Consider the following 41,352-nt stretch of genomic DNA (forward strand, 5'->3'; position numbering starts at 1 on the left):
CCACCAGCGCGGACGTGACCGGCCGGGCCCATGCCTCGCCGACGAGGTATGGGCCCGGTAGCCGGGGCAGTGGCCCCCGGCACCCGCCGCTATGACTCGAGCGCAGTTATAAGGCAAGCGACGACGAACGACGCTAAAGTCCCTGCAACCCCTTGGCCTTCAACGGCTGCCACCTTCGGGGAGAGCCGGAGCAGACAGGCTTCCTTCCTCGCCCGATGTCTCCTCAGGACCTTCGGGTAGCCCTGCCTCCGAGTGCAACCGCTTTGCATCGACGATGGCTTGCAAGTCCCCGAGGAGGGCTTCGTCCATCAGGCCAGACCTCATCGCCCGAGCCACGGAAGCATCAAATCCACGGATCTCTTCGCGGAATTCTTGGCCGGTAGAGGTGGTCACACGCACAATCGCGTCGGCTGTGAGGTCAACGCCAGCCATGTCCTCTGGCAGGGGCACGATCACGATCGCCTCACCGGGCTCGATCCAGCGGGGGAAGGAGGCAGAGGCGTTGAGCTCGAACGCCAGGTGTGGGCTTGTCTGGTAGAGCGTCATGTCGTAAAGGTGGACCTTCCCGCGGCCCACATTCACGATCGTAAGCTCCAGCCGTATGACCCGTGCAAACAGTGCCGCACTCGCCGACTCAATCGCTTCCATGAAGAGGTCGTAGCGCCCATCCTCAGTGAGATCGAGAGTGGTCCTGATCCGCACTAGGAGCTTCGGCCGCCGATCCTGCCAGTACGTGATGCCCTGCCAGGCCGCCACGGCGGTTGCCACCAACGCGCCGTAGATCGCAACCCAGTCCGCCAGCTTCATCCCGCCTCCTGCCTGCGAACCCAGCATTCCAATCCCGCGCCTAACCACGAACTCAGCAGCAGCGTACCGAGAGTGATCGATCTACGCAGCTACGAGCGAACGGCACCCACGACGGCTTGCGGTGAGGATGGCGAGCAGGGTCACGCTACGCGATGCTGTGCTGATGCAGACCCCCTCGCCGTCGCCGGTCACTACGGCAAGTCCCCCGGTCGTAGGCGCAACGACATCCGTTCCCGCACCGCCACCGCAACCTGTTGGCCAAGCGGAAACCCCTGCATGGGTTCCCTTCGTCATCGCCATCGTCGGGCTAGTGAGCGCTCTAGTCGCCGCTCTGGTCAGCCACATGCTCACATCGCGCCGAGAGAAGCAGCAGTGGGACCGCCAGGTCTCCCTGCGAGATCAGACGTGGGAACGGGAACGGCAAGAACGGCAAGAACAATGGAACCGTGAAGACGAGGCACGCTGGCACCACGATCGCTTGGCTGCTTACTCCTCGCTACTTGGCAGCGTAGAACGTTGGACGACTCTGGCGAGGCGGGTTAGGCCATTCCCGCTTGTGGGAAGAACCACACTAACGAAGGGCGACCAGGACAGGTTAGAGGAATTGGTCAACGAGATTTATGATGCGGAGACGAAGTCCGAGCTGTTAGCGCCCGAGACAGTGATGGGAAAGGTTCGCGGGCTGTACATGTTGACATCTTTCTTCACGATCGACATGTCAGAACTGAACGGCAGGACGCCGGAGGAGCTGGAAACCCGGGGGAACGAACTTATCGACAAAGTGACCAAGTTAAGGCGCGCAGTGCAGGACGAGATCAAGAAGAGCTTGAAGATCGTAATTGAGGATGTTGAGACAGCCGAAGGAAAGGGTAAGCGCACCAGCGGCTAGAAATCTGGGACAGCTATGGTGATCCACCCCGTCGTCTGCCAACGACTTCAGCAATCAGAGCAGCAGAATCGGCAGGGCCTTCGTGTTCCCATACAGCGATGAGCAGCCAACCAGCTTCACTGAGAAGCTTTTCATTCTTTCTATCCCGGGCGATGTTCCGAGAGATTTTGGCGGTCCAGTATTCGCTATTAGCCGTCGGCTTGCGGTGGTGCTCCGGGCAGCCATGCCAAAAGCAGCCGCGGACTTCCACCGCCACCCGGGCCGGCCGAAACACTATGTCAGCCTTCATGCGGAGGTCAGGTAGCGGCTTAGTGCAGACTCGATAACGAAGACCACGAGCGTGCAGGGCTCGTCTCAGTAGCAGTTCAGGCTTGGTGTCACGGCTGCGGTTCGACTGCATGGAACGCCGGACAGCCGGGGTGGATGCCCAAGACCTGTTGGACATGTCACCTTCTACCATAGACATGTGGTAATACCCGACGCGCTTCGGCTGGTAACCGAACAGCGTTTCACTGGCCTATCCGCTTGCTGAGCCGCCGCTCTCTTCGTTCTCAGCTTCTTCCTCGGCCTCTGACTCATCCTTGTCCTTCCGTCCCCGCGGGTCGGAGGGTTCGTACAGAACAGTGCCAACGAGGCCCTCGACGTTGATCGCCGAAGCTGACGGCTCTGGTCGTCCCTCAACGTATGCGAGGCGAACAGCTGAGATGTAGGCCAGGCGTACCGCCTGGATCACCAAAACTCTTCGCAGTCCCTCCGACACTTCCCCGCGTTCATGAGCGACCGCGGCAAGCCGAGCGATGGTTTCGGCCCGGCGCGCGATACGCACATCTGGGTGACCCCGCTCCCTGCGCGTGTCTTCGCTGATCAAGGAAAAGCTCTCAGACGGCGGCAGTTCGGTTCGATCAGATAACGGAGGAATCTTTTCGTTGAGGATCGCGTGGAAGCGGCTTTCCTTGATCGCCTCCAGATAAGCCGAATACTCCACGGCATCAAGCCGCGTTCTTGCCGCCTCGTAACCCTCCTCGTCGTCCTTCTTCGTCAGCCCCTCGTACTCCCACAGGGGCCACAGTCGCATCTCCGCAACCTCGAAGACGTCGAGAATCCTCATTGCGACGGCATCGGTCCGCTGGTTCGTCAGATGCCGCCGGATACGTGTGCGGAGTTTCTCGTTGGTCTGTCCGACGTAGATAGGCTCGCCGTCATAGTCATAGAAGGCATAGACGCCCCAGCGTGCGTCAGACCACTTGCGCCCATGGTCGTCAGTCGCTGAAAGCGCGTCTTCCAATAGGCCGCGAAAATCACGAACAGAAGTTGCTGGTAGCTTGTTTTTGGCCGGCTTCCTCTTTTTGGCCGGCCGCTTGGCGTTAGCCATTAACGACTGCCAGTTCAGGCGCGGTACGCGTCTGCAACTTCCCCAGCAGAAGAGGCACCAGGTAGTGCTCTGCCAGCCACGACACCACCGGAACGCATACGGCGTCCCCGAAGCCAAAGAGGGCCTGGTTGCTTCGGAGGTTGTTAAGCGTGTAGTCCCCGGCCCCCATCAGGCGCGCGTACTCAAGCGGGGTCATCCATCGCACGCGGACGGCTCCCTCACCCACTTCCACTACCGCCTGCTTAGACGACCCACCGCGGGCAGTACGCAGGCATCCAGAGATGTCGTCGGGGCGGATTTCCCAAGTCGGCTTGCCCTTCCGCGTCCGGCGGTAGGCCGTCCGGTAAGTCAAACTCTTCTGGGCCTTCAACTTCTCAAGCCGCTCTGCCTGCATCGGCGACAGGGAGGCGATGAAAGCTTCCCGACGCTTGTCCTCCCACCAGCCGTCAGGACCCACCTGCTCCACAAGGTCAGAGAGCCCCGAGGTGAGGGGAGGGGGCGGCGCGGGGAGCTTGGCCCGGTGGGTCTTCAGAGAAGGGTCACCAAAGGGGGCGAGAAGCCAGTCAGGGCGAAGCTCGCTGTTGGGAACCGGCTCGTCCGCTGGCGGGTTCAGGGCCCCGACGACGAAGAGCCGGGGCCGCGACTGCGGCACGAAGCGTCGCGCGTCGAGGGTCAACACGTCGGCCGAGTAGCCAAGATCGTTGAGCTCCCGGATGGCGGTCGCCAAGTCTTCGCCCCCGTGGCTGGTGGCGAAACCAACCACGTTCTCAAGAGCGACGACGGGCGGACGAGCATCCTTCCCCATCTCCCTCAGAACGTTGGTGAAGCCCCAGAAAGTCGATGACTCGCTTCCGCTGAGCCCTCGACGCCACCCCGCTAGGGAGAGATCGGTACAGGGGAAGGAAGCCCAAGCCAGATCAAGCCTTGGCGGCATGTCGCTGCCCTTGACCTCGCCAACATCACCCGGCCTGAAGACGTGACCCTCGCCCTTGCCGAAGTGGCCGAGGTACATCTCTTCCTTGGCTGGCTCGATGTCGTTGGACCACACGACGCTGATGCCGGCCTGCTCCAGACCAAGGCGCACAAGGCCGATGCCGGCGAAGAACTCGGCGGCTGTGGGCTTGGAGGTGTCTGGGTCTGTAGGAACACTCTTCAGCGTTGGCGCGATCTTCACCCTGGCGACCCTAAGTCAAATCCCGGCGCAGGTCGATCCTCCGTGGTCGGTGTCGCACACTTCCGTCGCCCGCCCCGGCCCCGGCCGCTCCGTCCCGCCGAGGTCGGTCGGAGTCTGGCTGGAGGGGGACTCGTCCTGGCTGTGCTTCGGACATCTACCCCTTTCATCGACCACTCTCGCTCGCTGTGACCAGGGAGCACCCGCGACGCTCGCAGGCCCGGCCCAACGGACGCAGGGCATCGGGCCAGCCTCAACTGACAGGCTCCCCGAGCAGGAGCGAACGAGCCCGGGCCCGAAAACCCGCGTCCAGCCCCGTTGTTCCCACCAAGAATCCAACGACGTCGGCCGCTTGCTTGGCCGCGAGTGGGTCGTACAGGTTGCCCAGGTCCGCCGGCTCAGTCCGCTCGCCAAGGGCGGTGATGGCACTCAGGAGCTCCAGCAGACGGAGGGCCGGTAGCACACTGCTCGGCCGAAGCATGATTCGCGTCAGCAACTCGCGTAGCTTCGGGTAGTAGGCGGGCAGAGGATCAACGTGGGTCTCGTTGGGTATGGCTCCGGAACTTCGCAGTTCGGCCAGCAGTCGAGCCAACTCTTGTTTTTCGCGAAGCCCTACGGCTCCTCCAAAAAGGTATTCCTGCAGCCCTCTGTCGGGATCCGAAACATGAGCGGATCGAATCGCATGGACTGCGTGACAAAGTGTAAGTAGATACAGCCACGTGAGATCCAACAGCAAGGCGAGGTGCCTCGGATTGCGGGGCTCGAGTGCCTTGGCGGCCGCGCGGAGATGCTCGACCAACTGGATCGGGTTGCGGTGCTCTTCATACAGCCAATAGTTGAAATCACGATAGTTCAAGAGGGGTTTCAGTTTCTCCCCTAAGCCGTCGAAAGCGGCTAGCACTTTGGCAGCGCTCTCCTTGTCGAAGAGGCACGAGAGGGGCGCGACGTCTAGAGCCAGATCAGATGGATGGATCCCTTCTAACTGACTCAGGTCCTTGCTGGTTAGAGCGGTGATTCTAAGGCGGCTGCTCAATTGTCGAGCAGCATCGGACACTACGGTGTCACGCACCATGTAGGCGTCGTCCGCAGCGAAGAAGTCAGCCACTCCGCGCACCCAGAACATGCGCGACGTGGATCCCTTGGCCGAGGTCTTGCAGTCTACAATTGCGCTATGCAGCCTCGACCCGCTTGCCATGGATAGCCCGAGCACGTCTAAGTCAGTGAACGACTCCGGTTCACTACTACGGCGACGGCCGCCCGCCTGTTGCCCTGCCTCTGTGACGGCACTCCAAGCCCCGCGCAATTTGACGTCCAGCCTGGTGCTGTAGCCCATCCTCCACAGAAGCCGACGTGACGCCACCTTTAGGCCGAGGTCGAACTCGCTCATGCGACGCGCCCCCGTCCAAGCGCGGCGTCTACTACCGCCTGCCACTGCTTCGGCGATGCGCCCGCCTTGCCCCTCAGTCGAGAGACCGTCTGCATGGGTGCCGCGAAGGGCTGCCCGATGATTAGGGCGGCGCGGGCCTGCTCGTCGCCAACACGACCCTCGACCGGCTCCCCGTACAGGAGGAGGTCACGGGCGATTTGCAAGGCTTCTCGATTATCCGGGGTATCGATGAAGCGCGGGGTCACCCATTTTCCGCCAGGCAGGATGTCCGGGTCGAACGCGAGCAACCCCGCTGAATGCATCAATCGGTACTGCCGGGCGTGGGAACTGTGGGGAACTAGGAAGCCTCGGTTGGGGTCGAGGAGCTTGTCGATTACGTTAACAAGCGCGGCTGCGGCCAGGCTCGTCGCGCCGCCGAAATGTTGGCCGCATCGAAGGCATGCCAGAACGGCCAACGCCTTGTCTAAAACAGGTTTCCGACCTCTAAGCAGTTCGCGATCTAGGGTGTAGGGAAGCGCCGCGAATGGCTGAACCATTCCATTAGGAAGTTCAACCGAAGGAGCTAGAAGAAGGCCGCGAGCAATTGCATCTTGAAGCAAGGGCTCCGCCTGGGTCACTGGCATCCCCTGCTCAGCACGCAATGAAGCGAAGGCTAGTGCCAACTGCTCGGGGCCATGATCTCGTACGAGTTCCCCAACAAGCTCAGGGTTCTCGAACCCGAAGAATGGGGAATAGATTACATCACCGTCAAGTAGCGGTATGGTCTTGACGAGTTCAGCGTGTCCGCCTACCTCAAGGAGTCTGGGCAAATCAGCCGCGTCCAACCCGACTCTGTCGGCCACCTCGTCAAGTGGGAGCGGCGACTCGGCTAGGTTATCAACCAGGAGCACCATCTGCTGCTCTAGCTCCGTGGGCGTGCGATCCCGCCATGCCTCCCCAAGGATGGCGTAGAGGTTGTCGTAGTACGGAACGCTCTCCGTAAATTGCGTGATTCGCCCGCCCGCCCTCTGTACGCCTTCAACAAACTCGACTTCGGCCAGCACTGCGATCACTTGATCAAAGGCAAACTGGTTTACATCAAGTTGTTCGGCCGCGACGGCGCGCAGAGCTTGCGCATCAGGAATGATTTCTTGCCCTCGGATGAGGGCCGCAAGGCTAGCAGCCATGCCGATGAGTTGGGTCTCAGCGAGGGGCGTGAGGGTCCCGGAGTTGGGATCTACGTTGCGCAGCCCTGCGTGTACGTCCTGACACCGCAAGCCCTCATCAAATCGGTCCATACGTTGCCCCTTGGCCCAAATCGGAGAATTGCCGACGCCGCAGCTTCAAGCTCCGAGATTCTCGCAGGCGCGGCACGAGCTGGGAAGTGAGCTGGGACGCGATCACGGAGAAGGGGCGAGAGAACCAGAGGGATCGCGAAGCGACCTTCGTCAGGTGGTGCGGCATGGGACATCCAGAAGGCGGCAGTCAACCCAGAGCCATCACCTGCGTCATACAGCAAACCGACCTTTGCTGTATGATCATCGCGTGGCCCGAGTAAAGAACGCCCCCGCGAACACCGTTGTTGCCTACGTCCGAGTCTCGACCGAGGAGCAGGCGGAGTCCGGTGCCGGACTCGCGGCGCAGCGGGCGGCCATCCAGGCGGAAGCGGACCGGCGGGGCTGGACCATCGTGGATTGGAAAGAAGACAGGGCAGCTTCGGGGAAGTCGCTTGAGGGTCGCCCCGGCTTGGCGGAGGCGTTAGAGCTGATTGAGTCTCGGCAGGCTGAAACACTGGTGGTCGCCAAGCTGGACCGGCTGTCCCGGTCCCTGATCGATTTCGCGGCCCTGATGGACAGGGCTCGCGCCAAGCGGTGGAACCTGATTGCCCTTGATCTCGGCATCGACCTATCGACCCCGGCGGGTGAATTCCTCGCTTCCGTCATGGCGTCTGCCGCTCAGTGGGAACGACGCATCATTGGTCAGCGCACCAAGGAAGGGCTGGCCGCCAAGAAGGCGGCCGGGGTTCGTCTCGGTCGTCCGGCGTCTCTGCCGACCGAGGTTCGGAGCCGCATCATCGCTGACTCCGCTGCCGGCAAGAGTCTCGCTGGCATCGCCCGTGAGCTGAATGCCGAGGGCGTCCCAACGGCTCAGGGGGGCAAGGGGTGGTACCCCTCGACGGTGCGGGCTGTTCTGGGCTCTCAAGAGCCTGTGACCGCGTAGCAGCGGCGGAGTGTGGCGTACCGCCGACGTCAGTCACGCCGGGCATACTCTCGGCGTGGATGTTCAGGCTGCGATGGAAGCAAACACGCTCTTCGGTTGGCCAGTCGAGTCGATCGACAAGCTGAGGGCGTTGCGCCAACAGGCGAACGAGGGCCTTCTGCCAATCGCAGAGTGGCGGAGCCAGGACAAGGCCCTCCGGGAACGGCTGCCCGCCCTCTCCGAGGACGAGCAGAAGCTGCTTGATCAGCTCTCCATGGACATCATCACGACCCGCGCCTACCGGAACGAACGCGGGGAGCTGCTTCTCAGCCGACTCCACGCCATCGAGCACCCGGCCCCGGACAACGCCAAGCTTCGTGAAGAGCTAACCCAACTAGCGGCCCTTGCTCAGAAGCACCCCGAGGACCAAGAAGTCCTTGGGCGAGAACGAGCCCGCATCGTTGGATGGCTGTTAGGAGACAGCAACGAGGGTGACCGTGACCCGCTCACGATGTTGCCCTGGTCTTACATCGCGCGCTTCCGCACCGTGGATGATCCAGTGCTTGGGCTTGTTCCGCAGCCGTTGACGACTGCCAGGAAAGTCGCCATTGAACAGGCGACCGCGGAGCAGCGGGCTGATGCGCAGGCTGTAGGTGGTCAGCGGGTGGAGCCCTTGGCGGAAGCCTCAGCCGGCCTAACCCTGCACTCCCTCACACGGTTTCCGAAGCTTGTGCTGGAGAGTGCCGCCAGCGACAACGAGGCCCGGGAGCCGGCCCAAACGGTGCGTGCGCTCTGGGCCAGCCCGGCGATCCAACAACTCTTACGTCAGGAGACTTCCGGTGGCTGGCCGCCGGAGTTCCATTAAGAATTGCGTCTCCATTTATTTACATTCCCACAAAGTCGGAGCCACCCCCGAGACACGCACGCGCCTAATTCGATGGGTCCAGGGAAGGGGAGGAGTGAAGTTTTGACCCCTCCCCCGCCCAGTAAGGCAGGAACAATCTAGCTATTACCTCCCCAGCATCTCTAGGTGCCCAGAAGCATCCCGTTTCCACCGGATCCCGCTTGCGTCTCTAAACGAGATAGTGGCACGCGCATTCGCATTGTCATCAGTGACCATGACTGCGTTACGCAGCTCGTTTGTGGGCCTGAATTCCCAAGGTTTCGCATTAGGCGGTAAGGTATCCTTCTCTATTGAGGCAAGGCGTCGAGTGTTTCCCTCGCTGTCGGTCGTCAAGAGCTGCAGCTCAAAGTCGTAAACTGGCAGTTCCGAGGCGTTCCGAACCTGAGCCGTCAGGTAGAGGGGGACGGTGGGATTGGGGAAAGGGCGTTTAACGACAATCCACGCGGACACTCTGCCCGCCTGAATTCGTAACGCGTCCTCTCGACGTTCCCGCCGTTCGTCCTCGGCGCGTTGGTCGCGCTCAGACTCGATCCGGTAGATGCGCCGTGCGATCAACGAAGCCGCGACAGCGGCAATCAGAGCGCCGAGGGAGCCCATGGCGCTTATCCAGGCCGGGATGTCACCCCAGTCTGCGGTTCGCGAAACAACAGAGTCCACATGGGCAGCTTAAGCGGCCTCCGCAACAACGTTTATCGGTGGTAGCCGCGGTTGCCCCTGCCGTAGTTGCAGGGCCCGCACGCGGGCCGCAGGTTCGAAAGTTGGTTCGTCCCGCCCTTGCTGAGCGGCACAATGTGATCCGCCGTCGTTGCGGGCCTACGCCGGCACAGGGTGCACGCAGGTGCGTCCGCCAGGACTACGGCCCGGTTACGGCGGTACTCGCTGGTGTAGCCACGCCGAGACGCTGACAGCGTATGGACACGCTTGGGTTTGCAGCCAGGGCAACGAGTGCCGGTGCCAAGCGGAATCAGCCGCTTGCACCTGGTGCAGCTTGTAAAGGACAAAGAACCTCCCCAGACGGATCGGCTGGTCGCCGATCCTCTATGCCGTTGTGGCAATTAACTTGACGTCGCAGCCAACGACGACAAGGAAGTCAACTGTTAGTGGAGTAGACAGGGCCCGGAGACACCGGGCCCATCACAACTATTAACCCTGTCTTTTCAATCCACCAAGGGAGAAAGGGCGGCCCTCCAAGCCGCCCGTCAAGAGTGAACACGGACGGGATGGGTTAAAGGGAAGGGGTTCAGGCGTTCACCCTGTTCAGGCAGCCTCGGGAGCAGTCCAGCCCTTGTCGTTGACGTACACCCCACGCACGGCCCTAGCCGCTCGATCGAACGCGACCCTGGCGGCCTGCTCAGAGGGCCAACGCTCGGGGTCGGAGCTGTGTAGCAGCCGGCCCACCTCGGCCTTGCTAGCGGCGTTCATGTAAGTAGAATTTCCTGCTACTTCCTCAAACAGCCCTCGCCGACGCTTCCTGGTGTCGGCTCCGCGGGGTCGCTTATCCTCCTTGGTCTGCGCCCGCAGCACCTCGTAAGAGGCTGTGAGGGTGTCCCCGTGGTAGGTGACTCCGACAGACAAGGCCACGTCGGCACTCTCGTTGCCGTTGATCGCGAGGGACAGGGTCCCATCGCCGGATTTCAGCACATCGACGTTATGCCGCATCCAAGCGGCATACTTGGTGTGACCCATCGGACCGCGGGGCGTGTAGTTCATGAAATCTTTACCGGCATGGTGTAGCGCCAACGTGGGGATGCCTTTGGCAATCACCCGGTCGAGATAGGTCAGAACCTCGTTCGCCCCTTCTCCCTGGTTACTGTTCCCCGTGGTGGCACCAAGGATGTTGTCAAACACGAAAAGAGCCGGCGCTACCGCGACAACCTCCGGGATGAAGGTGTCCCATTCAACATCCGCGAACGAAGCTACGAACACGCGATTGACGCACCCGTAGTTGAACGCACGGCGGCCCCACTTCTTGGCTTCCCCGGGATCAGTGCACACCACTACCACGGTGCCGTGGGTGTTGACCTTCCGGCCAAGGAAAGTCGGCTGGTCGTTGGCGATAGCGGAAACCATCGCCGCCGTCAGATTGGTCTTTCCAGCTTTCGGCTTGCCGGTAACCATGGTGGCGTCAGAGTGAATTAGGCCATCAATCACGAAAGACGGTGTTTCGTCATCCAATCTCTTCCAGTAAGAAGCGGGCTTAAGAGCCACCACCTTCAGGGACCTCCTTTTTTGGCGGGGTTAATTAAACGTCTCAACGGAGTGGTAGGGCATGGTTACTAATGGGCCCTCCCGAACAGCCCTCTTAGCCGCGCCCGCTGCTCAGGCGAGAGGGGCGGGGCAGCATCAGCGATGCGCCTGACGCACTCCTCCCACTCAGCGTTTCTGGGCATGATTGATCCGCCGCGATTCAATGCGCGGCCTTTGTTCGTGGACAGGCTGGCCTCCTACTGGCAGAGGTGACGTTTAAACGGCTTACTGCGGTAGAGACGGGAAACGGGCCCATTGGGCCCGTTTAAACAACTTGGCTTGTCCCCCGCTACGGGCCCACTCTGAGCAGTCTAACTAACGCCAACAGGCCCTCGCCCCGCTGATTCTCGCACGGTTTGCAACACCTCCGGCTTCACCGTTTACTGCCGTCAGAACTGCCGCCACCGAAACTCGACAGTCGTTGGGTCCAACTGCTCGCCCTTCTTCGGCCTGCCAGACTTGGCCGGATTCAAGGCCACTTCAACCAAAGCTGCGAGTACGGCTCGCCTCCATTGGATGTCATCCGCGGTGAGCCAACGTTGCCCCGCCCCAGGGCCACGCAGACCGGCCAGAACGTCCCCCCTGCCCGCGTCAGTCAACTGACCCTCAACCTCGGCAAGCCGGTCCCGCGCGCGTCGGTTCGCCGAGGTGAACTGATCCCGTGTCATCTCGTCCTTACCGAACATCTCGACAAGCACATCGAGCCGAGCCCGCAGCTCGCCAGCCTCGCGCCGCAGGCCAGCTACATCTGGGCCACTCTCTGCCTCAACGGCGACCAGGTCGGCAATGTCGTCCCTATCAAGCCGGGCAGCGAACACCTTCCCCACGAACTCATCGATCGGGTCAGCTCGCCTGCTGGCGTGGCAACGCTTGCACTTGTAAATCCGGTGCCCCTGCTCGCCGCTCCGGCGAGGGTTGGTGTAGTTGACGCCCATCACAGGCTGTCCGCTCCGCTTGGCGTCGGCCTCCGTGCCAAGCTGGTCCTCGCAGCGAGCACAGCGGAACAGGTTGCTACCGAGGTGCCGCACCGCCGAGAAGTTGCCGACGTTGGTCGTCCGCGCAGGGTCGCGCAGCACGGCTAGCGATGCCCTCCACACGTCCTCGGGAACTAACGCCTCCCACGTACCCGGAGTTAACTTCCGCTTCTCGACGGGCGGACGTGACCGAGCGGACAGCTTCGATCCGAGCGGAGGCATCTCGGCGTACGCCCGCAGACCGGCGTACAGGGGGTTGAGCAGCATCACCCGGACATTGTTGTGTCGCCACTCGTTGCCGAGGCTGGTTCGGGCACCAGCCCGGTTGAGCATCTTGGTTACCGAGTTGAGCGACGCACCCGAGGTGATGAGAGCGAACGCGTCCCGCACCAACGGGGCCTCAGTCTCATGCGGCAGCAGGTTGCCGTCTCGTCGGTCATAACCGAACGGACGGGGGCCTGTCATCCACGGCTTCCCCTTGTCTGCTGCCTGCCGGTTGGCACGCCGCTGCCGATCGCTCTTGTTCTCGACTTCCGCCCACGCCATCTCGCCGAGCATGCCGGCGAGCATCCGGCCATTCGGGGTAGTCATGTCGATCCCGGTACCACGCACAGGGTGAAGCGAGACGCCGTGCTCCCGACATGCCTCCACCACCCTCAGCCTGTCCGCTGGGGTGCGGTACAAACGGTCGGCGTTCCAAGACACGATGACGTCAACGGCTTGCCGCTCAACGGCTTGCAGCAGCGCCTCAAAGTCTGGCCGACGGCGACCAGAGGTGGCCGACTTGTCGTTGTCGGTGTACGTCTCGACCAGCGTCCAGTCCTTGACATCGATCAGAGCACGGCAGTCCTCTGCCTGCCTCTCGACACCCTCCGCTTCGCCACTCTTGTCCTTCGAAATCCGCAGGTAGATTGCCGCTCGCATCGCTGCTGCTCCGTCTGCTGCTTGGGGTGGAGGGGGAAAGTAAGGTAGCATCCGACACTACGCCGAACCGTGATGGGCGACCTTCAACACGTCCGCCCGCAACTGGCCGGATGCCGCCCGCGCCAATATCGCGTGCTGTTCCTCGGTCTCCGCGTCGCCGGGCAGCAGGATCCGCACCCCGGCCACCGAGGCGCTCAACACCAGCGAGTTGTTGTTCGAGTCGGATCTTGTACCGGCCAGCGGGTACGGCGGGCCGAGCACCAGTAGGTCGACCCCACCGATCGGATGGCGTGCACCGGCCACGGTGGTCAGCAGCGAGGCCCGCCCGTCGGTCGCCGCGGCTCTGACCACATCCCCGCCGCTATCCGGATCGGTTGTCGAGGGCATCAACACGGCGTCCACCCGTCGACCCTGGAACACCCCGGCCACTCCGCCCACATGGTCGGCATGGAAGTGGCTGATCACCAGTAGCGGCACCTCCCGTACGCCGAGCCGACGTAGGCAACCGTCCACCGCCCCTGGCTCCGGCCCGGCGTCCACCACCACGGCACGTCCGGGGCCGGCCGGTAGCACCACGGCATCGCCCTGGCCCACCGCGCAGACCACCACCACCCAACCCGTTGGCGGCCAGCCGGCGGCCACCAACCGCACCGGGAGGGCGCCCAGCACCACGGCGACGCCGACCACCGCCACCAGTCGCCGTACGAGTGGCCGGCGCACCGCGACCAACAGCGCGACGGTCAACACGGTCAGCAGCAGGGCACCCGGCACCCCACCTGGCCACGGCAGGGTCCCACCTGGCAGCCGCGCGCCATGACGGGCGATGACCACCAACCACCAGGCCGGCCAACTCGCCAGCCAGGCGACGAACTCGGCACCAGCCGGCCAGATCGGCGACACCGCGGCCGCCAGGACGCCCAGCACGGTCGCCGGCGCGATGGCCGGCACCGCCAGCAGGTTGGCCGGCACCGCCACCAGGCTGACCGTGCCGGAGATGCCGGCGACTACCGGACCGCAGGCCAGTTGTGCGGCCGCCGGCACGGCCAACGCCTCCGCCAGACCGGGCGGGACGCCCCGCCGCCGCAGCCCGTCCCGCCAGCGGGGTGCGAGCATCAGCAGACCGCCGGTGGCCAGCACGGAGAGCGCGAACCCGGCGTCGCCGGCCAACTCCGGGTCAGCCAGCACCAGCACGATGACGGCAGCGGCCAACGCGGGCAGCGCGGCTCGTGGACGACCGGCGGCCAGCGCGACGAGCCCGATCGCCCCCATCGTCGCGGCCCGTACGACGCTCGGCGACGGGCGGACCAGGATGACGAAGCCGACCAGCGCCACTCCGCAGAGCACGGCGGCGAGCCACGGGCCGGCCCGCGCCCACCGGGCCAGCAACAGCACCGCTCCTACCACAATTGCCACATTTGAGCCAGAAACCGCCGTCAAGTGTGTCAGTCCAGTTGCTTTGAAGTCGTCCTCGACGGCCGCCAGCAGTTGGCTCGTGTCGCCCACCACCAATCCCGGCAACAGCCCACCCGGCTCGTCGGCCAACGGCAGGCAGGCGCGTTGCAACCCGGCGCGCAGCGATCCGGCAGCCCGCTGCACCCACGGGGGCTCATCCAATCGGACCGGCGCGCTGTTAACCGACAGGACGGCGGCGGTCAGGTCACCGCCCCGAGGCGCCGCCAACCGGCCGGTGGCGTTAAGTCGTTGCCCGGGCAGCAGATCCCGCCAGCCCGGACCGCTGGCCAGCACCAGGATCCTGGCCGGTGTCTCGATCCGCCGCGTTCCTGGCTCGCTCAGCCAGGACAGTGTGGCGGAGAACATCTGCATCGCTGGCCGACCGGGTGCCCCGGACACCTGCCGGGGGTCGTCGCGGACAACCAGCCGGGCGGTGACCGAGGCACCGGACCGGACCACCTCGGCCAGTGGCGCCGCGTCCCGTACGGCCAGCCGGGCTGCGGTCGCCGCGCTGCCGCAGACCACGCCGAGCAGGACGGCGACGGCTATCCAGCCGAACCGCACCACGACCGAGCGGCGAGCACCGTGGCTGAGGTGTGCGGCCAGCGCCAGCGCGGCGGCCCCCGCCACCAACGCGATCAACACCCCGCTCCGGACCGACAGGTGGAGCACGGCAAGGGCGGAGAGCCAGGTCGCCACCGCCACGCCGGCAAGTCGCAGATCCAGCGGTGCCCTCCGGCTGTCCGACTCACTCGGTGGCGGATCCGCCACCGAGGCGTCGCCCGGTGCGGCAACACCGACCTCCACCGGCAGTGCGGGACGAGCCGCCGCACCACCGAGGAGCCGCGTCGGTCGCTCCGGCGCCCTCGTCTCGTCGTCATCGGACACCAGCCGGACGGTAGGCGGGGTCGACCGGCCGCGCCGCCGACCGTCCCTCGCCTGTGGACAGCCGACCCGCCTGTGGACAACGCCCTGATCATGCTCAAATCTGCTACGGGCCCTGCCGGGAGGAAGCGGTAAGCCTCCGCGTGCTGCCTGAGGCGATACGAACGACCGCAGGGAGTCCGTCGCCTGCCCCGGAAGACATGATCGTTTACAGTCGGGCTGGTGCGTGAACGAACCCCGCGTGATGCCACGGACGCCAGCGACCGAGGGTCACTAGACCAGCCACGGACCGGGCGTCATGCCAGGGCCGCCGACGACCGACGGTCCGCCGACGAGAGATTGGGTGTTCGCGACACCGCTGGGAAGGGGATGTGGTCGAGCTTATTTCTTGACCTGTCCTGGGTACGGGAGGCATCCCGACGGTCGGCAGATACGGGATCACCCGCCTCCACCAGTTATCCGTCGAGGTTTTTGAAAGGGCGTCTCTCGGATCTGTGGCGGATCCCGCTCCTACTGCTCGCCCTAGGCGGGGTGATCTTCCTGGCGTCCGGGGTGTGGGGGGATTTCAAGGTCGGCGCGGGAATCGAGGGACAGCCCGGCAAACTGACCATCACGTCGTGCGTCAGGGATCACACCACACGCAACCATTCGTACAAGTGCGAGGGGCGATTCGACCCGACGGATGCCGGATCACCCCCGACGACGGCGTGGGAACAGACTCATCAGGTTGTTGCCGCGGGCAGCGTCGTCGAAGTGACCAGGACGGCCAGCGGTGAGGCCACGACGCGACTGAAGGCATGGGCCGGGGGATTCGGCGTGATCAGCCTCGCCCTGTTCCTGTTCGGGGCCGCATCTGTCTTCCTCTCGAGGAAGAACTCTCGGTGGGGCCCCTGGGTCCTCTGGACCGGCCTCGTCCTGTTGCCCCTTGGACTCGCCGGCATGTTGCTCTTCGCCATTGCATCGCTATCCGCTGAAGCAATTTGATGATCGGTCGTCCACTTCGCTAGCCCGGAGAAGCCGGCCGCCCGAACAGCCCGTCACCACCGGCCCACGGGTCGGTCGCGCCGCCGCTCACACCGTCACCAGATCCTTGAGCTGCTCGTACCGTGCGTCGCCGATCCCGTCGACCTGGCGGAGGTCGCCGACAGCCTTGAACCCGCCATGCTGATCTCGATGGGTGAGGATCCGTTGGGCGAGCACCGGCCCGACCCCGGGCAGCGCATCGAGCTGCGCCAGTGTCGCGGTGTTGAGGTTCAGTGGCCCGTCGGCGGGCGCAGCCGCACCACCGGGCGGCCCGGCCGGTACCGGCGGTGGCGTCACCCCGACCACGATCAGCTCGCCGTCGGTGACCTTGCGGGCGGGGTTGAGCAGCGCCACGTCGACCCCCGGGAGCGCGCCGCCGGCAGCCTGCACCGCGTCGGCGAGACGGGAGCCGGCCGGCAGCCGAACCAAACCGGGTTTGCGGACCTTGCCCGCGACCGCCACCACCAACTCGCCGGAGCCGGAGGCGCTGGGGTCGCCCGCCGGCGCGGCCGATGCGGTGTCGACGACCAGCGGGGCGACCGTTTCCGACTGCGGCCGAGATCGCCAGGCCCAGCCGGCCGCGCCCAACACCACTACTACGGCGACGACCGCCAACGCCCGCACACCGCGCCGCCCGGGGTCGAACGCCCCGGGCACAGGCAACCGCGGCTCGGTCGGGAACGCAAGACCGCCCGGCGCCGTCTCCGCGAGCGGCGCGCCCGGCTGGGAGGACAGCACGTCCGCAGGCGGCGCGCCAGCCAGGGACGACGGCACACCAAACAGGGGTACGCCCCCGAGCGGCGCCTCCGGCCGGGGCAGCGGTGCGACACCCGGCTCCGTCAGCCGGCGCAGGCGCTGGCGTACCTCTGTCTCCTCGTCGTGCGACACAGCGCGACGCTATGGCGGCGGCCGAGACGGTTGGGTGCCGCGGCACCGCCCTGTGGATAGCCGACCTCACTGTGGACAACTACCTGATCAAGCCTCGATTTGCTAAGGGGTCAGCATGTTGACCTGGTCTGGCCTGGTCAAGGCTGCGGATGGACGGGGTTGGTCCATCGACGAAAGCCGAAGGCCCCCATGGGCGCGGCGTAGGTCCGCTAGGCACAAATCCGGGCGGTCCATTGGGGAGTGTGAAGTAAAGTGCACCTCGTCGATCTTGATTGATCCGACCACGGAGGTGGCTCAGATGCGGGCTCGACTACGGCAGATACACATCGACGGGCACACCTTCACGTGGCGCGCCGCGCTGCACCACGTGCAGGTCGACGGCTTCTACCACCGGGCCGTCTACGTTCGGGCCTGGGGTGCCGGCGGCAAGAACAGCCAGAAACTCGAAGCGGACCTGATGTCGGCCCCCGGGCCGTACGTTGTCGACAACGGCTACCCCACACCCGCCGACGTGCGGGCGGTCATCATCTGCGGCCTGAAGAGTGGTTGGCAGCCAGAGCAGCGGGGCGGAACGTTCGTGCTGTCCGATCGCGAGCATGGTGCCACATTCACGGTGCCGGGTTTCCTGCTGGCTGATCCCGTACGGCCGGGCGAGAGCGCGCAGCCCACGACCCACGAGGCTCAGCAGCGAGGCTGACGGCCGACGGGCCAACCGCGTCCGCCGGCCGGCGGGCCCGCTACAGGTACGGCCGGGTGATGATCTCGATCGCGTGTCCCGCCGGGTCGAAGAAGTAGAAGCCCCGCCCGCCGTGTTCGGTGTTGGTCTCCCCCTCCCGCTTCAGTTGCGGGTCCGCCCAGTAGGTGATTCCGCGCCCCTCGACAAACGCCAGGCACCGGGTGAACAGCTCGTCGTCGACCAGAAACGCGTAGTGCTGCATCTGGATGTCCACCGGCGGCTCGGCGAACTGGAGCAACACACCGCCGTCCAGCAGGATGTTGACGAACGGCCCCCACGACGGCGCCTCCGGCAGCTCGAACAGCTCCCGGTAGAACGCGGCCGACGCGTTCTTGTCCTTGCTGGCGATGATGGTGTGGTTGAACGAGACTGTCATGCGTACCGTCTTCTTCCCGGTCGATCCGAAGACCCGACCGGAAGCCCCGAGCGTTCACCCAGCCACACCGATGACAAAGCCCCAAGGGCGCCAACGCCCCGGATCCCGCACGAGAGACGCGTGTATCGCGTCAATCTCGGCGTGGTGGCTGAAGTAGCCAGAACCTCCGGGGGGTAGGCCCATCTGGGGCGCGCACGGAGGCTAACACAAGGAGCCGGATCAGCTGTGCGGCGCGAGCCGGTCAGTGGGCCTCCGGGTCGAGGCCGAGCACGGCTCGTCCCCCGTCCACCGGCAGGATCACCCCGTTGACGAAGCTCGCCGCCGGTGACAGCAGGTACGCGACGGCCTCTGCCACCTCGTCGACCCGCCCGATACGGCCCACCGGGTGCAGCCGATTCAGCTCGGCGTCGATCCACTGGGCCTGGTCGGGCTCCTGGGCGGCCAGGAATTCGGTGTGCCGCTCGGTGGCGATCGAGCCGAGCGCGACGGCGTTGGCGCGGATGCCGTGCCTGCCGTACTCGACGGCCAGCGCCCGGGTCAGCCCCTCCACGGCGGCCTTCGCCGTCGCGTACGGCAGGGCGCCTGACACGGGCCGGCGGGCCTGGTGCGACGAGACGTTGACGATCGCGCCGCCGGCGGCGCGGGCCAGGAACCGGCGGACGGCCACCGCGGCGCCCACCACCGCCGGGCGCAGGTTCAGCCCGATCAGGTCCAGCACCGTCTCGGCCGACGCGGAGTGCAGTGTGGCGTCGCGGAACACGGCCGCGTTGTTCACCCAGCCGGTCAGCGGCGCGGCGCGTTCGGCCAGTTCGGCGGCGTGCTCGGCCACCCGCTCGTCGGCGGCGTCACCGATGACCGCGACGAGCCGGTCGGCGGCCGGGTGGCCGGCCAGCCAGTCGACCGCGTCGGCGTCGCGCTCCAACACGACGACGGTGGCGCCGGTCGCCACCAGGCGTTCCACCACGGCCCGGCCGACACCGCGGCCACCCCCGGTGACCACACAGGACGGTGACACGGCTCAGCCCTCCGGTCGGCGGTGGACGACCACGCAGGCCAGGCCCGGGCCGGCGTGCGCGCCGACGACCGCGCCCGCCTCGGAGACGTACGTGTCGTGCAGCCGGTCACCGAGCCGCTCGGTCAGCGCGGCGCGCAGCGCCTCGGCCCGTTGCGGCGCGGCAAGGTGGTGCACCCCGAGATCCACGTCGCCGCCCCCGGCCGCCTCGACGGCCAGGTCGACCAGTCGGGCCACCCCGCGGCTGGCGGTGCGGACCTTCTCACGCAGCACGATCGCCCCGTCCGGCATGTGCATGATCGGCTTGACCGACAGCGCGGTGCCGAACAGCGCCTCGGCCGCGTTGATCCGGCCGCCTCGGCGGAGGAACTCCAGCGTGTCGACGTAGAAGAAGACGGTGGTGCGGGCGACCGCGGCGAGCGCCGCGTCGCGTACACCGGCGAGGTCGACGCCGGCCTCGGCGGCGGTGACGGCCGCGATGGCCGGGAAGCCCAGCCCCATGCCGGCCGAGCGGCTGTCCACGACCTCCACCCGACCGTCCAGGTCGGCGGCGGCCAGGCGGGCGGCCTCGACCGTGCCGGACAGCGCGGCGGAGAGGTGCACCGAGACGACCCCGTCGGCGCCGGCGTCGAGCAGTTGGCGGTACGTCCGGGCGAACTGCTCGGGTGCCGGGCGGGAGGTGGTGGCCGTGACCCGGCGGGCGCTCAGCGCCAGGGTGGCATCGGCGGGCTGGGTCTCCACCCCCTCCAGCCCTTCCGCGCCGTTGAGCACGACGGTCAGCGGGATCACCGTCAGCCGGTGCGCCTGCGACAGCTCAGGCGGAAGGTAGGCGGTGGAATCGATGACGACCGCGACGGGCATGCCCGGCACGCTAGCCGATCGAGGCCCCGAACGCCGAAGCGCGAGCCCTCAGATCGCGTCGGCGACGACCGGGGCGGTGATCCGGCCGACGTTGTGGGCCCGCAGCTGCCAACCCCGGACGTCCTGGGGACGACCGACGGTCGGCGCGCTGGGTGCGCGCCGCAGCTCGGTCCAGTGGCAGTTGGCCAGGGAGCCGACGCCGCGCAGCACGGCCGGGTCCCAGCCGAGCAGGTGACCGATGCCCTGCCGGGAGGCGCCACCGTGGGTAGCGAGCACCACGGTGCCGTCGGGGGCCGCGTCGGCCGCCTCCAGCAGGGCTGCGGCGACCCGTTCGCCGAGGTCGTGCAGCGGTTCCAGATCGGCGCCCGGGTCGGGGTCACCGGCCCGCCAACGGGCGTACTCGTCGGGGAAGCGCTCGGCGACCTCGGTGAGGTGCAGGCCCTGCCACTGGCCGAAGTGCCGCTCGCGCAGCCGGGCGTCGGTGCGGATCGGAAGGCCCGTGAGCGCGGCGAGCGCGGCGGCGGTCTCCGCGGCGCGGCTCAGGTCGCTGGACACGATGGCGTCGGGCCGCAGCGCCGCAAGCAGCGGCGCGGCGGCGCGGGCCTGGTCGCGGCCCAGCTCGTTGAGGGGTACGTCGGTCTGCCCCTGGACGCGGTTGGCGGCGTTCCAGTCGGTGTTGCCGTGCCGCCAGACGATCAGTCGGCTCATTCGGCGGTGGCGGACCCGGCGTCGGCCTCGACCAGGTCGCGGTCGACGAACGGGATGGTGGGGCAGTCCTTCCAGAGGCGGTCGAGCCCGTAGAACTCGCGCTCCTCGGTGTGCTGGACGTGCACCACGATGTCGACGTAGTCGAGCAGCACCCAGCGGCCGCCCCGCTCGCCCTCGCGCCGGATCGGCTTGGCCTTGTCCGGCATCTCCAGCAGGCGCTCCTCGATGGCGTCGACGATGGCCAGCACCTGACGCTCGTTGGGGGCAGCGGCGAGCACGAACGCGTCGGTGATGGCGAGCTGGTCGCCGACGTCGATGATCGTGATGTCCTGCGCCTTCTTGTCGGCAGCGGCCTGGGCAGCCGCGATAGCCAGCTCGTGAGCGCGTTCGGAAACTGTCACCGTTCTCCTTCGATCAAGCGTGCGATCCTCCAAGCGTCTCATACCCGGCGACACCCCGGCCCTGCAGTTCTGGCCGGTTTGGTGCACAAACCAGGCGATATCCGGCGCGATCAGCGCTGATAGAGGCTCCGCTTGGCGATGTACTGCACCACACCGTCGGGCACCAGGTACCAAACTGGCTCGCCCCGGGCGACCCGGGCGCGGCAGTCGGTCGACGAGATGGACATCGCGGGGACCTGGATCAGACTGACGGTGTCCGCCGGCAGGTGCTTGTCGGTCAGCGGGAAGCCGGGACGGGTCACCCCGACGAAGTGCGCCAACTCGAAGATCTCGTCCAGGTCCTTCCAGGACAGGATGCGTTGCAGGGCGTCCGCGCCGGTGATGAAGAACAGCTGCACCTTGGGGCCGTACTCGGCCTGGAGGTCGCGCAGGGTGTCGACCGTGTACGTCGGCCCGGTGCGGTCGATGTCGACCCGACTGACCTGGAAGCGGGGGTTGGAGGCGGTGGCGATGACGGTCATCAGGTACCGGTCCTCGGCCGGGCTGACCGGCTCGTCAGCCTTCTGCCACGGCTGTCCGGTCGGAACGAAGACCACCTCGTCCAGGCCGAACCGGTCCGCTACCTCGCTGGCCGCGACGAGGTGCCCGTGGTGGATGGGGTCGAAGGTGCCACCCATGATCCCGATCCGCCGGATATCTTCCTCCACCCAATGATCGTAGGCCGACCGTTCTGGGCGACCGTCTCGGCCCAGCACGGGGTGGCGGGCGCGCTATCCGTCTGCGTATACTCGTGGACAAGTAATTGGCCACGAGGAGCGGAGGGTGACCGTGCCGAAGCGGCGCAAGGTCAGCAACCTGCTGGCACTGGCGGTGCTGTCCGCCCTGGTCCAACGGCCGATGCACCCGTACGAGATCGCCACCGCACTGCGTGCCTGGGGCAAGGACCAGGACATGGAGTTCAAGTGGGGATCCTTCTACACGGTGATCCGCAACATGGACAAACACCACCTGATCGACGCGGTGGAGAGCGTCCGCGAGGGCCGACGGCCGGAACGCACCGTCTACCGGATCACCGAAGCGGGGCGCGCGGAGCTGGTCGACTGGGCCCGCGAGCTGGTCTCCACCCCGATGCCGGAGCATCCCCGCTTCCGCGCCGGGTTGTCCGTCCTCGCCGCACTGCACCCCGACGAGGCCACCGACCTGCTCCGCCAGCGGCTCGACCTGCTCGACGACGCTCTCCGGCAGGACCGCGAAACGCTCGACGCCCACCTGCGGGAGATCCCGCGGCTGTTCCTGGTCGAGTCGGAATACGACCTGGCCATGCGGGCCGCCGAGGTGGCCTGGCTGCGTGCCCTGCTCGCCGAGCTGACCTCCGGCAGCTATCCGGGGCTGGACTTCTGGCGGGCCTTCCACGAGACCGGCGAGATTCCGGCCGAGTTGACCGAGCTGGCCGAAAGGACCAGCACCCCAACCTCGGACACCACCGACTGACGAACGGCTCCGGCGGGGTGCGCCAACACCCCGCCGGAGCCCTTACCTCGAACCGACACCTGGGAAGGCACCCGGCCCGAAGCGGCAATCAGAGGATAGCCGGGCTCCCTCCCAGGTCGGTTCGCGCGCGCACGAACCGACGACACCCAGGGAGAGACCATGACCACGGCACGAACCGCGATCGTCATCGGCGGTGGCATCGCCGGACCGGTGACGGCGCTCGCGCTGCACCGCGCCGGCATCACCGCCACCGTCTACGAGGCATACCCCGCAACAGCCGGCGGGGTCGGCGGCACCCTCGCACTCGCGCCCAACGGCGTCGCGGCGCTGCGCACGGTCGGCGCGGACGAGGCGGTGACCGCGATCGCCACCCCGATCGAGCGCAGCGCGATGGCCGTCGGCCGCCGCCACCTCGACCTGCCCACCCTGGCCGGGGTGCCGCCATTGCGCGTGGTGCACCGGGCCGAACTGCACCGCGTGCTGCGCGACCGGGCGGTCGCCGAGGGCGTCCCGTTCGAGTACGGCAAACGGCTGGTCGACGCCGAGCAGACCACCAGCGGGGTGACCGCCCGATTCGAGGACGGCAGCACCGCCAACGCCGACATCCTCGTCGGCGCGGACGGCATCCGGTCCAGGGTCCGCGGCCTCATCGACCCGGCCGCGCCCGGCCCCCGGTTCACCGGGCTGCTCAGCTTCGAGGCGGTCGCCCGTCACGAGGTGGACGTCGAGCCGGGCACGATGACGTTCGCGTTCGGGCGGCGCGGCTACTACCTGTACTGGCCGGAGCCCGGCGGCGGCACCCGGTGGGGGGCCAACCTGCCGCAGCAGCGGCCGATGAGCGTCGTCGAGGCCCGTGCGGTGCCGACGGCGCAGTGGCTGGACACGCTGCGCACCAGCTACGGCGACGACGACCCGGGCCGGGAACTGATGGCGACCAGCCGGGCCGACGAACTCCAGGTGGCCGGGTCGTTGCAGATCATGCCGCCGGTACCGAACTGGTACCGGGGCCGGATGGTGCTGGTCGGCGACTCGGCGCACGCGCCCTCGAACAGCTCCGGGCAGGGCGCTTCGCTGGCCATCGAGAGCGCGGTGCAACTCGCCCGCTGCCTGCGCGACCTGCCGGACATCCAGACGGCGTTCGCCGCGTACGTGCGGCTGCGCCGCGCTCGGGTGGAAAAGGTCGCCGCCCGCGCCGCGCGGATCAACCACGCGAAGGCGCCGGGGCCGATCGCCCGGACGCTGATGCCGTTGCTGATTCCGCTGATGATGCGAACGGTGATGGATCCGGAGAAGACCGTTGCCGACGAGCAGCGCTACGTCATCGACTGGGACGCGCCGGTCACGACGGAGCCTGCGCTGCGCTGAGCCTCGGCGCGGGGTGGCCCACCAGCCACCCCGCGCCCGCCCAGCCGTACGCCGCCAAACGTCACGCCGCCGCGGCGGCCACCGCCGTCCGAGCGACCAGCGCGCGACGCAGGTCGTCGTCGGAGTCGGTGACCACCCGACGCAGGCCAGGGGTCAGGTCGTCGCCGGCCAGCAACGCCGCGGCCGTCTCCCGGGTCGGCTGCGCCACGGCGTACTGGGGGAACGCCAGCTTCGCGACCCGGTCGGCCGTCCACGGGGTACGCCGACGCGCGGCGGCCGGCATGTCCGCGAAGTACCGCTCGACGTACGCGGCGGTCAGCTCGGCCTGCTCGGGCTGCCAGAACCCCTCGGCGGTCGCCTCCAACAGTCGGTTGGACAACTCGGTGTCCCGCACGATGATCTCCCAGGCGGCCTGCTTCGCGGCTGGGTCCGGCAGGGTGGCCCGGCAGCGGGCGGCCCGTTCCGCGCCCGTGGCGCTGTTGTCGGCGGCAGCCTCGATGGCGATCTCCGCCTCGCCGGCGGCGCCCAACACCACCAGCCGGTGCAGCACCGCCCAGCGCAGCTCCGCGTCGACCTTCAGCCCGGCCGGCACGTCCCGGCCGGCGAGCCAGCCGACGAGCAGATCCGCGTCGGTGGTCGCGGCGATCCAGCCCCGAGCGGCAGCCAACTGCAACGACTCGCCCGCCGGCGCACCATCGAGCAGTTGCCGGCATGCCCCGGCGACCCGGGCCAGCGCCGCGGACCGGGTCAGCGGGTCGAGGTAGCGGTCCACCAATGACCGGCTGAGCGTGAGCACGTCCTCGGCGATGATCACCTCGGTCTCGGTGGGCAGGGCGGCGACAATCAGATCGACCAGGGCGGTGACCGGCCGCTCCCCGTCGGTCACCGCATCCAACGCCTCGCCCCAGAGGAGCGCCCGGGTGAGAGGGTCGGCCAGGCCGGGCAACATCAGCGGAACGGCATCCGCCGACGCCCGGTCGAGGCGAACCTTGGCGAAGGTGAGGTCACCGTCGTTGAGCAGCAACAGCCGGGCCGCCGGTGCACCGGTCAGCGCACCGAGCAGCGTCCGGCCACCATCGGCAGCCGGGTCGACATCCACCTCGTCGCGCTGCACGGTGCCGTCCGCCGAGTAGCGGCCCACGCCGATCCGGTGCGGGCGCAGCACCGGGTGCGACTCCGGCGCGGTCTGCACCACGGCCACCTCGGTGTAGCGGCCGTCGGCGTCGACGGCGACCTCGGCGCGCAGCGTGTTGACCTGCGGCCGGCGCAACCACACCTCGGCCCAGCCGGAAAGGTCCCGGCCGCTGGCGGTGGAGAGGCTGGCCAACAGGTCGGCGAGGGTGGCGTTGCCGAAGCGGTGCGCGGCGAAGTGCGCGTTCAGACCGGCGAGGAACGCCTCGTCACCGAGCCACGCGACAAGCTGCCGCAGCACGCTGGCGCCCTTGGCGTACGAGATGCCGTCGAAGTTGAGCAGGCCCTCGTCGGCGTCGGCCACCTCCTGCGGGGCGACCGGGTGGGTGGAGGGACGCTGGTCGGCCGCGTACCCCCAGGCCTTGCGGCGCATCGCGAAGGTCGTCCACGCCTGGTCATACGGGGTCGCCTCGGCGACGACCCGGTAGCCCAGGTACTCCGCGAAGGACTCGTTCAACCACAGATCGTCCCACCAACGCATGGTGACCAGGTCACCGAACCACATGTGCGCCATCTCGTGGGCGATGGTGCTGGCCCGCTGCGCGCGCTGCGTGTTCGTGACGGCCGAGCTGAACACGTAGTCGTCGCGGAAGGTGACGATGCCCGGGTTCTCCATCGCGCCGGCGTTGAACTCCGGCACGAACGCCTGGTCGTACTTGCCGAACGGGTAGCGCTCGGTGAAGAGCTGGTGGAACCGGTCCAGGCACTGCCCGGTGATGGTGAAGATCTCCTCGGCGTCGGCGTCCAGGTGCTCCGCGAGCGAACGGCGACAGTAGATGCCCAGTGGCACGCCATCGTGCTCGGACCGCCGGACGTGGTACGGCCCGGCGATCAGCGAGAAGAAGTACGTGGCCAGCGGCGCGCTCGGGGCGAACTCCCAGCGGCCCGGAGTTGGCCTGGCGCTCACCTCGGCGTTGCCGGAGACCGTCCATTCCGGCGGCGCGGTGACCGAGAGGACGAAGGGAGCCTTGAGGTCAGGCTGGTCGAACGCGGCGAAGATGCGCTGCGCACTGTCGAGGAAACTCATCGCGTAGAGGTAGGTTTCGCCGTCGGCCGGGTCGACGAACCGGTGCATCCCCTCCCCCGCGTTCGAATACGCCATGTCGGCCTCGACGATCAGCGTGTTCTCCGCCGCCAGCTCGCTCAGCGGCAGCCGGTTGTCGGTCAACAGGTCGGGATCGAGGTCGCGGTCGTTGAGGCGTACCGCCAGCAGTTTGGCGGGCTTGACCTCGGCGAAGGTCGCGGCGCCGGGGGTCGCCCGGAACCGGATCGCGACGCGGGACCGGAACAGCTCCGCACCGCCGGTCAGGTCGAGGTCCACCTGATAGGACTCGACAGTAATCGCCGCGCCACGCGCGGTCGCCTCTACACGGGTCAGGCTCGGCATCCGCTTATCCTGCCCGATGGGGATCGGCACTCGGTCACCACACGACCCTCGGCACTGGAGGAAAGAACCATGGCGCAGCACCCCAAGGGCGACTTCGACCTCTCTCGAGCGGTCTGGCAGCGGGCCGAGGGGGACACCTCCGACAGCGCCGTTGAGGTCGCCTTCGTCGACGACCTGATCGGGATGCGTAACTCCGCCGAGCCCGACGGACCGGTGCTGGTCTTCACCCAGGCCGAGTGGGACGCGTTCGTGGCCGGCGCACAGGACGGGGAGTTTGACCTGGACTGACCGCCCTTCCTCGCCACCTCGTCGCTGTAGGTGTGCCGTGCCGGTGCCGGTAACCCGGACACCGGCACGGCGACGCGAACGAGGACCGGCTCCTCCGTCAGGGTGCGACGCCGAGTCGCTGACCCTGCCGTCGGCCCAGGTGGGCGGGCGGCGGTCACCCGTCTCCCGGGCCGTCGCCGTCGCCCCAGCCGAGGCCGCCGGGGCCGGGGGCGTGGTGGAAGCCGGGGTGATCGGCAACGTCGACGCAGCGCTCCCCGTCCGGGCCGACCGCCCCGCAGAACAGCCGCTCGGCCCGGTGCCAGGCATCGGCTGGCGACAGGGCCGCCGCACCGAGGGCCACTTCCGGGCGGAGCAGGCTCAACGCCTCCGCGTACGCCACGGCCACCTCGCGGGCATCGGCCGCGCCGGGCGCGGTGAAGCCCAGATGCACGGTGAAGAACCGGTGCGGCCGCGTGGGTCGCCGGGGCGGCCCGATCAGTGCCCGCCCCTCTCGACCCGAGCCCAGCGCCTCGGCCGCGCGCCGCTGCCGCCAGTGTGGCGACCTGTTGTCCCGCATGCTTCCTCCCCGTGGTCGTGGCCGTCGGCCCACCAGCAGCAAACCAGGTTTCGCCGCCCCTGGGAGGGGCCAGCCGGCGCGGGGATTCAGCGGCGACGACGGGGGTAAACGCAGCCGGCGCTGACGCCGATCAGGCCGGCGGCGAGGAGCAGGCCGGCGGCGACCGCCAGCACCTGCGCAGGAGGAGGCCCGATGGCGACCATGCCGGCCGACCGCAGCCCGGACAGCACCCTCGCGCTGCTCCGCTCCGGCTACCGGTTCATCGGCGAACGCTGCGAGCGGTACGGCAGTGACATCTTCCGGACCCGGATCCTGCTCGCCCCGGCCATCTGCCTCCGCGGCCGGCCGGCAGCGGAGCTGTTCTACGACAACGAGCGCTTCGAACGGGCGAACGCGATGCCGATGCGGGTGCAGCGGACCCTCACCGGGCGGGGCGGCGTGCAGGGGTTGGACGGGCCGGAGCACCGGGACCGCAAGAGCATGTTCATGTCGATCATGACACCGACCGCCATCCGGCAGCTCGGTCAGCTCTTCGACGACGAGTGGCAGACCCGGATCCCCGCCTGGGAGGGGGCCGGACCGGTGCTGCTCTACGACGAGCTGGGCCGGCTGCTGACCCGGGTGGTCTGCGCCTGGGCCGGGGTGCCGCTGCCCGCGTCGCAGGTCGACCGGCGCGCTGTCGAGCTGCACGCCATGATCGAAGCTCCGGCGGTGGTCGGCCCCCGACACTGGCGGGGACGGCTCGCCCGGTACCGCGCCGAACGGTGGCTCGCCGCCCTCGTCGAGCGGACCCGGGCCGGCTTCTCGCCGGCACCGGCCGGCAGCGCTCTGGCGGTGATCGCCGAGCACCGGGACGAACGAGGCGAGCTCCTCCCCCCGCGGATCGCGGCGGTGGAACTGCTCAACGTGCTGCGCCCGGTGGTCGCCGTGGACCAGTACCTCGTCTTCGCCGCGCTCGCCCTGCACGACCACCCGGCCTGGCGGGAGCGGGTCCGCGACGACGACGAAGCCGCCGAGCACTTTGTCCAGGAAGTACGCCGCTACTACCCGTTCTTCCCGATCGCGGCGGCCCGGGTCCGCCGGTCCTTCGACTGGCAGGGCCACCACTTCCCCCGCGGCCAACGCGTGTTGCTCGACCTCTACGGCACCAACCACCATCCGTCGCTCTGGCCACAACCGGAGCTCTTCCGTCCGGACCGGTTCGCCGGTCGTCGGGTGGACCCGTTCGAGCTGATCCCGCAGGGCGGCGGTGACCACTGGGCAGGGCACCGCTGCGCAGGCGAGTGGATCACCATCGACCTGATGAAGCGGGCGGTCGCCAACCTGACCACCGCCATGCGCTACGACATCCCGGCCCAGAACCTGGCCCTGGACCTGCACCGGATGCCCGCGCTGCCGCCCATCGGCCTGACCCTCACCAACATCCGCGGCACTGCCTGACCCGCACCGCCGCCCGCTGTCCTGCCCAGGAGGCGTCAATGCCCTCGGTCAACCCCACCGGTGACGCGCCGCGCGTCGCGCGTCGGGGGGACGTCCGGCACAGCGCCAGCACATCGCCGGGCCGTCTGCCGATGGCGTACGTGCTGCCGCTGCGCCGGCACACCGACACCGGCCTGGCCGAGCTGACCGACTACCTGCGCTGGTTGGCGGGGAGAGTGGACGTGCTCGTGGTCGACGGCTCGGCACCGGCCCTCTTCGCCCGGCACGCGCAAGCATGGCGAGGACTGGTCCGGCACCTCCCACCCGATCCCGCCGACCGCGGGCTCAACGGCAAGGTGATCGGGGTGTGCACCGGCGTCCGCGCGGCGGACCACGAACACGTGGTGATCGCCGACGACGACGTCCGGTACGACGACGCGGGGCTGATCGCTGTGCACCGCCTGCTGGGTCGGGCAGATCTGGTACGACCGCAGAACTACTTCGACCCCCTGCCCTGGCACGCCTGGTGGGACACCGGCCGGACACTGCTCAACCGGGCGCTCGGCGCGGACTACCCGGGCACCCTCGCCGTGCGCCGCAGCACCTTCCTCGCCATGGGCGAGTACGACCCGGACGTGCTCTTCGAGAACCTGGAGCTGATCCGGACCGTCCGGGCGTACGACGGCACCGAGGCCGCGCCGGCCTGGCTGTACGTACGCCGCCTCCCGCCGGATGCCGCCCACTTCCGCGGCCAACGCGTCCGCCAGGCGTACGACGACCTGGCCCAGCCGGCCCGCCTGCTGACCGCGCTCGCGGTCCTGCCGGCGCTGGCCGTGGCGGTCACGGCCCGGCGGCCCGCGCTGCTGCTCGGCGCGGCGGCCGGGGTCGTCGCCCTGGCCGAGACGGGTCGCCGCCGTGCCGGCGGGGGCCGGGTGTTCCCGCCGACCACGGCGCTGGCGGCCCCACTCTGGCTGCTGGAGCGCGGTGTGTGCGGCTGGCTGGCGGTAGCCCAACGCGTCCTGCTGGGCGGGGTCCGCTACGGCGACACCCGGATCCGCCGAGCCGCCAACCCTGTGCCCCGCACCCCACCGACCCGCGCGATCTTGCACTTTCGGTCGGGACAAGACCGCTCGTAGACTCACGAAACTCCCGCCGATACTGCAAGATCGGCGCTCACCCCACACGACAGCTCGCGGACACCGGGGCGATGGCCGCGAGCTGTCGTGGGGGCGGGTCAGTGGGTGGCGTGGTCCTTGACGTCGTGCGCGGCCGACCTCGTGTCGTCCTTGACCGTGTGCACGGCGTCCTGGGCGGTGGACTTCACCGACTCGGCAGCGTGCTGGGCCGGCTCACGCAACTCCTCCTTGAGTTCGCTGGCGACCGCGCCCAGCTTCTCCGTCACCGCACCGCTGTGCTCGCTGACCTTGGCCTTCACCTGGGTCGAGAGCTCCTGCTCGCGGCGGGAGGCGGGGATCAGCGACGAGGCCAGCCAGCCGACCCCGAACGCGATCAGACCGGCGGCGAGAGGGTTGCCCTGGGACTTCTGCCGGATCACCCGTGGCGCGCTGTGTGCGGCATCGCTGACGGTGGTCGCCGCCGAGTGCGCGGCGTCGCTGACGCCGGACGCCGCCGACGAGGCACGGTCACCCACCGAGTGGGCGGCCTGGCCGGTGCCGTGGCCGAGGTCAGACGCGGTTCCCATGACCTTGTCCCTCACATTCTGCAGAGCGGAACGGGCCCGCTGCTTGCGGTCGTCGACGATGCGGCCGGGGCTGACCTTGTACGCCAGCGCGTCCACATCGGAGCTGAGGCTGTTGCGGGTGGCTTCGATCTCCCGGCGGATCTGATCGGGATCGGTGCTCATCGGGTGACTCCCTCCGGGTGCGGCTTGAGCGCGTCGGGGATCCGCTGCACGCTGTCGTTGGTCTGCTTGAGCCCGCGTACGTGCTGGGCGTTCTTCTTGGCCATGGAGTAGAGGACCGCGGCGATCGCGGCCCAGATGACCGCCACGATCAGCCCGGCCCAGCCGGCGTCCATCACGTTGGACAGCCCGGCCCAGAGGGCGAGCGAGAGGAAGAGCGCCACCATGTAGCCGCCGAAGCCGGCGCCGCCGAAGAGCCCGGCCGCTTTGCCGGCCTTCTTGCCCTCCTGGCGGATCTCGGCCTTGGCCAGTTCGACCTCCTGACGCATCAGCGTCGACAGGTCGGTGGTGACCTGACGCATCAGGTCACCGAGGGAGCTGCTCTTCACCTCGGCGGCGGTGTGCGGGGCACCCGCGTCGGGGTGGTATCCGGAGTCCAGCCCGGACCCCTGCGTCGGCATGGTCATGCCGTCGCCTCCCTTCGGATGACTAGGCGGCTCACGGGCGAGGGCTACCGCTGGACGGCACGCCCGGCAGCGGGTCGGTCTGGGTCACCGGCGGCAGCGGCTGACCGGTGCCGGAGTGCTCCGGGTAGTCACCCCGAGTGGGCTCGGCGTAACCACCAGGCGCCGGGTCGGCATAGCCGCCGGACGTCGGCGGGGTGTGCGTGCCGGGGGTCGGGTCCAGGTAGCCGCCCGGTGGGACGGCGTCGGGCACCGCCCGGGGCGCTGGCGTCGGCGGCGGCGGCGGGATCACGGCGGTCTGCTCCGGGTCGTACGCCCCGGCGCCCCGGTAGGTCGAGGATCCGTTGCCGGAGTCGTCACCAGCGGCGGAGATGCCGCGGGTCAGCCGACCAGCCAGCACGCCGAGGACCGCCGCGCCGACCAGGAACGTGCCGGGGTTGCGCCGCGCGTAGTCACGTACCTCGGTGAGCAGGTCGCCGGGCTCGCGCTCCTCGAGCCAGCCGGCGACGCCGTGCACCCGGTCTGCGGCCTGGCGGGCCAACTCGGTCACCGGGCCGGCCTGGCCACCCTGCTCGGCCATCGAGCGCATCTCGTCGGCCAGCGAACGCAGCCCGCCAGCGGCCCGACGCTGCTGCTCACCGGTCTGGCTGGCGAGCTGGGTGCGAGCCTCGCCGTAGAGGTTGCGGGCCTGCCGGGCCGCCTCACGGCCGACCTCGGTGCCCTGCTCCTTGGCCGTCTGGGCGACCGCCCCGCCGGCCTGCGCGGCCTCGGAACCGACGTGGCGTGCCTGGTCGCGAACACCACCACCGTTGGTCGACTGCTGCCCGTACGTGGAAGACGTGGGTGAAAGATCGTAAGACATGATTTCCCTTCCGCTCAGAAAGTCGTCGCGGTTGTGCTGGGGGATGCGGCCGACGCTGCCACGGCCACTGACCAAATCCCTACCCTGCGTTTCGCCTTCCATACCTCTTCGTGCATTTCTCTGCGCGACAGGCCGGATCGACTTCAAAATGGAGGATCGTCGGGCTGCGTCATGTCGCCGCTGCGGACAGTGAGGTTCGCGAGGGCTGGCAGATCCACGGAGGGGGCAGCGATGGCACGAGACGCGCGAGGTGGCCGAGCGGCCCGCCACCGTCCCCGGGTCCAGTCGGCCGCGTTGGCCGTGGCCGGGGTGTTCCTGCTGATCGGCGTCCTCGGCTTCATACCCGGCATCACCACCGACTACGGCAGGCTGAGGTTCGCCGGGCACCACTCCGACGCACTGCTGCTCGGGCTCTTCCAGGTGTCGATCCTGCACAACGCGGTGCACCTGCTGTTCGGGCTGGCCGGTCTGGTGCTGGCCCGCAGCGTCGGCGGCGCCCGGGTCTTCCTGGCCGGCGGCGGCGCGGTCTACCTCGCGCTCTGGCTGTACGGTCTGGCGATCGAGGCCGTTGACCCGGAGGCCGGGGCGAACATCCTGCCGATCAACGACGCCGACAACTGGCTGCACCTCGCGCTCGGCTTCGGGATGCTCGCGCTCGGGCTGTTGCTGTCGAACCAGGCCGGCACCGGCGGACGCCTGGACAACCCCGCTGACCGCCATTGACCTGCCACTACGGGTTTCGCGGTCGCGCCCGCAGGGGTAATCGATCAGCGAAGGAGGTGCGAGATGCCTCGTTGGCTGCGCAACAACGCACTGACCGTTGCCATGCTGGGCGCGTTCCTGGTCTTCCTCGTGCTGCAGAGCGTCTTCGGCTGGCAGACCCACAACGAGGAGCTGACCGAGTTCGGAGCCGCACCGCTGAGCTGGCCGGCGTACCTGACCAGCGGGCACTTCGCCGAAGCGGTCTTCGAGAACTGGGAGTCGGAGTTCCTCCAGATGGGGGGCTACGTGCTGCTCACCGCGTACCTGGTGCAGCGGGGTTCGGCCGAGTCGAAGCCGGTGCACCAGACCGACCGGCCGGAGGACGACGAGCGCCGGGCCACCCCGCAGTCACCCTGGCCGGTACGCGTCGGCGGCCTGCCGCTGGTGATCTACCGCAACAGCCTCTCCCTCGCACTGCTGCTGATCTTCGCCGGTTCCTTCGTCGGTCACCTGCTGGGTGGCACCGCCGCGTACAACGAGGAGCAGGCGCTGCAGAGCGGCGCACCGCCGATCGGGGTGTGGGAGTTCCTCGGCACGAGCGATTTCTGGTTCCAGTCCATGCAGAACTGGCAGAGTGAGTTCCTCGCGGTCGGTGCCCTGATCCTGCTGAGCATCGTCCTACGCCAGCACGCCTCACCCGAGTCGAAGCCGGTGACCGTCGAGCACGCCAGCACCGGCACCTGACCGGCGGCGGCCCCACGCTCAGGCCGCGACCGGCAGCCGTTTCGCGAAACAGATGCTGTACGGGTTGCCCACGTACTCGCCGTAGACCGGGACCTCGTCGTAGCCGCAGGACCTGTACAGCGCGATCGCGGCCGGCAGGTAGACGCCCGTCTCCAGGCAGACCACCGAGTGCCCCTGCCGGAACGCACACTCCTCGAGCGCGGCCAGCAACTGACGGGCGATGCCCCGCCCCCGGTACGCGGGCCGCACGTACATCCGCTTGATTTCGCCGGTCTCGGCGTCGATCGACTGGAGCGCTCCGCAGGCGACCGCCCGCCCGTTCACCACCCCCGCCAGGTAGCGGGCGTCGTCATGAGGGACGAAGACCTGCCCATCCAATCCGCCGTCGGCCTCGCGCAGCTCACGCTGCTGCGCGATGACGAGGGCGGCGATCTCCGGATCGATGGCAGGCCGGGACTCGATCAGCATCACCCCACGCTAGGAGCGGAGGATTTCGCGAAGGTTTCCGGAAATCAACCCGATCACGGAGCGCAACGGGCTACTCGGCGTCGTCCTCGTCGTCGATGTCGTCGGGGTCGTCCGACGAGTCCGCACCCACCTCGTCCGCCGACCGCACCCGGCGGGCCTTGCGGGCAGCGAGTCGGTCCGCCGCGGAAAGCCGGTTCGACTTCTCCTCCAGGCGGACGTCGGTGCCCCGGTTGCCGGGCACGAAGTCCACGCCGGCGTAGAGCGTCGGCTGCCAGTCGAACTCGCGTTCACCGATCCGGACCAGGTCACCGGGCTGCGCGCCGGCCTTGGCCAGCTTGTCTTCCACCCCGAGCCGGGCCAGCCGGTCGGCCAGGTAGCCGACCGCCTCGTCGTTGTCGAAGTTGGTCTGCTTGACCCAGCGCTCCGGCCGGATACCGCGAACGGTGAACGAGCCGTCCGCCTCGGCCGTGATGGTGAAGCCGTCGTCGTCCACGGCGAGCGGACGGATCACGATCCGGGTCGGCTCGGCGGGCGGCGCGGCCTTCCGCTCCGCCTCGACCAGCTCGGCCATCGCGTAGGTGAGCTCCTTGAGCCCCTCCCGGGTGGCCGCCGAGATCTCGAACACCTGGTAGCCGCGCTCCTCCAGGTCGGGGCGCACGATCTCGGCGAGGTCCCGGCCGTCCGGCACGTCGACCTTGTTCACGGCGACCAGCCGGGGCCGCTCGGCGAGCCCGGCCCCGTACTCGGCCAGCTCGGCCTCGATGGCGTCGATGTCGGCGACCGGGTCGCGCCCGGGCTCCAGGGTCGCCGAGTCGATGACGTGCACCAGCACCGCGCAGCGTTCGACGTGCCGCAGGAACTCCAGGCCCAGCCCCTTGCCGGTCGCCGCACCGGGGATCAGGCCCGGCACGTCCGCGACGGTGAACGTGTGGTTGTCCATCCTGACCACACCGAGGTTGGGCACGAGGGTGGTGAACGGGTAGTCGGCGATCTTCGGCTTGGCTGCGGAGATCACCGAGATCAGCGACGACTTGCCGGCCGACGGGAAGCCCACCAGGCCCACGTCGGCGACGCTCTTGAGCTCCAGCACGATGTCCAGTTGGTCGCCCGGCTCGCCCAGCTCGGCGAAGCCCGGGGCCTTGCGCTTGGCGTTGGCCAGCGAGGCGTTGCCCCGCCCGCCGCGCCCGCCGCGGGCCACCTCGAAGGTGGTGCCGGCGCCGACCATGTCGGCCAGCACCGTGCCGTCGATGGTCTGCACCACGGTGCCGTTGGGCACCTTGAGCACCAGGTGCTGGCCGTTGGCGCCGTCCCGGTTCGACCCGGCGCCGCCCTTGCCGTTGTCGGCCTTGACGTGCGGGTGGAAGTGGAAGTCGAGCAGCGTGGTCACCTGCGGGTCGACCACCAGCGAGACGCTGCCGCCATGCCCGCCGTTGCCGCCGTCCGGCCCGCCGAACGGCTTGAACTTCTCGCGGTGGATCGAGACACAACCGTGCCCGCCATCGCCGGCCTGCAGATGCAGAACGACCCGGTCAACGAACGTTGCCACGGCGTCAATCCTTCCAGCGAGGTCGGACCCCGCACTTCGAAAAAAAACTAAGCGGGCCGGGACCCGGAGGTCCGCGGCCCGCTTAGCCCGAGAACTACTGCTGCGGAACGATGCTGACGGTCTTGCGACCGCGCTTGGTGCCGAACAGGACCGCACCGGCGGACAGCGCGAACAGCGTGTCGTCGCCGCCACGGCCGACCAGGTCACCGGGGTGGAACTTGGTGCCACGCTGCCGGATGATGATCTCACCGGCGCTGACGACCTGACCACCGAAGCGCTTCACGCCGAGTCGCTGGGCCGCGGAGTCACGACCGTTACGCGAGCTGGACGCACCCTTTTTGTGAGCCATTGGAGGACGACCTACTTCCCGCTGGAAATGCCGGTCACCTTGACCTGGGTCAACGGCTGGCGATGACCCTGGCGCTTGTGGTACCCGGTCTTGTTCTTGAACTTGTGGATCCGGATCTTCGGGCCCTTGGTGTGCGCGGCGATTTCGCCGGACACCGCGACCTCGGCAAGCTTCGCCGCGTCGGTCACCAGGTCGTCACCGTCGACGAGGAGCACCGCGGTGAGCTTCACCGCGTCACCGGGGGCACCGGTGAGCTTCTCGACCTCGATCACGTCGCCCTCGGCGACCTTGTACTGCTTGCCGCCGGTCTTGACGATCGCGTACATCGGAGGCGGACTCCCTGTCGTTGAGGCTGCTGGCGGTCGTCCCCGCGGCGGCTCGCCGGGTAGCAGTGCACGGCGGCGCGGGCACACGGGAACTCGGCACACCAAAAGTGCGCCGCAGGCAAGAGTACGCCATTGTTGGCCCGGACCCCAAACCGGCCCGCCCTGGTCAGCGCGCGCAGAGCTGGTCGAGGCGCTGCTGGAGCCGGTCGAGCTCGGTTTCGTCGATCGACTCGACGTCCGCCCCGAGCGCGGCCACTTCGGTGCCGATGTCGGTGAGCAGAGTCTTGAGCTGCGGATCGGTGGCCCGCTCCGACTGCTCCCGCAGTTGGGTCCGCCAGTCGGCAAGCGCCGCCTCAGCCCGCCCGCGGGCAGCCTCGGCCGTGCTGCTGTCCCCGGCACCCACCGCAGCGACCATCTGGCCCAACTCGGCCACGTACGTCCGGACCGCGGTGCTGCTGGCCTGCTGTGCGGCGGCGCAGACCTGCGTGGTGGCACCTCCCGCCGCACCATCACTGGCCGGCATGGCGGAGGCTCCGGGGGACGTGGCACCGGCCGTCGAACCGGAGCCCCCGGTGGTCACACCGGTCGAACCCGCCCCAACGCCTGGGCGGTCGGTGGAACAGCCAGCCGCGCCGACGAGCACGGTGACCAGCGCGGTGACGGCGAGCAGACGACGCATCTTCTTCTCCTGACCCGGGACGGCCGATCCAGGACCGGGGTGGCCGCAACGGCGAGGTCCCTCCCCCGTCTTTGCCGGGGAAGGGACCTCGCCAAACACTTGGCCGGTCAGGCGGTCAGGGGCGGGTCCGCCGGCGGGTGCCACCACGGCGTGAACGGCGACGGCCGGTGCCACCCTCGGCGCTCTCCTCGTCGCCGTCCCCGTCGGCGAGCGCGTCCGGGTCGTCCGCCGCGGCCAGCCGAGCCGACTCTCCCTGCTGGCTGTCGGAGATCGCCGGCGCGGCGGCGGTGTCCGACTCGTAGCGGGACAGGTCGTAGCCCATGGTGTCCTGGTAGTCGGCGTCCGGTTCGGCGCTGGTGTCGGTGTCGACGACCTCGACCGCCGCCCGCTCGACCGGGGCGTTCTTACGCGCCCGGCGGCGCGACGACGCGGTGCCCTGCTCGGCGGCCGGAGCGGCGGCCACCGACGAGGCGACCGCCTTGACCTTCTCCCCCGCACCGGCGGGGCGCGGCTTCTCCGGCACCGGCTCGGTGTGCATGATGACGCCCCGGCCCTTGCAGCACTCGCAGGTCTCGCTGAACGCCTCCAGCAGGCCCGCGCCGATCCGCTTACGGGTCATCTGCACCAGACCGAGCGAGGTGATCTCGGTGACCTGGTGCTTGGTGCGGTCGCGACCCAGGCACTCGGTGAGTCGGCGCAGCACCAGCTCACGGTTCGACTCGAGCACCATGTCGATGAAGTCGATCACCACGATGCCGCCGATGTCGCGCAGCCGGAGCTGGCGGACGATCTCCTCCGCCGCCTCCAGGTTGTTGCGGGTGACGGTCTCCTCCAGGTTGCCCCCGGAGCCGGTGTACTTACCGGTGTTGACGTCGACGACCGTCATCGCCTCGGTACGGTCGATCACCAGCGAACCACCGGAGGGCAGGAAGACCTTGCGGTCCAGACCCTTGATGATCTGCTCGTCGATCCGGTACTCGGCGAAGACGTCGCTGGTGCCGACGTGCCGACGCACCCGGTCGACCAGATCCGGGGAGACGTGCGACAGGTACGACTCGACGACGTCGTACGACTGCTCGCCCTCGATCACCAGCTCGCGGAAGTCCTCGTTGAACAGGTCCCGGACAACCCGGATGACCAGGTCCGGCTCCCCGTAGAGCAGCGCCGGAGCGCCACCCTCGGCCGCCTTGGCCTGGATGTCCTCCCACTGGGCCTGCAGACGCTTGACGTCGCGAGCCAGCTCGTCCTCGCTGGCGCCCTCGGCGGCCGTACGGACGATCACGCCCGCGCCGTCCGGGACCAGCTTCTTGAGCACGTCCCGCAGACGCTTGCGCTCGTTGTCCGGCAGCTTCCGGCTGATCCCGGAGGCGTTGCCGTTGGGCACGTAGACCAGGTGCCGGCCGGAGAGCGCGATGTGGCTGGTCAGCCGAGCGCCCTTGTGCCCGATCGGGTCCTTGGTGACCTGGACCAGCACCGAGTCGCCGGAGCGCAGCGCCTGCTCGATCGAGCGGGCCCGCCCTTCCAGACCGGAGGTGTCCCAGTTGACCTCACCGGCGTACAGCACCGCGTTGCGACCCCGGCCGACGTCGACGAACGCCGCCTCCATGCTCGGCAGCACGTTCTGCACCTTGCCGAGGTAGACGTTGCCGGCCATGGTGCCGGAGGAGTTGCGGGTGACGTAGTGCTCGACCAGCACGCCGTCCTCCAGGACGGCGATCTGGGTGCGGTCACCGCGCTGGCGGACCGCCATCACGCGGTCGACGGCCTCCCGGCGTGCCAGGAACTCCGACTCGCTGAGAATCGGCGGTCGCGTACGCCGTTGCTCCCGGCCATCCCGACGACGCTGGCGCTTGGCCTCCAGCCGGGTGGAGCCGGACACGCCCTGCACCTCGTCGACGGTCCGGCGCGGCTCGCGGATCTTCACCACGGTCGGTACGCCGTCGTCGGCAGCGCCCTCCGTGTCGCCGGCGCCACGGCGACGACGACGCCGGCGGCGACGGGTCAAGCCGTCCCCGCCCTCGGCCTCGTCGTCCTCGTCACCTTCGGCCTCGACTTCGGCGGTCTCTTCCTCATCGGCCTGCGCCGCCTCTTCGGACTCCTCGTCCTCGGCGTCGTCGGCCCCGCCCTTGCCCCGGCCCCGGCCGCGGCGACCACGCCGGCGGCGGCGGCGCGCGGCGGCGCTGTCCTCGTCGTCCTCATCCGCCTCGGTGGCCTCGTCGGCCTCCTCGGTCGGCTCCTCCTCGGCCTCGATCGCCTCGACCGGCTCGACCGGCTCGACCTCGCGGCGACCACGCCGGCGGCGGCGGGACGGCTCTGCGGCCTCCTCGGCGGCCGGCTCCTCGGCGACCGGGGCGGGCTCGACCGGGCGGGTCACCGGCACAGCGTCCGGCTGGGGCGCCATGAACAGCACGGTGGGTGCGGAGAGGGCGGCCCGCCGACGACGCGTACGCGGCTGCTCCGGCTCGACCACGTCGTTCGGCTCATCCGTCACACCGGAGACGGCGGCACCCGGTGACACCTCACCGGAGCGCTCCTGCGCGCCATTGGTCCAGGCCAGCTCGGCAGCGGTCGCGCTCGGGACGGCCTCCGTGTCGTTCAGCTCAGCCTCGGCCTCACGCAGGTCGGACTCCGCCGGCTCCTCGGCGACGACCGGCTCCTCAGCGGCGACCGGCTCCTCGGCTGCGGCGGGCTCCTCGGCGACCGGCTCCTCGATCGCGGGCGGCTCCTCGACGGCAGCCGGTGTGGCCTTCTTACGCCGGGTACGGGTCACCTTGACCGGCGGAACCACCTCGGCCGAGGCCACCTCCGCGGAGGCCGCGACCAGCGGCTCCTCGGCGGTCGTCTCGACGGGGGTGGCCTTGCGGCGGCGCCGGGGGGTCTTCGGGGCGACGTCCAGGTCGCCGGAGATCGGGGCGAAGACCTCCGCCTGCGGCGACTCGGCACTGCCGGCGTCGCCGGTGGGCGCCTCGACCGGCGCTTCGGTCTGCTCCGGCTGGTTGAGCGGGGCGGCCCGACGCCGGGTCGCCCGGGTGCGCCGCACCGGCGCGGCAGGCTCGGCGCTCTGGGCGCCGACCGGGTCCACCGGGGCTGAACCGACAGCCGTGGTAGGGGTCGCGGCGGTGGCGCCGTCGGCAGTGGTGCTCTGGTCGGCGGTGTCACCGGCCGGCTGTGAACCGGTCCGTTCGCCGCCCTCGGGCTCGTTCTCGAGCATGGACGTTCTCCAGTTCTGGCTACCCCGGGCGCGTGTGAGCGCTGCCACGCAGGGTCGCCGCAAAAGTGTTTCCGCCGGGCGCGCGTGGTGCGCGACCGCCGAAGTCTGCCTGCCAGAGCACGGACCGTCGGTCAGTGCCCAACGATGGCTGCCCCGCCGCGGTCCGCATCCAACGGATCCACGATCGCACCCTGCGCGGTCAACGTGCCCTGAGCCAGCCGGGTCACCCTCGGCGAAACCGGCGGCTCCAGGTCGGCCACCACGCGGAGGCCGGAAAGGACGTCATCGGGCCGTACGGACGGGGTGACCTGCCGCACGACCAGTTCGAGTATCGCACACGGTACGGCCGCCGCCCCGGAAGGCGTCGGCGTTGGCGCGAGGACATCGACCGATATCACGGCCGCGCGGGCGTCGAAAGTGCGTCGGCCCTGCTTGGTCATCCGCTCGACCAGCACCTCATCGGCCGCGACGAAGGCGTCGACCGCAGCGCGTAGGACCACCGTGTCGACCTCGGGCAACTCGATGTGCCAGTGCGACGCCTCGATCCGGTCCGGAAGGTTGCCGCCCTCGGCGATCACGGCGTCCAACACGTCCAGCCCCGGCGAGAGCGCGGCGTCCAACGCGGCCCGCAGCTGCTCCGGGTCGACCTCCGCCTGAAGAGCGATCTCCAGGTACTCCGCCTCGCTCGCCACCCCGGTGGGCGCGGCACTGGCGTAGGAGATCTTCGGGTGCGGGTGGAACCCCTGGGAGAAGGCGACCGGTACGGCGGCCCGGCGCAGCGCACGCTCGAACGCCCGGGCGAAGTCCCGGTGCGAGGTGAACCGCAGCGGCCCGCGCTTGGCGTACCGGATGCGGACGCGCTGGACGACCGGCGCCTGGCCGCCCTCGGGTTGAGGCTTCTTGGCGATCGTGGGCTCCTCGGGTGTACCTGCGTGTCCGCCCATCCTGGCGCAGGGCCCGTGACGGTACGCAGCCGGGGCGGGCGCCGTGCCCGGCGAAACAGTGCAAACCGGCCGACACCACCATGATCATTTGCCGGAAACGCCGATGGCCGGCCGGGAGACCCGAAGGTCATCCGGCCGGCCACCATGATCAGGACCGGTTACCGCTGCCCGGCGGGGGCGGGGGCGGTGGTGCCCCTCCCGGCGGGCCGTAACCCGGCGGCGCGTAACCGGACGGCGGCGGGTATCCACCACTGGGCGGGGCGTAGCCCGGAGATGGCGGATAACCGGGCGGCGGCGCGTAACC

Annotated in this window: 40 protein-coding genes and 1 pseudogene; 12 read left to right on the plus strand and 29 right to left on the minus strand. The window is 68.6% G+C overall.

What is annotated here, in order from left to right:
* Window positions 1-159: 159 nt before the first annotated feature.
* Window positions 160-807, minus strand: a complete 648-nt coding sequence (locus C7C45_RS24100; RefSeq protein ID WP_146247400.1) for a hypothetical protein — start codon at window positions 805-807, stop codon at window positions 160-162.
* Window positions 808-1,117: 310 nt separating this feature from the next.
* On the opposite strand from C7C45_RS24100, the gene C7C45_RS33720 reads away from it, so the two are divergent.
* Window positions 1,118-1,696, plus strand: coding sequence for a hypothetical protein (locus C7C45_RS33720; protein WP_146247401.1), 579 nt, complete (start codon window positions 1,118-1,120; stop codon window positions 1,694-1,696).
* Window positions 1,697-1,709: 13 nt separating this feature from the next.
* On the opposite strand, the gene C7C45_RS24110 is transcribed toward C7C45_RS33720, so the two are convergent.
* The 5 genes from C7C45_RS24110 to C7C45_RS24130 all read right to left on the minus strand — a co-directional run bounded on the left by C7C45_RS24110 (window position 1,710) and on the right by C7C45_RS24130 (window position 6,903).
* Window positions 1,710-2,162: a very short patch repair endonuclease gene (locus C7C45_RS24110; RefSeq protein WP_341866506.1), complete on the minus strand. Its 453-nt coding sequence runs from the start codon at window positions 2,160-2,162 to the stop codon at window positions 1,710-1,712.
* A 51-nt stretch (window positions 2,163-2,213) separates the two neighbouring features.
* The gene (locus C7C45_RS24115) at window positions 2,214-3,068 is read right to left on the minus strand and encodes a GIY-YIG nuclease family protein (protein WP_110565990.1); all 855 of its coding nucleotides are present in this window, start codon (window positions 3,066-3,068) and stop codon (window positions 2,214-2,216) included.
* On the minus strand, window positions 3,061-4,242 hold the full coding sequence (locus C7C45_RS24120; RefSeq protein WP_244200539.1) for a DNA cytosine methyltransferase: 1,182 nt from the start codon (window positions 4,240-4,242) through the stop codon (window positions 3,061-3,063). The genes C7C45_RS24115 and C7C45_RS24120 overlap by 8 nt, the downstream gene beginning before the upstream one ends.
* 250 nt (window positions 4,243-4,492) lie before the next feature.
* Complete coding sequence (locus C7C45_RS33725) at window positions 4,493-5,626, minus strand: hypothetical protein (RefSeq protein WP_146247402.1); 1,134 nt, start codon at window positions 5,624-5,626, stop codon at window positions 4,493-4,495.
* Window positions 5,623-6,903: a hypothetical protein gene (locus C7C45_RS24130; protein ID WP_110565992.1), complete on the minus strand. Its 1,281-nt coding sequence runs from the start codon at window positions 6,901-6,903 to the stop codon at window positions 5,623-5,625. Before C7C45_RS24130 ends, C7C45_RS33725 begins: the two co-directional genes overlap by 4 nt.
* 247 nt (window positions 6,904-7,150) lie before the next feature.
* Here C7C45_RS24130 and C7C45_RS24135 point away from each other — a divergent pair, with 247 nt between their 5' ends.
* Together C7C45_RS24135 and C7C45_RS24140 are read left to right on the plus strand one after the other, a co-directional pair.
* Window positions 7,151-7,825, plus strand: coding sequence for a recombinase family protein (locus tag C7C45_RS24135; RefSeq protein ID WP_208641296.1), 675 nt, complete (start codon window positions 7,151-7,153; stop codon window positions 7,823-7,825).
* Between the two features lie 55 nt (window positions 7,826-7,880).
* Window positions 7,881-8,669 (plus strand): hypothetical protein, encoded by a 789-nt coding sequence (locus C7C45_RS24140; RefSeq protein WP_110565993.1) that lies wholly within the window; start codon window positions 7,881-7,883, stop codon window positions 8,667-8,669.
* Window positions 8,670-9,397: 728 nt separating this feature from the next.
* Here C7C45_RS24140 and C7C45_RS35900 read toward each other — a convergent pair.
* From C7C45_RS35900 to C7C45_RS24160, 4 genes and pseudogenes are all read right to left on the minus strand, one after another.
* Window positions 9,398-9,763, minus strand: coding sequence for an HNH endonuclease (locus C7C45_RS35900; protein WP_425271168.1), 366 nt, complete (start codon window positions 9,761-9,763; stop codon window positions 9,398-9,400).
* Window positions 9,764-9,965: 202 nt separating this feature from the next.
* Window positions 9,966-10,919, minus strand: coding sequence for an AAA family ATPase (locus C7C45_RS24150; RefSeq protein ID WP_167454818.1), 954 nt, complete (start codon window positions 10,917-10,919; stop codon window positions 9,966-9,968).
* Window positions 10,920-11,344: 425 nt separating this feature from the next.
* Window positions 11,345-12,853, minus strand: a complete 1,509-nt coding sequence (locus C7C45_RS24155) for a recombinase family protein (RefSeq protein WP_167454819.1) — start codon at window positions 12,851-12,853, stop codon at window positions 11,345-11,347.
* Between the two features lie 60 nt (window positions 12,854-12,913).
* Window positions 12,914-15,076, minus strand: a pseudogene (locus C7C45_RS24160) (ComEC/Rec2 family competence protein); the annotation flags it as partial.
* Window positions 15,077-15,721: 645 nt separating this feature from the next.
* Between C7C45_RS24160 and C7C45_RS24165 the strand changes: the two are divergent.
* Complete coding sequence (locus C7C45_RS24165; RefSeq protein ID WP_110565996.1) at window positions 15,722-16,174, plus strand: hypothetical protein; 453 nt, start codon at window positions 15,722-15,724, stop codon at window positions 16,172-16,174.
* Window positions 16,175-16,261: 87 nt separating this feature from the next.
* On the opposite strand, the gene C7C45_RS24170 is transcribed toward C7C45_RS24165, so the two are convergent.
* Entirely contained in the window at window positions 16,262-17,101 is an 840-nt protein-coding gene (locus tag C7C45_RS24170; protein ID WP_110565997.1) for a ComEA family DNA-binding protein, read from the minus strand.
* 298 nt (window positions 17,102-17,399) lie between these two features.
* Here C7C45_RS24170 and C7C45_RS24175 point away from each other — a divergent pair, with 298 nt between their 5' ends.
* On the plus strand, window positions 17,400-17,798 hold the full coding sequence (locus C7C45_RS24175) for an integrase (protein ID WP_110565998.1): 399 nt from the start codon (window positions 17,400-17,402) through the stop codon (window positions 17,796-17,798).
* A gap of 40 nt (window positions 17,799-17,838) precedes the next feature.
* On the opposite strand, the gene C7C45_RS24180 is transcribed toward C7C45_RS24175, so the two are convergent.
* The 6 genes from C7C45_RS24180 to nadD all read right to left on the minus strand — a co-directional run bounded on the left by C7C45_RS24180 (window position 17,839) and on the right by nadD (window position 21,902).
* Entirely contained in the window at window positions 17,839-18,213 is a 375-nt protein-coding gene (locus C7C45_RS24180) for a VOC family protein (RefSeq protein WP_110565999.1), read from the minus strand.
* A 241-nt stretch (window positions 18,214-18,454) separates the two neighbouring features.
* Window positions 18,455-19,228, minus strand: coding sequence for an SDR family NAD(P)-dependent oxidoreductase (locus C7C45_RS24185; protein WP_110566000.1), 774 nt, complete (start codon window positions 19,226-19,228; stop codon window positions 18,455-18,457).
* A 3-nt stretch (window positions 19,229-19,231) separates the two neighbouring features.
* Window positions 19,232-20,086, minus strand: a complete 855-nt coding sequence (locus C7C45_RS24190; protein WP_110566001.1) for a DegV family protein — start codon at window positions 20,084-20,086, stop codon at window positions 19,232-19,234.
* Window positions 20,087-20,134: 48 nt separating this feature from the next.
* Window positions 20,135-20,794, minus strand: coding sequence for a histidine phosphatase family protein (locus tag C7C45_RS24195; protein WP_110566002.1), 660 nt, complete (start codon window positions 20,792-20,794; stop codon window positions 20,135-20,137).
* On the minus strand, window positions 20,791-21,195 hold the full coding sequence (gene rsfS, locus C7C45_RS24200) for a ribosome silencing factor (protein ID WP_110566003.1): 405 nt from the start codon (window positions 21,193-21,195) through the stop codon (window positions 20,791-20,793). Before rsfS ends, C7C45_RS24195 begins: the two co-directional genes overlap by 4 nt.
* A gap of 110 nt (window positions 21,196-21,305) precedes the next feature.
* A complete protein-coding gene (nadD, locus tag C7C45_RS24205; RefSeq protein WP_110566004.1) occupies window positions 21,306-21,902 on the minus strand; it encodes a nicotinate-nucleotide adenylyltransferase in 597 nt (198 codons plus the stop codon).
* 115 nt (window positions 21,903-22,017) lie between these two features.
* On the opposite strand from nadD, the gene C7C45_RS24210 reads away from it, so the two are divergent.
* Window positions 22,018-22,686: a PadR family transcriptional regulator gene (locus C7C45_RS24210; protein ID WP_244200540.1), complete on the plus strand. Its 669-nt coding sequence runs from the start codon at window positions 22,018-22,020 to the stop codon at window positions 22,684-22,686.
* Window positions 22,687-22,845: 159 nt separating this feature from the next.
* Window positions 22,846-24,051: an FAD-dependent monooxygenase gene (locus C7C45_RS24215; RefSeq protein ID WP_110566005.1), complete on the plus strand. Its 1,206-nt coding sequence runs from the start codon at window positions 22,846-22,848 to the stop codon at window positions 24,049-24,051.
* Window positions 24,052-24,112: 61 nt separating this feature from the next.
* Here the strand turns inward: C7C45_RS24215 and pepN are convergent, their stop codons facing one another.
* Window positions 24,113-26,629: an aminopeptidase N gene (pepN, locus tag C7C45_RS24220; RefSeq protein ID WP_110566006.1), complete on the minus strand. Its 2,517-nt coding sequence runs from the start codon at window positions 26,627-26,629 to the stop codon at window positions 24,113-24,115.
* Window positions 26,630-26,698: 69 nt separating this feature from the next.
* Between pepN and C7C45_RS24225 the strand changes: the two genes are divergently transcribed.
* Window positions 26,699-26,917 (plus strand): DUF397 domain-containing protein, encoded by a 219-nt coding sequence (locus tag C7C45_RS24225; RefSeq protein ID WP_030336536.1) that lies wholly within the window; start codon window positions 26,699-26,701, stop codon window positions 26,915-26,917.
* A gap of 154 nt (window positions 26,918-27,071) precedes the next feature.
* Here the strand turns inward: C7C45_RS24225 and C7C45_RS24230 are convergent, their stop codons facing one another.
* Complete coding sequence (locus C7C45_RS24230) at window positions 27,072-27,473, minus strand: hypothetical protein (RefSeq protein ID WP_110566007.1); 402 nt, start codon at window positions 27,471-27,473, stop codon at window positions 27,072-27,074.
* A 192-nt stretch (window positions 27,474-27,665) separates the two neighbouring features.
* Here C7C45_RS24230 and C7C45_RS24235 point away from each other — a divergent pair, with 192 nt between their 5' ends.
* Together C7C45_RS24235 and C7C45_RS24240 are read left to right on the plus strand one after the other, a co-directional pair.
* Window positions 27,666-28,913 (plus strand): cytochrome P450, encoded by a 1,248-nt coding sequence (locus C7C45_RS24235; protein WP_110566008.1) that lies wholly within the window; start codon window positions 27,666-27,668, stop codon window positions 28,911-28,913.
* Between the two features lie 38 nt (window positions 28,914-28,951).
* Window positions 28,952-30,028, plus strand: coding sequence for a glycosyltransferase family 2 protein (locus C7C45_RS24240; protein ID WP_244200541.1), 1,077 nt, complete (start codon window positions 28,952-28,954; stop codon window positions 30,026-30,028).
* Window positions 30,029-30,126: 98 nt separating this feature from the next.
* Here the strand turns inward: C7C45_RS24240 and C7C45_RS24245 are convergent, their stop codons facing one another.
* Genes C7C45_RS24245 through C7C45_RS24255 form a run of 3 tightly spaced genes read right to left on the minus strand, consistent with a single transcriptional unit; the run spans window position 30,127 to window position 32,079 of the window.
* Window positions 30,127-30,756, minus strand: coding sequence for a DUF3618 domain-containing protein (locus C7C45_RS24245; protein ID WP_110566009.1), 630 nt, complete (start codon window positions 30,754-30,756; stop codon window positions 30,127-30,129).
* Window positions 30,753-31,220: a phage holin family protein gene (locus tag C7C45_RS24250; protein ID WP_110566010.1), complete on the minus strand. Its 468-nt coding sequence runs from the start codon at window positions 31,218-31,220 to the stop codon at window positions 30,753-30,755. Before C7C45_RS24250 ends, C7C45_RS24245 begins: the two co-directional genes overlap by 4 nt.
* A 31-nt stretch (window positions 31,221-31,251) precedes the next feature.
* Complete coding sequence (locus C7C45_RS24255; protein WP_110566011.1) at window positions 31,252-32,079, minus strand: hypothetical protein; 828 nt, start codon at window positions 32,077-32,079, stop codon at window positions 31,252-31,254.
* Between the two features lie 231 nt (window positions 32,080-32,310).
* Between C7C45_RS24255 and C7C45_RS24260 the strand changes: the two genes are divergently transcribed.
* Window positions 32,311-32,802 (plus strand): DUF4383 domain-containing protein, encoded by a 492-nt coding sequence (locus tag C7C45_RS24260; RefSeq protein WP_110566012.1) that lies wholly within the window; start codon window positions 32,311-32,313, stop codon window positions 32,800-32,802.
* 63 nt (window positions 32,803-32,865) lie between these two features.
* Window positions 32,866-33,525 (plus strand): DUF6766 family protein, encoded by a 660-nt coding sequence (locus C7C45_RS24265; RefSeq protein ID WP_110566013.1) that lies wholly within the window; start codon window positions 32,866-32,868, stop codon window positions 33,523-33,525.
* 18 nt (window positions 33,526-33,543) lie between these two features.
* Here C7C45_RS24265 and C7C45_RS24270 read toward each other — a convergent pair whose 3' ends face one another.
* From C7C45_RS24270 to C7C45_RS24300, 7 genes are all read right to left on the minus strand, one after another.
* Entirely contained in the window at window positions 33,544-33,993 is a 450-nt protein-coding gene (locus C7C45_RS24270; RefSeq protein ID WP_110566014.1) for a GNAT family N-acetyltransferase, read from the minus strand.
* A 70-nt stretch (window positions 33,994-34,063) separates the two neighbouring features.
* The gene (gene obgE, locus C7C45_RS24275; protein WP_110566015.1) at window positions 34,064-35,539 is read right to left on the minus strand and encodes a GTPase ObgE; all 1,476 of its coding nucleotides are present in this window, start codon (window positions 35,537-35,539) and stop codon (window positions 34,064-34,066) included.
* A 94-nt stretch (window positions 35,540-35,633) separates the two neighbouring features.
* Complete coding sequence (rpmA, locus tag C7C45_RS24280) at window positions 35,634-35,888, minus strand: 50S ribosomal protein L27 (protein WP_007464062.1); 255 nt, start codon at window positions 35,886-35,888, stop codon at window positions 35,634-35,636.
* An 11-nt stretch (window positions 35,889-35,899) separates the two neighbouring features.
* Window positions 35,900-36,214, minus strand: coding sequence for a 50S ribosomal protein L21 (gene rplU, locus C7C45_RS24285; RefSeq protein WP_007464063.1), 315 nt, complete (start codon window positions 36,212-36,214; stop codon window positions 35,900-35,902).
* A 166-nt stretch (window positions 36,215-36,380) separates the two neighbouring features.
* A complete protein-coding gene (locus C7C45_RS24290) occupies window positions 36,381-36,893 on the minus strand; it encodes a hypothetical protein (protein WP_110566016.1) in 513 nt (170 codons plus the stop codon).
* 115 nt (window positions 36,894-37,008) lie between these two features.
* Complete coding sequence (locus tag C7C45_RS24295; protein WP_110566017.1) at window positions 37,009-40,104, minus strand: Rne/Rng family ribonuclease; 3,096 nt, start codon at window positions 40,102-40,104, stop codon at window positions 37,009-37,011.
* A 131-nt stretch (window positions 40,105-40,235) separates the two neighbouring features.
* Window positions 40,236-41,048: a TIGR03936 family radical SAM-associated protein gene (locus tag C7C45_RS24300; RefSeq protein WP_110566018.1), complete on the minus strand. Its 813-nt coding sequence runs from the start codon at window positions 41,046-41,048 to the stop codon at window positions 40,236-40,238.
* Between the last annotated feature and the right edge of the window lie 304 nt (window positions 41,049-41,352).

It is taken from the genome of Micromonospora arborensis, assembly GCF_003205615.1.
Taxonomy (GTDB): Bacteria; Actinomycetota; Actinomycetes; order Mycobacteriales; family Micromonosporaceae; genus Micromonospora; species Micromonospora arborensis.

Excerpts from the sequence above, each read along its gene's own strand:
- C7C45_RS24110 (WP_341866506.1), bottom strand. The coding sequence starts at position 2,162 with ATGTCTATGGTAGAAGGTGACATGTCCAACAGGTCTTGGGCATCCACC.
- pepN (WP_110566006.1), bottom strand. The coding sequence starts at position 26,629 with ATGCCGAGCCTGACCCGTGTAGAGGCGACCGCGCGTGGCGCGGCGATT.
- C7C45_RS24230 (WP_110566007.1), bottom strand. The coding sequence starts at position 27,473 with ATGCGGGACAACAGGTCGCCACACTGGCGGCAGCGGCGCGCGGCCGAG.
- C7C45_RS24240 (WP_244200541.1), top strand. The coding sequence starts at position 28,952 with ATGCCCTCGGTCAACCCCACCGGTGACGCGCCGCGCGTCGCGCGTCGG.
- C7C45_RS33725 (WP_146247402.1), bottom strand. The coding sequence starts at position 5,626 with ATGAGCGAGTTCGACCTCGGCCTAAAGGTGGCGTCACGTCGGCTTCTG.
- C7C45_RS24190 (WP_110566001.1), bottom strand. The coding sequence starts at position 20,086 with ATGCCCGTCGCGGTCGTCATCGATTCCACCGCCTACCTTCCGCCTGAG.
- C7C45_RS24225 (WP_030336536.1), top strand. The coding sequence starts at position 26,699 with ATGGCGCAGCACCCCAAGGGCGACTTCGACCTCTCTCGAGCGGTCTGG.
- C7C45_RS24270 (WP_110566014.1), bottom strand. The coding sequence starts at position 33,993 with ATGCTGATCGAGTCCCGGCCTGCCATCGATCCGGAGATCGCCGCCCTC.
- C7C45_RS24255 (WP_110566011.1), bottom strand. The coding sequence starts at position 32,079 with ATGTCTTACGATCTTTCACCCACGTCTTCCACGTACGGGCAGCAGTCG.
- rplU (WP_007464063.1), bottom strand. The coding sequence starts at position 36,214 with ATGTACGCGATCGTCAAGACCGGCGGCAAGCAGTACAAGGTCGCCGAG.
- C7C45_RS24300 (WP_110566018.1), bottom strand. The coding sequence starts at position 41,048 with ATGGGCGGACACGCAGGTACACCCGAGGAGCCCACGATCGCCAAGAAG.
- C7C45_RS24245 (WP_110566009.1), bottom strand. The coding sequence starts at position 30,756 with ATGAGCACCGATCCCGATCAGATCCGCCGGGAGATCGAAGCCACCCGC.
- C7C45_RS24100 (WP_146247400.1), bottom strand. The coding sequence starts at position 807 with ATGAAGCTGGCGGACTGGGTTGCGATCTACGGCGCGTTGGTGGCAACC.
- C7C45_RS24235 (WP_110566008.1), top strand. The coding sequence starts at position 27,666 with ATGGCGACCATGCCGGCCGACCGCAGCCCGGACAGCACCCTCGCGCTG.
- C7C45_RS24115 (WP_110565990.1), bottom strand. The coding sequence starts at position 3,068 with ATGGCTAACGCCAAGCGGCCGGCCAAAAAGAGGAAGCCGGCCAAAAAC.
- C7C45_RS24290 (WP_110566016.1), bottom strand. The coding sequence starts at position 36,893 with ATGCGTCGTCTGCTCGCCGTCACCGCGCTGGTCACCGTGCTCGTCGGC.
- C7C45_RS24260 (WP_110566012.1), top strand. The coding sequence starts at position 32,311 with ATGGCACGAGACGCGCGAGGTGGCCGAGCGGCCCGCCACCGTCCCCGG.
- C7C45_RS24175 (WP_110565998.1), top strand. The coding sequence starts at position 17,400 with ATGCGGGCTCGACTACGGCAGATACACATCGACGGGCACACCTTCACG.
- rpmA (WP_007464062.1), bottom strand. The coding sequence starts at position 35,888 with ATGGCTCACAAAAAGGGTGCGTCCAGCTCGCGTAACGGTCGTGACTCC.
- C7C45_RS24265 (WP_110566013.1), top strand. The coding sequence starts at position 32,866 with ATGCCTCGTTGGCTGCGCAACAACGCACTGACCGTTGCCATGCTGGGC.
- C7C45_RS24155 (WP_167454819.1), bottom strand. The coding sequence starts at position 12,853 with ATGCGAGCGGCAATCTACCTGCGGATTTCGAAGGACAAGAGTGGCGAA.
- C7C45_RS24295 (WP_110566017.1), bottom strand. The coding sequence starts at position 40,104 with ATGCTCGAGAACGAGCCCGAGGGCGGCGAACGGACCGGTTCACAGCCG.
- C7C45_RS24250 (WP_110566010.1), bottom strand. The coding sequence starts at position 31,220 with ATGACCATGCCGACGCAGGGGTCCGGGCTGGACTCCGGATACCACCCC.
- C7C45_RS24195 (WP_110566002.1), bottom strand. The coding sequence starts at position 20,794 with ATGAGCCGACTGATCGTCTGGCGGCACGGCAACACCGACTGGAACGCC.
- C7C45_RS24180 (WP_110565999.1), bottom strand. The coding sequence starts at position 18,213 with ATGACAGTCTCGTTCAACCACACCATCATCGCCAGCAAGGACAAGAAC.
- C7C45_RS24215 (WP_110566005.1), top strand. The coding sequence starts at position 22,846 with ATGACCACGGCACGAACCGCGATCGTCATCGGCGGTGGCATCGCCGGA.
- C7C45_RS24130 (WP_110565992.1), bottom strand. The coding sequence starts at position 6,903 with ATGGACCGATTTGATGAGGGCTTGCGGTGTCAGGACGTACACGCAGGG.